Annotated in this window: 51 protein-coding genes (1 of these 51 only partly in view); 41 read left to right on the top strand and 10 right to left on the bottom strand. The window is 35.2% G+C overall.

Annotation, left to right across the window (positions count from 1 at the left end; translation table 11 throughout):
- The first annotated feature begins 252 nt into the window (after window positions 1–252).
- Window positions 253–1,152, top strand: a complete 900-nt coding sequence (gene deoC, locus L3049_RS17955; protein ID WP_275111206.1) for a deoxyribose-phosphate aldolase — start codon at window positions 253–255, stop codon at window positions 1,150–1,152.
- Between the two features lie 101 nt (window positions 1,153–1,253).
- A complete protein-coding gene (locus L3049_RS17950) occupies window positions 1,254–3,161 on the top strand; it encodes a PAS domain-containing protein (protein WP_275111205.1) in 1,908 nt (635 codons plus the stop codon).
- A 5-nt stretch (window positions 3,162–3,166) separates the two neighbouring features.
- On the opposite strand, the gene L3049_RS17945 is transcribed toward L3049_RS17950, so the two are convergent.
- Window positions 3,167–4,153 carry a polyprenyl synthetase family protein gene (locus L3049_RS17945; protein WP_275111204.1) on the bottom strand — a complete coding sequence of 329 codons (987 nt, stop codon included), beginning with the start codon at window positions 4,151–4,153 and terminating at the stop codon, window positions 3,167–3,169.
- 203 nt (window positions 4,154–4,356) lie between these two features.
- On the opposite strand from L3049_RS17945, the gene L3049_RS17940 reads away from it, so the two are divergent.
- The 4 genes from L3049_RS17940 to polA all read left to right on the top strand — a co-directional run bounded on the left by L3049_RS17940 (window position 4,357) and on the right by polA (window position 8,140).
- A complete protein-coding gene (locus L3049_RS17940; protein WP_125028827.1) occupies window positions 4,357–4,656 on the top strand; it encodes an ArsR/SmtB family transcription factor in 300 nt (99 codons plus the stop codon).
- Window positions 4,657–4,701: 45 nt separating this feature from the next.
- The gene (locus tag L3049_RS17935) at window positions 4,702–5,148 is read left to right on the top strand and encodes a 6-pyruvoyl trahydropterin synthase family protein (protein WP_275111203.1); all 447 of its coding nucleotides are present in this window, start codon (window positions 4,702–4,704) and stop codon (window positions 5,146–5,148) included.
- A gap of 218 nt (window positions 5,149–5,366) precedes the next feature.
- Window positions 5,367–6,734 (top strand): 5'-3' exonuclease H3TH domain-containing protein, encoded by a 1,368-nt coding sequence (locus L3049_RS17930; RefSeq protein WP_275111202.1) that lies wholly within the window; start codon window positions 5,367–5,369, stop codon window positions 6,732–6,734.
- A 65-nt stretch (window positions 6,735–6,799) separates the two neighbouring features.
- Entirely contained in the window at window positions 6,800–8,140 is a 1,341-nt protein-coding gene (gene polA, locus L3049_RS17925; RefSeq protein WP_275111201.1) for a DNA polymerase I, read from the top strand.
- A gap of 299 nt (window positions 8,141–8,439) precedes the next feature.
- Here polA and L3049_RS17920 read toward each other — a convergent pair whose 3' ends face one another.
- Window positions 8,440–8,820, bottom strand: coding sequence for a MotA/TolQ/ExbB proton channel family protein (locus L3049_RS17920; protein WP_275111200.1), 381 nt, complete (start codon window positions 8,818–8,820; stop codon window positions 8,440–8,442).
- Between the two features lie 222 nt (window positions 8,821–9,042).
- On the opposite strand from L3049_RS17920, the gene L3049_RS17915 reads away from it, so the two are divergent.
- Together L3049_RS17915 and L3049_RS17910 are read left to right on the top strand one after the other, a co-directional pair.
- Window positions 9,043–9,807, top strand: a complete 765-nt coding sequence (locus tag L3049_RS17915; RefSeq protein WP_275111199.1) for a LytR/AlgR family response regulator transcription factor — start codon at window positions 9,043–9,045, stop codon at window positions 9,805–9,807.
- A gap of 14 nt (window positions 9,808–9,821) precedes the next feature.
- Window positions 9,822–10,262 (top strand): GNAT family N-acetyltransferase, encoded by a 441-nt coding sequence (locus tag L3049_RS17910; protein WP_275111198.1) that lies wholly within the window; start codon window positions 9,822–9,824, stop codon window positions 10,260–10,262.
- Window positions 10,263–10,337: 75 nt separating this feature from the next.
- Here L3049_RS17910 and L3049_RS17905 read toward each other — a convergent pair whose 3' ends face one another.
- The 6 genes from L3049_RS17905 to L3049_RS17880 all read right to left on the bottom strand — a co-directional run bounded on the left by L3049_RS17905 (window position 10,338) and on the right by L3049_RS17880 (window position 15,604).
- Window positions 10,338–12,023 (bottom strand): S41 family peptidase, encoded by a 1,686-nt coding sequence (locus L3049_RS17905; RefSeq protein WP_275111197.1) that lies wholly within the window; start codon window positions 12,021–12,023, stop codon window positions 10,338–10,340.
- A gap of 285 nt (window positions 12,024–12,308) precedes the next feature.
- Window positions 12,309–12,506 carry a membrane protein insertion efficiency factor YidD gene (yidD, locus tag L3049_RS17900; protein ID WP_275111196.1) on the bottom strand — a complete coding sequence of 66 codons (198 nt, stop codon included), beginning with the start codon at window positions 12,504–12,506 and terminating at the stop codon, window positions 12,309–12,311.
- Entirely contained in the window at window positions 12,490–12,936 is a 447-nt protein-coding gene (gene rnpA, locus L3049_RS17895) for a ribonuclease P protein component (protein WP_275111195.1), read from the bottom strand. The genes yidD and rnpA overlap by 17 nt, the downstream gene beginning before the upstream one ends.
- A 71-nt stretch (window positions 12,937–13,007) precedes the next feature.
- Complete coding sequence (locus L3049_RS17890; RefSeq protein ID WP_275111194.1) at window positions 13,008–13,760, bottom strand: uroporphyrinogen-III synthase; 753 nt, start codon at window positions 13,758–13,760, stop codon at window positions 13,008–13,010.
- Between the two features lie 44 nt (window positions 13,761–13,804).
- Window positions 13,805–14,686, bottom strand: a complete 882-nt coding sequence (locus L3049_RS17885) for a DUF4271 domain-containing protein (protein ID WP_275111193.1) — start codon at window positions 14,684–14,686, stop codon at window positions 13,805–13,807.
- Between the two features lie 111 nt (window positions 14,687–14,797).
- Window positions 14,798–15,604 (bottom strand): 5'-nucleotidase, lipoprotein e(P4) family, encoded by an 807-nt coding sequence (locus tag L3049_RS17880; RefSeq protein ID WP_275111192.1) that lies wholly within the window; start codon window positions 15,602–15,604, stop codon window positions 14,798–14,800.
- Window positions 15,605–15,771: 167 nt separating this feature from the next.
- Between L3049_RS17880 and L3049_RS17875 the strand changes: the two genes are divergently transcribed.
- The 6 genes from L3049_RS17875 (at window position 15,772) to L3049_RS17850 (ending at window position 23,047) form a co-directional block, all read left to right on the top strand.
- The gene (locus L3049_RS17875) at window positions 15,772–16,257 is read left to right on the top strand and encodes an RNA polymerase sigma factor (protein WP_275111191.1); all 486 of its coding nucleotides are present in this window, start codon (window positions 15,772–15,774) and stop codon (window positions 16,255–16,257) included.
- 7 nt (window positions 16,258–16,264) lie between these two features.
- A complete protein-coding gene (locus L3049_RS17870; protein WP_275111190.1) occupies window positions 16,265–17,305 on the top strand; it encodes a hypothetical protein in 1,041 nt (346 codons plus the stop codon).
- 60 nt (window positions 17,306–17,365) lie between these two features.
- A complete protein-coding gene (locus L3049_RS17865; RefSeq protein WP_275111189.1) occupies window positions 17,366–18,454 on the top strand; it encodes an outer membrane beta-barrel protein in 1,089 nt (362 codons plus the stop codon).
- 116 nt (window positions 18,455–18,570) lie between these two features.
- A complete protein-coding gene (locus tag L3049_RS17860; protein ID WP_275111188.1) occupies window positions 18,571–20,577 on the top strand; it encodes a tetratricopeptide repeat-containing sensor histidine kinase in 2,007 nt (668 codons plus the stop codon).
- Between the two features lie 45 nt (window positions 20,578–20,622).
- Window positions 20,623–21,333: a dipeptidase PepE gene (gene pepE, locus L3049_RS17855; protein WP_275111187.1), complete on the top strand. Its 711-nt coding sequence runs from the start codon at window positions 20,623–20,625 to the stop codon at window positions 21,331–21,333.
- A 127-nt stretch (window positions 21,334–21,460) separates the two neighbouring features.
- Window positions 21,461–23,047 (top strand): aspartate:alanine exchanger family transporter, encoded by a 1,587-nt coding sequence (locus tag L3049_RS17850; RefSeq protein WP_275111186.1) that lies wholly within the window; start codon window positions 21,461–21,463, stop codon window positions 23,045–23,047.
- A gap of 54 nt (window positions 23,048–23,101) precedes the next feature.
- On the opposite strand, the gene L3049_RS17845 is transcribed toward L3049_RS17850, so the two are convergent.
- On the bottom strand, window positions 23,102–23,869 hold the full coding sequence (locus L3049_RS17845) for an exodeoxyribonuclease III (protein WP_275111185.1): 768 nt from the start codon (window positions 23,867–23,869) through the stop codon (window positions 23,102–23,104).
- Between the two features lie 153 nt (window positions 23,870–24,022).
- On the opposite strand from L3049_RS17845, the gene rsgA reads away from it, so the two are divergent.
- The 24 genes from rsgA (at window position 24,023) to L3049_RS17725 (ending at window position 51,134) form a co-directional block, all read left to right on the top strand.
- Window positions 24,023–24,949 carry a ribosome small subunit-dependent GTPase A gene (gene rsgA / locus L3049_RS17840; protein WP_275111184.1) on the top strand — a complete coding sequence of 309 codons (927 nt, stop codon included), beginning with the start codon at window positions 24,023–24,025 and terminating at the stop codon, window positions 24,947–24,949.
- Window positions 24,950–25,036: 87 nt separating this feature from the next.
- Window positions 25,037–25,804, top strand: coding sequence for a TIGR00266 family protein (locus tag L3049_RS17835; RefSeq protein WP_275111183.1), 768 nt, complete (start codon window positions 25,037–25,039; stop codon window positions 25,802–25,804).
- 66 nt (window positions 25,805–25,870) lie between these two features.
- Window positions 25,871–26,902 (top strand): tRNA 2-selenouridine(34) synthase MnmH, encoded by a 1,032-nt coding sequence (mnmH, locus tag L3049_RS17830; protein ID WP_275111182.1) that lies wholly within the window; start codon window positions 25,871–25,873, stop codon window positions 26,900–26,902.
- A 95-nt stretch (window positions 26,903–26,997) separates the two neighbouring features.
- Window positions 26,998–28,143: a sensor histidine kinase gene (locus L3049_RS17825; RefSeq protein ID WP_275111181.1), complete on the top strand. Its 1,146-nt coding sequence runs from the start codon at window positions 26,998–27,000 to the stop codon at window positions 28,141–28,143.
- Between the two features lie 157 nt (window positions 28,144–28,300).
- Window positions 28,301–28,864: a YceD family protein gene (locus tag L3049_RS17820; RefSeq protein ID WP_275111180.1), complete on the top strand. Its 564-nt coding sequence runs from the start codon at window positions 28,301–28,303 to the stop codon at window positions 28,862–28,864.
- A gap of 16 nt (window positions 28,865–28,880) precedes the next feature.
- Complete coding sequence (gene rpmF, locus L3049_RS17815; protein ID WP_129254103.1) at window positions 28,881–29,066, top strand: 50S ribosomal protein L32; 186 nt, start codon at window positions 28,881–28,883, stop codon at window positions 29,064–29,066.
- A gap of 223 nt (window positions 29,067–29,289) precedes the next feature.
- Window positions 29,290–30,288, top strand: a complete 999-nt coding sequence (locus L3049_RS17810) for a beta-ketoacyl-ACP synthase III (RefSeq protein ID WP_275111179.1) — start codon at window positions 29,290–29,292, stop codon at window positions 30,286–30,288.
- A gap of 356 nt (window positions 30,289–30,644) precedes the next feature.
- Window positions 30,645–31,013: a bactofilin family protein gene (locus tag L3049_RS17805; RefSeq protein ID WP_275111178.1), complete on the top strand. Its 369-nt coding sequence runs from the start codon at window positions 30,645–30,647 to the stop codon at window positions 31,011–31,013.
- On the top strand, window positions 31,000–31,245 hold the full coding sequence (locus L3049_RS17800) for an AtpZ/AtpI family protein (RefSeq protein ID WP_275111177.1): 246 nt from the start codon (window positions 31,000–31,002) through the stop codon (window positions 31,243–31,245). The genes L3049_RS17805 and L3049_RS17800 overlap by 14 nt, the downstream gene beginning before the upstream one ends.
- An 18-nt stretch (window positions 31,246–31,263) precedes the next feature.
- A complete protein-coding gene (locus tag L3049_RS17795) occupies window positions 31,264–31,656 on the top strand; it encodes a hypothetical protein (RefSeq protein WP_275111176.1) in 393 nt (130 codons plus the stop codon).
- A gap of 247 nt (window positions 31,657–31,903) precedes the next feature.
- Window positions 31,904–32,989 (top strand): F0F1 ATP synthase subunit A, encoded by a 1,086-nt coding sequence (gene atpB, locus L3049_RS17790; protein ID WP_275111175.1) that lies wholly within the window; start codon window positions 31,904–31,906, stop codon window positions 32,987–32,989.
- A gap of 61 nt (window positions 32,990–33,050) precedes the next feature.
- Window positions 33,051–33,308 (top strand): ATP synthase F0 subunit C, encoded by a 258-nt coding sequence (gene atpE / locus L3049_RS17785; protein ID WP_275111174.1) that lies wholly within the window; start codon window positions 33,051–33,053, stop codon window positions 33,306–33,308.
- A 97-nt stretch (window positions 33,309–33,405) separates the two neighbouring features.
- Complete coding sequence (atpF, locus tag L3049_RS17780) at window positions 33,406–33,900, top strand: F0F1 ATP synthase subunit B (protein ID WP_275111173.1); 495 nt, start codon at window positions 33,406–33,408, stop codon at window positions 33,898–33,900.
- Window positions 33,901–33,979: 79 nt separating this feature from the next.
- Window positions 33,980–34,528: an ATP synthase F1 subunit delta gene (gene atpH, locus L3049_RS17775; protein WP_275111172.1), complete on the top strand. Its 549-nt coding sequence runs from the start codon at window positions 33,980–33,982 to the stop codon at window positions 34,526–34,528.
- 80 nt (window positions 34,529–34,608) lie between these two features.
- On the top strand, window positions 34,609–36,210 hold the full coding sequence (atpA, locus tag L3049_RS17770) for a F0F1 ATP synthase subunit alpha (RefSeq protein ID WP_275111171.1): 1,602 nt from the start codon (window positions 34,609–34,611) through the stop codon (window positions 36,208–36,210).
- Between the two features lie 89 nt (window positions 36,211–36,299).
- Entirely contained in the window at window positions 36,300–37,172 is an 873-nt protein-coding gene (atpG, locus tag L3049_RS17765) for an ATP synthase F1 subunit gamma (protein WP_275111170.1), read from the top strand.
- Window positions 37,173–37,324: 152 nt separating this feature from the next.
- The gene (locus L3049_RS17760) at window positions 37,325–38,053 is read left to right on the top strand and encodes a GntR family transcriptional regulator (protein WP_275111169.1); all 729 of its coding nucleotides are present in this window, start codon (window positions 37,325–37,327) and stop codon (window positions 38,051–38,053) included.
- Between the two features lie 6 nt (window positions 38,054–38,059).
- On the top strand, window positions 38,060–38,995 hold the full coding sequence (locus L3049_RS17755) for an ROK family protein (protein WP_275111168.1): 936 nt from the start codon (window positions 38,060–38,062) through the stop codon (window positions 38,993–38,995).
- A 77-nt stretch (window positions 38,996–39,072) separates the two neighbouring features.
- A complete protein-coding gene (locus L3049_RS17750) occupies window positions 39,073–41,376 on the top strand; it encodes a GH92 family glycosyl hydrolase (protein WP_275111167.1) in 2,304 nt (767 codons plus the stop codon).
- 22 nt (window positions 41,377–41,398) lie between these two features.
- Entirely contained in the window at window positions 41,399–42,691 is a 1,293-nt protein-coding gene (locus L3049_RS17745) for a glucosidase family protein (RefSeq protein ID WP_275111166.1), read from the top strand.
- 4 nt (window positions 42,692–42,695) lie between these two features.
- Window positions 42,696–44,462, top strand: coding sequence for a class I mannose-6-phosphate isomerase (locus L3049_RS17740; RefSeq protein ID WP_275111165.1), 1,767 nt, complete (start codon window positions 42,696–42,698; stop codon window positions 44,460–44,462).
- Window positions 44,463–44,472: 10 nt separating this feature from the next.
- The gene (locus tag L3049_RS17735) at window positions 44,473–47,601 is read left to right on the top strand and encodes a GH92 family glycosyl hydrolase (RefSeq protein WP_275111164.1); all 3,129 of its coding nucleotides are present in this window, start codon (window positions 44,473–44,475) and stop codon (window positions 47,599–47,601) included.
- Between the two features lie 189 nt (window positions 47,602–47,790).
- Window positions 47,791–50,457 (top strand): glycoside hydrolase family 3 C-terminal domain-containing protein, encoded by a 2,667-nt coding sequence (locus L3049_RS17730; RefSeq protein ID WP_275111163.1) that lies wholly within the window; start codon window positions 47,791–47,793, stop codon window positions 50,455–50,457.
- Window positions 50,458–50,690: 233 nt separating this feature from the next.
- Window positions 50,691–51,134: a C-GCAxxG-C-C family protein gene (locus L3049_RS17725; protein ID WP_275111162.1), complete on the top strand. Its 444-nt coding sequence runs from the start codon at window positions 50,691–50,693 to the stop codon at window positions 51,132–51,134.
- Window positions 51,135–51,224: 90 nt separating this feature from the next.
- Here the strand turns inward: L3049_RS17725 and L3049_RS17720 are convergent, their stop codons facing one another.
- The gene (locus tag L3049_RS17720) at window positions 51,225–52,919 is read right to left on the bottom strand and encodes a Na/Pi cotransporter family protein (protein WP_275111161.1); all 1,695 of its coding nucleotides are present in this window, start codon (window positions 52,917–52,919) and stop codon (window positions 51,225–51,227) included.
- A 487-nt stretch (window positions 52,920–53,406) separates the two neighbouring features.
- Here L3049_RS17720 and L3049_RS17715 point away from each other — a divergent pair, with 487 nt between their 5' ends.
- From L3049_RS17715 to atpD, 3 genes are all read left to right on the top strand, one after another.
- Window positions 53,407–55,827 (top strand): efflux RND transporter permease subunit, encoded by a 2,421-nt coding sequence (locus L3049_RS17715; RefSeq protein ID WP_275111160.1) that lies wholly within the window; start codon window positions 53,407–53,409, stop codon window positions 55,825–55,827.
- Window positions 55,828–55,884: 57 nt separating this feature from the next.
- Window positions 55,885–56,859 carry a polyprenyl synthetase family protein gene (locus tag L3049_RS17710; RefSeq protein WP_275111159.1) on the top strand — a complete coding sequence of 325 codons (975 nt, stop codon included), beginning with the start codon at window positions 55,885–55,887 and terminating at the stop codon, window positions 56,857–56,859.
- 94 nt (window positions 56,860–56,953) lie between these two features.
- A protein-coding gene (gene atpD / locus L3049_RS17705) for a F0F1 ATP synthase subunit beta (RefSeq protein WP_275111158.1) crosses the window boundary here: on the top strand, window positions 56,954–57,671 show its 5' portion. Its footprint extends 794 nt past the window's final position; 718 of the gene's 1,512 nt are visible here — the first part of the coding sequence; the start codon lies at window positions 56,954–56,956; the stop codon falls past the right edge of the window.

Here is a 57,671-nt window from a genome sequence, read left to right as displayed (position 1 = left end):
GCCAGGGTCATCATCACGATGACTTTGGCTTTTTTTAACTTAAGTTCAAATAAATTAATGATATAGAAATAGGGGAAGAGTAAAAAATAAATTAGTTTTGTGCTTTAAGTATTAAGATATACAAGAGAGCAATCTTTTGTACCTATGGAAAAATCAGCGGAAACGTCCGCAACTGGTTTATTATTATTTATTTACACTGTGTAGCGACAAATGTAGGATTTGGCGCTCCATCCTAATTAAAAATTTAGAAGGATGAAGAGAGACATTTTAGAGATCTTAAAATCTTACGATCTTAAGATTAGCGATGCAAAAGTTAAAGAAAATGTCAAATCAATTCTGGATAAAGATTTTAAATCTTTGTACACAGTTGAGAATCTTAAAAAGAATTTTTCTTTCATAGATTTAACGACATTGAACTCTACAGACACACATGCAAAGGCTAAAAGTTTTGCTGACAATGTAAATAACTTCCAGAATGATTTTGACATGCCAAATGTGGCCGCTATTTGTGTATATCCATACCAAGTACCTACATTAAATGAAAACTTAAAAGCTGAGGGCGTTAGAATTGCTTCTGTAGCAGGTGTTTTCCCATCTTCTCAATCATACGTTGAAGTTAAAGCATTGGAATGTAAAATGGCTGTTGAAAAGGGAGCTAACGATATTGACATTGTTATATCAATAGGCGCTTTTCTTGAAGGACATTATCAAACTGTATTTGATGAAATTGCTATTCAGAAAGAAGCTTGTGGTAATGCACATTTAAAAGTAATTCTTGAAACAGGAGAGCTTAAGACAGCGGAGAATATTAGAACAGCATCTATTATTGCTATGGAGGCTGGAGCTGATTTTATCAAGACATCAACAGGAAAAGTTCCTGTAAATGCAACTTTAGAAGCTGCCTATATTATGACTGAGGCAATTACTGAGTATTTCGAGAAGACAGGAAGAATGGTCGGATTTAAACCTGCAGGAGGAATTTCAACAGGAAAGGATGCCATCGAGTTTTTTGCAGTATCGAAAAACAATTTAGGAGAAGAATGGTTGAACAATGAATATTTGCGAATTGGAGCATCTAGTTTAGCCAACAATATTTTGTCTGAAATTCATTTTATTGAGAAAGGTGAAAAGAAAGACATTAAATATTTTTAAAAGAGATTAATAATTAAGCTAAAAGTCGGATATTTTCCGGCTTTTTTTTATTTACTTGCGATAGATTTATTTAACACCGCAATTAAATTGTTAACACTTTCATGAACACCGAATCCCACCATCTGCTAAAAAAGAGAATTCAAGAACTGGAAACCGAAGCAGAAAGATTACGTGGACTGATTCCACAAGAGTTTATTACAGAGGAATTTCTTGATCGAATCTCAATAAATGACGCTAATGATTCAGTGTCAGTAATAGACACGAACTATACTTTGGTGGAAGTAAATGATAAGCGTTTACAAGGAACCAATATGCAAAGGAATGAGCTAATTGGAAAGAAGTGTTATAATGTTTTTTATGATATAAACAAGCCATGTGAAGAATGTACGATTGAGAAGGTGATTGAGAGCAATGCGCCTGATCATTTTTTGAAATCATACATGGAGAATAGTAAAATAAAATTTGAAGAAAAATACATTTCTCCGGTACTAAATAAAAATGGTGCTGTTGAAAGAATTATTGTTCAGAGTAAAGATATTTCTAGTTATTACCATTTGGTTGATCGGGTTGGGCAAAGAGAAGAATTTTATAAAAACACATTTGAATCGGCGGGAGATGCTTTTCTTGTTCATGATGAAAAAGGTCAATTAATTGAATTTAGTTCTCGCTTGTGTAAAATGTTGGGTTATTCGGAAAAGGAATTGGCTCAATTAAATGTTAATGATATAGATGATCCTATTGATTCTGAAGATTTTACTGTGAGAAAGAATGAAATGGATATTAGTGGAACAGCAATTTTCGAAACCAATTTAGTTCGTAAATGTGGTAAGAGAATTCCCGTTGAGGTAAGCGCCAATATTAATCGTTTTGCGAATACAAAAATCTATTTTGTTGCCATAAGAAATATTGAAAAAAGAAAAATTGCAGAGCATAAATTAAGTGAGAGCGAGGAACGTTTTAGAACCTTAGTAGAAAATGCTCCCGATTTAATTATGCGTTTCGATAGAGATCATAAGCATATTTTTGTTAACTCTGCTTCCAATACCGTTCTGAATATAAAACCAGAAGCTTTTATTGGGAAAACACATTTCGACATGGGATTCCCAACAGATATGTGTGAGTTCTGGGAGCAAGAAATGAATTTAGCCTTTGAAAGTAAACAGCAGCATTGTGTTGACTTTACTTTAACTCTTGATGATGAGATTCGCTACTTTGAATGGCAATTAATTCCGGAGTTTAATGCAGAAGGAGAGAGCGAAACATTAATGGCAATTGCAAGAGATATTAGTGTTCGAAAAAGAACTGAAATAGCTTTAAACGATGCGATTAAAACTAAGGATAAGTTTTTCTCAATTATTGCTCATGATTTAAAGAATCCCTTTAATGCCTTGTTGCCAATAGCAAAAAATCTATATCTTCATTGCAATGAGATGTCGAAGGCACAGATTGCCGAGTCATCAGAAATCATTCATTCTTCAGCATCACAAGAATTTAAGCTTTTAAATAATCTTTTGGAATGGGGTAGGTCCCAAATGGGTAAGATTAGTCTTAACCCAAAACAAATCGATTTGCAAAAAATAGTTACTTCGAATATTTTGCTGCACAAAGTAAAAGCTGATAAAAAGAACATAGCGGTAAGTGTTGATATTATCAATGGAAGTATGGCATTTGCCGATGAGTATATGATTGATACAGTAATCCGCAACCTTTACTCTAATGCTTTGAAATTTAGCAGACCTGGTGGTGAAGTGAAAATAAAAATAAGGAACAATCAATCCAAAGCTATCCTTAGTATAGAAGATAATGGTATTGGAATAAGTGCCGAAAATCAGAAGAGACTTTTTAGAATTGACACGAATTATACCAGAATGGGTACTGAGGAAGAATCAGGAACAGGTTTGGGACTAATTCTGTGCAAAGAATTTGTAGATCAGAATAACGGGAAAATTTATGTTGAAAGTACGGTAGAAAAGGGAAGTGTATTTTTTGTAGAGTTACCTTTGCAATAAGCTGTTTACTTGTTTCTTGAAATGGTATAATCAACCAGATTAATTAATGCTTCTCTAGCTTCTGAAGTTGGAAATTCATGTAAGATATTCATTGCTTTTTGTTTGTATTCAATCATTTTCTGACTGGTATAATCAATACCTCCATTATCTTTAACAAAACTTATTAATTCGTTAACTTTTACCTTGTTTTTATTGTGTTTACGGATAATTTTTAAAGCCCAACGACGATCCTTATCGGATATATTTCTTAAAGCATAAATCAAAGGAAGCGTTAACTTCTTTTCTTTGATATCATTACCCGTTGGTTTCCCAATGGTTCCTTGTTTTTCGTAATCAAATAAATCATCCTTCATTTGAAAAGCAATTCCAAGATGTGACCCAAATTGTTTTAGCTTCTGCTGATCTTCTTCACTTGCTCCAGCCGAAATAGCACCCAATTCTGTACATGAGGCAATTAAACTAGCCGTTTTCTTATAAATAATATCAAAATAAACCTCTTCGGTAATGTTTAGCTTTCGTGATTTTTCGAGCTGAAGTAACTCACCTTCACTCATTTCACGAACAGCATCAGAAACGACCTTTAATTGCCCAAATTCATTATTATCCAAAGCAATTAGTAATCCTTTCGATAGAAGAAAATCACCAACCAATACCGCAGCTTTTGTTTTCCATAAGGCATTTACAGAGAAAAAACCTCTTCTTTCGTAGGCTTCATCAACTACATCATCATGAATTAAAGTTGCCGTATGTAGCAGCTGGGTTAGGGCCGCAGCTGTGTAGGTAGAATCGTTAATAGTACCAGCTAACTTAGCGCTTAAGAACACTAAAATAGGTCTTATTTCTTTGCCTTTTCGTTTGATAATGTACCTGTTAATGACGTTTAATAGGCGTACCTTGGTTTTCATTGAATCCTTAAAGTAGGTTTCAAATTGATCCATCTCTTCTTTAACAGGAGCCTTAATGTCACTTATACTGGTTTTCTTCAAATTCATAGCAACCAAAGTTAATAATTTATCGTTCTCATAAAAGGTTGAAGTTTCAAAATTTTCGGATTCAGAACTCTAGTATTTATTAAGACTTTACCTAAATTATATACAAAACGAGAAATTTAACTATTTCAATATGAATATGCTGTTCATTTACGAATATATTTATATATTTGCATAGTTATTAAATACAAGTTTAAGTTTTGTGTATGAAAATTAGCGAATTAGAACCGGAAAAATTAGAGCAGGCAGCCAATATGCTTAAGGCAATTGCTCACCCTATGAGAATTGCTATTCTTGGTTATCTTGATGATGGAAAAAAATTAACGGTTACTGAGATACATGAATTGTTGAATATTGAACAATCAACAACTTCGCACCACTTGGGTATTCTTAAAGATAAGGGTGTTTTGCAATCGAAACGTGAAGGAAAGAACACCTATTACTTCTTAAAACATTGTAGCTTAAGTAATATTGTTGATTGTATCAGCAACTGTACTCATGGATAAAAATTAAAAACCGGCTTAGACTGGTTTTTTTTATATAGAATAAAAATGGCAAAAGTTAGATTAACCAAGGAGTTTCGATTCGAAATGGCGCATGCGCTGTGGAACTATGATGGTCTGTGTAAGAATATTCACGGGCATTCGTATATTCTTTACGTAACAGTAATTGGAGAACCTATTGCGGATGAGAATAATCCCAAACTGGGAATGGTAATGGATTTCGGAGATCTAAAAAAGATCGTAAATGCTGAAATCGTTGATAAACTGGATCATGCTGTTGTTTTAAGCGATAAAACGCCAATGCTTGAACAATTAAATATCCCACAAATGTTTGAGCGATTTTTTGTTTTCGATTATCAGCCAACATGTGAGAACATGATTACTGATTTTGCAGATCGAATCGTTAAGCGTTTGCCTGCTGATGTGAAATTACATTCTTTAAAGCTTCACGAAACAGCAACTTCTTTTGCTGAATGGTTTGCCGAGGATAACTAGATATCAATCAAGATACTATTATTGACCTGGAAGAAATTTCAGGTTTTTTTGTACCCAACAGTTTATATCGTTTTAATTACTATCTCAGATAATAGCGAGGAAAATAACTTAGATGGCAAATACAATTCGGTATTATTCATTAATAATTAATCATTCAGAATTGCTCTTGCGCGATTATCTTGTACTTTTGTTTGAATACAATTAACATTTAGAATCTTATGCACTCATCAAGTTCCAATTCGGGTAAAAAGTTATTTTTATTAGATGCTTTTGCTTTGATCTACCGATCGTATTATGCCTTTATCAAGAACCCAAGATACACATCTACAGGTATCAATTCTTCAGCCATGCTGGGCTTTACCAATACGCTACTGAATGTACTTGAAAAAGAGAAGCCGTCGCATATTGCCGTTGTTTTCGATCCGGCAGGCAAAACTTTTCGTCACGAAATGTTTAAGGAGTATAAGGCACATAGACCACCTATGCCTGATGATTTAAGAAACTCCTTGCCATATATCAAGAGAATAATTAAAGGTTTTAATATTCCCGAAATTGAGGTTGAGGGTTATGAAGCCGACGATGTGATTGGAACTTTGGCTAAGAAAGCAGAAAAACAAGGTTTCACGGTTTACATGATGACACCCGATAAGGATTATGCCCAATTGGTGAGTGAAAATATATTCATGTACAAACCGAAACGATCTGGAAAAGAAGTTGAAATTTGGGGATTACCAGAAGTTCAAGAAAAATTTGGGATAGAAACTGCCGAGCAGATAATTGACTATTTAGGACTAATGGGTGATTCTGCCGATAATATTCCGGGCTGTCCGGGTATTGGTCCCAAAACAGCACAAAAACTTCTTACAGCTTATAAATCGATAAATGGGATTTATGAAAACACTGATAAGTTAAAAGGTAAGCAGAAAGAAAATATTGTGAATTCGAAAGAACAAGTTCGTTTTTCGAGAGTTTTGGCAACAATAGCTTTGGATGCTCCAATAGATTTTGATGAAGAGAATTATAAATTGATAGATTTCGATGAAGTCAAATTAAGAGCCATTTTTAAGGAATTGGAATTTTTCACCTTAGCCGAACGAGTTTTCAAAAATCAAGGCGATCTTTTTCCTTCTGAGAATGAAAAATTTACAGACAAGGATACAGAAGAGAATAAAGAGGTGATTCTAAGGGACTTAAACGACTTAACTTGCAATTTTTTTGTGCTTGATAATGCGGCAGTTAGAGCTGATTTACGAGCCGATTTATGTGTGCAAAAATCTTTTTCATTTAGAACAATATTGAGTGATGTTGATCCCAATCAGTCGCAAATCTTAGGATTAGCCTTTGCTTACAAAAATAACCGCTCATTTTTTGTCCCTTTTCCTCAGGATGCCAAAGAAGCAAAAAAAGTGGCTCAGGAATTTCGATTTATTTTTGAAGATGAAAAAATCGTGAAGATTGCTCATGATATCAAAAGAGATATTTTGGCATTACGTTGGTGTGGGGTGGAATTGAAAGGTGCGATTTTTGATACCATGATTGCACATTATTTAATTCAACCGGAATTGAAGCATGATTTGCTTTTCTAGCACATTCGGTCTTAAATTATCAGGTAATTGAATCGGATGATAAGTCGAAAAAGAAAAAAGAGCAATTGAGTTTACTATTGGAACCAGAACCAGTGAAACATGATTCCTTTTGTGAAGAAACAATTCTTAGTCTTGAGTTGAAGCATGAATTAGAGACTAAAATGAAGGAGAACAACTTAATTGATTTGTTCTACAATATTGAAATGCCATTGCTAAGCATATTGGCAGATATGGAATTTGCAGGTGTAAGTATCGATGTACCAACATTGAAAGAATATGCGATTGTTCTGAACGAAGAAGTAGATGGCATAGAGAAGGAAATTAAAGAAATGGCTGGTGTCGATTTTAACGTAGCTTCTCCAAAACAGTTGGGCGAAGTATTGTTCGATACAATGGAGCTCGATAGTAAAGCTAAAAAAACGAAATCGGGGCAATATTCAACTTCGGAAGCCGTACTTTCCAAATTAAAAGGCAAGCACGAAATTATACAGAAGATTTTGGATTTTAGATCGCTAAAAAAACTGATTTCAACCTATGTGGAAGCGCTTCCAACATACATCAATGAAAAGTCAGGTCGTATTCATACGTCATTTAAACAAGCAGAAGCTGCTACGGGTCGTTTGAGTTCGATCAACCCAAATATTCAGAATATTCCTATTCGTACACCACAAGGACGATATGTGCGTAAAGCCTTTATTCCATCTGATGAGAATCATACATTCCTATCAGCTGACTATTCTCAGGTTGAGTTGCGTTTAATGGCGCACATGAGTGAGGATAAGGCTATGATTGATGCCTTTAATCATGCAGCCGATTTCCATCAGGCAACAGCGGCTAAAATTTACAAATTACCTATTGAAGAGGTAAGTAAAGACATGAGAAGTCGTGCAAAAACGGCAAATTTTGGAATTATTTATGGTATTTCGGCTTGGGGACTTGCAGAACGATTAGGAATTAGTCGTAAAGAGGGAAAAGAGCTGATTACAGGCTATTTTGAATCTTATCCAGGAGTTAAACTGTTCATGGATAAAAGTGTCGAAGTAGCGCGTAAGGATGAGTTTGTTGAGACTGTGATGAATCGACGTCGTTATTTAAAAGATATCAATTCGAGTAATGCCATTGTACGTAGTGTTGCAGAACGAAATGCCATTAATGCGCCTGTACAAGGCTCTGCAGCCGATGTTATTAAGTTGGCAATGATTGGTATATCAAATCGCATGAAAGCAGAAGGTCTGAAGTCTAAAATGCTTATTCAGGTGCATGATGAATTGAACTTCGATTGCTTAAAATCAGAATTGGATCAAATGAAGCTTATTCTTCGTGAGGAAATGGAGAATGCAGTAAAAATAAGCGTTCCACTAACTGTAGATATGGGAGTAGGAGAGAACTGGCTACAGGCGCATTAATTAATCATAAATAGAAAATTAAAAAGCTCACTCTGTTAAAAGAATGAGCTTTTTTTATGAAAATGACGGTACTCTGTACCTGAAATCCCTTTCAATTAAAATTATCTACAAATATTGTGGTGCTCTGCACCTTATAAAAATCAATATTGCTCAGAATTTTCAATTACATAAAGCGGCAGAGCTGCGTAATATTTGTAGATACACAATTTTAGATAAAACAAAGGTGCAGCGCACCGTAATATGATCTGCATTCGTTACTGTGGTGCTTTCTTTATTTAGGAATGATTTTTATATCAATATTATTCCAATTTTTTTTCAATTAAAAAGCTGGCAACAAACCACAATAGGATGGAAATAAGGTAAATGATGATTCCGTAAAATGTGGGGATCATCGATACTTTTATTCCGCCATAAATCAGGTTAGGAGATATACTATCCATTTGTTCTATTACCGAAAAAGCATCGTATAATCCGAGTAACTGACCAAATATACCAAAGACCATGGCAAACAAACCGATAGATTTTCCATAGTTTATTTTCCGAAGTGCGTTTTCCTGCAATGGATTTTCAGAAAAATAGATCCGAATAAAATGGAAAGTAATCCACGATACCATAATTACTAAAAGCAAGGTAAGAATACCCATAAAGAGTGGGCCACCCATAAAAAACATGTCTTTCATTTTTTTCAATTTTAAAGGTTAATACTAATACCTTCAAAGTTAATGCTACCACTGGTTTTTAGGCAAGGTCAAATACAGTTCTAAAGCTGTCGTTTATCGACTTTGTTTAGATATCTTTAATTTCTAAGTTAAATTAGTTGAAAATTTACTGGGTAAGCAAATTTTTCCGCTGCAGAAGGGAAGTAGCAATTAAATCTGCAAATAATAATTAAGTTTTTACAAATGAATAGAAAATCGACAAATCCTTATTTTCATATCTCTTACTGGATTTTTGTTATCCTCATATTAACAGTGGTTTTTGGCGTATCCTGGGGAAGTAATCTTGCAGCCTTCTATTTTATAAGTATGCTATTGCCTATTGTATTGGGTACCTCATATTTTTTCAATTATTACCTTGTTCCACGATATTATATGCAAAAGAAATACTTGCAGTTTGGATTGTATTCTTTATACACGGCAGTTATATCTATGTATCTTGAAATGATCGTATTGATGTTCTCTTTTGTCTATTTAGGTAATTTTAACTTTAAAAATTTAAGTCCCAATGCTTCGAATATAATTCTTCTGGCAGTGATCCTCTATTTGATCGTATTTCTTGGTTCCTTTCTGTTAATGAGTCGACAAATAAGAGAGAAACAGCAAATTATACAAGATTTTATGCTTGAAAAGGAAAAGTTAAAACAAGCTTTTTTAGAGGTAATATCCAATCGGAAAAACATCAAGATTAAGTATACTGATATCATTTACATTGAAAGTTTAGCGGACTATGTAACTATTCATACCAATAAAGAGAAGATAAAAACGAAAGAAAAGATTAGTAATTTGGAAGAAATATTACCTGATCGTTTTTTACGAATTCATCGCTCCTTTATAATTAATAAAGACAAGCTTAAGAGTTTTTCCTTCGATCAGCTTTTAGTTGAAGATATTCCATTAAATATTGGGCGAACTTATCGAAAACAGGTTAAAGAATCTTTGAAAAAATAAATTGTGAAACAAATATGGTTTTTCGAATTGAAAAAGTAGAACAGTCTGAGTATACTGAAATTGTTGATTTATGGGAAGCTTCAGTACGTGGGACACATCATTTCCTAAAGGAAGCAGATATCGCCTATTTTAAACCATTAATTCTGAACGTGTATTTAGATGCGGTGGAATTAAGCTGTGTGAAGAACGAAAATAAAGATATTATTGCCTTTATGGGTGTTGCAGAGCAAAATCTTGAAATGTTATTTATTCATCCTAAAGAGAGGGGACATGGAGTAGGGAAGATGCTATTAGAATACGCCATTGATGAATTAGAAGTGAAGAAAGTTGATGTAAATGAAGAGAATGAACAGGCTGTTGGCTTCTATGAAAAATTCGGTTTTAGGACCTATAATCGATCAGAATTAGATTCCTCAGGTAAATCTTATCCGATATTGCATATGGAATTAAAATAAGAGTAGTTACAAAAGAAAAAGCTCATTCTCCAGTGGAAGAATGAGCTTTTTTATTTCAATTTTTACTTGTATCTCTTATTTGTTGAAGGCGTGTAAACCAATGCTACCATCTAAAATTCCTGTATATTCTGTTTTGTTTTCAAGAATTTCTATAGCCTTTTGTAATGTTTTATCATTTTGTAATTGGTATTCAATACCACCTTTTTGATAATGAAATCTCTTTACAATTTCATGAGCTAGCAATTCACTAATTTCATCTTTAAATCGAACCAAATCACGATCTAAGTTTGGAGCAATTTTAGCTGCAAGAGCATCGAATTCAGCTGTTGAAATATCGTAGTACTTCTCTTCTTTAGCAGCTTTTTTAAGTGCATCAAGAATTTCAGTACTTTCCGATTTGTAATCAAATTTTTTCTCTTTTATGAACTTGGTAAAATCTGAAAATTCCTGATCATTAAGTTTAAAATCTTTTGAATCAGCTATCTTATCATGAGTGTTTGAATACAAAGTAGCATAATCAAATATCATGAAATTTCGGATTAGATTAACAGACAGACTACTATACATTTCGCTTTCCAATTTAATATCAGGGAGAATTCCTCCACCATCGAATACTGTTCTGCCATTTTTTGTATGGTATTCAGTCAATAAAGAATCAGCGATTTTACCAACACTACCATCTTCATTTCTGTTGCTATAATCCAGGGCTTGAATACATCTTCCACTAGGAATATAATACTTTGCCGTTGTCACCTTTAATTTAGCGTTGTAGGTAAGATTACGGGTGGTTTGTACCAATCCCTTACCAAATGTTCTTTGTCCCAATACAACGCCTCTATCAAGGTCTTGAATAGCTCCCGAAACAATCTCCGAAGCAGAAGCAGAACCTCTGTTTACCAATACAACAATAGGAATTTCTGCATCAACAGGAGTTTTTGTGGCTTTGTAGCTTTTGTCCCATTTCGAAACCTTACCTTTTGTATCTACAATATTTTCCCCTTTGTTCACAAAAAGATTTACAATTTCAATTGCTTGATCAAGTAATCCTCCTGGATTGCCTCGTAAGTCTAGTACAATAGATTTCGCATTTTGTTCTTTTAACTCACTTAATGCTACTTTAATTTCTCCTGCAGCTTTATTGGTAAATTGGTTTAAATAAATGTACCCAACCGAATCAGCAATCATTCCAAAATAAGGAACCGATTTTAACTGAATTTTTTCACGAACAAACTTTTTCTCTAATGTTTTATCAACACCAGGTCGTTTAACTTTAATGGTTAGTGGAACATTTGGCTGACCTTTTAGAAGGTTGCTAACATCTTCAGTAGACTTTTTAACAACCGAAGTGCCATTAATTTCAAGCATAATATCTCCAGCCTTTAAACCTGCTTTATGTGCAGGAAAGCCTTCGTAGGGTTCAGCAATTATAACATGATCTCCATGTTTGCTAATCAAAGATCCAATTCCAGCATACTCTCCAGTTGTCATTAACTTAAAGTCCTCAATTTCCGATTCAGAAATATAAGTTGTGTAAGGGTCTAGCGATGTTAACATTGCATCCATACTTTTCTTTACTAGGTCACCCGGATCAATCTCATCTACATAAAATAGATTCAGTTCTCTAAATAAAGTATAATAAATGTTTAAATTTTTGCTGATTTCAAAATTTCTCTCATCCCTGCTAAACCCCCAGAATGCTGCACTACAGAAAAGTAAAACAGCAAGTATCCAGATGGCTCCCGATTTTCTTCGAAGCGTCATATGTTTTTGTTTAAATTTGATTGTAAAATTAACCTTCCCCGCAGTATAGCTTTCGCTATCTCTATCTCACGAATTTACAAATTAGAGTACATAAAATAATACGTAGGCTTAAACAAATATAATTATTCCCTTTTTAAAACAATTCACTTTAACATTTGTTAACCCTATAGCACTAAAATTCAGCAATTAGAGAATGAGAGAAAAGTACTGTTTCTTTTCTACGAGAATCTATTAAGAATTGTTCTAAGTAATTTGCTAAAATATAAAAATAGGATCTATTGTGGGTTAAGGAACCGGGTCATGTCCATGTCCTCCCCAAGGATTACAAGAGAGTATTCGCTTAATAGCAAGATAGGTACCTTTAAAAGGGCCATGTTTTTTTAATGCTTGAATAGCATAGCTAGAGCAAGAAGGAGTATATCTGCATGCAGATGGAGTTAAAGGAGAAATAGCATACTGATAAAACTTAATTGGCAGTATCATGATGAATAGAATCACCTTTATCAGAAGGTTGAGAATGCATTTCATATTCTTTTGGAATTCGCTTTAGTGCTTTTTTGAACTTGGCTTCCATTTCGGAAGTTTTGAGTACTGTTTTTGGTAAATATACTACCATAAATGCAATGTTTGCACCTTTGCGTTCAAGCTCTTCGTAAAATTCTCCTTTGTTAAGACGATAAAGTTCTCGAATTCGTCTCTTTAAAAGATTGCGGGTAACTGCTTTCTTAAAATTTCGTTTTGCAACTGTAATGGCAACTTGAGCTGGATATTCCGAATTCAATTTCGCTTCTTTCCAAACAATTCGAAAAGGGTAACAGATAAATCCTTTTCCTTCAGAAAAAAGTTTTCCAATTAGGATCTTGTGAGTTAATCTTTCCGCTTTTTTAAATGTAAAGCGATTCGTTTCTACCATAATTACAAAAATCGACAAAAAAAGGGGAATAATTTCCCCTTCCTTTGTTTTATTATATCAGTAAAGGATTCTTATTTATTGTCCTTATTGAATTTTTTAATATACTGGTCCAAAGCCATAGTCATAGAAGGTGCCTGTGGCATTGGTGCCTGAATATCAAGACGAAGGTCTGCATCTTTTACAGCCTTTGAAGTTGAAGGACCAAATGCGGCAATTACAGTACCATCCTGAGAAAATTCAGGGAAGTTTTGCATTAAAGATTTGATTCCTGAAGGGCTATAAAAAGCAAGGATATCGTAGTTTACATCAGCTAAGTCAGATAAATCACTGCTTACTGTTTTGTAAAGAATAGCCTTAGTGTACTTGATTTTGCTCTTATTCAACAAAGCAGGAATTGATTGCTTATGAATGTCTGAAAGAGGTAATAAGAATTTCTCTTTTTTATGCTTAACGATAGTATCAATTAGATCTTCGAAAACACGAACTCCAAAGAAAATCTTTCTCTTACGGTATACAATATACTTCTGAAGATAGAAAGCTGTCGATTCTGAAATACAGAAGTATTTCATATCATCCGGAATCGTTACTCGCATTTCTTCTGCAATTCTAAAGAAATGGTCAATAGCCGTTCTACTGGTAAAAATAACAGCAGTATGATCAAGAATATTGATTCTCTCTTGTCTAAATTCTTTAGCACTTATACCTTCAACTTGAATGAAAGGGCGAAAATCAATTTTTAAGTTGTACTTTTCTGCCAGATCGAAATAAGGCGATTTTTCCGTTTGGGGCTTCGGTTGCGAAACTAATATTGTTTTGATTTTCAAGGCGATATTGTTTAATTAAAACATTATTTTCCACTCTATTACTCCTATCCTACTAATAATTTGTAAATCATCAGTAAAGGGAATATTTCCAGAGCGCAAAGATACAAAATCATATAAAATATAGAAACATGTTTGCGGAATAATATTTTAAACCCTCTAAATAACCTAAAAGTATAGAATATTAAGGTGATAAATAAACCGAAATTTAGTAGCATTGGCGTGGCATACGGAGCTATAAATGGAACACTAATTGTTATTGGCAAAAGGAATAGGCCAAGGTTTTTATTATAGATAAAAACGGTATGTAAGTACTCTTTAGCTTCCTTTATTGCACCAAATATGTATCCCATAAGGCGAATAATGATAGCTTTTCCACTATAAACTACGACTAAAAGTAAGAATGAATAAAGAAAGAAGATAAAGTTGTTATTCTCCTGGTTTAAAGAGAGAATGTAAACTGCATATTGAACCAAAAAAAGAGCTAGGTTCACAAAGAATAAGAAGTTTAAAAAGATAGAACCTCTTAAATTTCGCATGTTTTTTTCAGAGAGAAGATTAGAGGCCGTTTGGTAATTGAGAATGGAGTCGAAAACTTTAAAAAGGTATTTGCTAAAAGAAAATCGTACAATAGCCATTAAAACAAGAGCAAAAAGCAAGACTCCAACCATCCAATCACTATTAAAAGAGGTGATAGGAACACCTTTTTCAGCCTGAAAATTTCGCGGTACAGACACAATTGTATCTTGAAGAGATGGATTAGAAATCAGTAAAGAATCTGATTGGGAAGTACTAAAAGTAAGTTTTAAACTCGAATCGATACTTTTATTTAGTGTATCATTTATGGGCGAAATAGTTTCCCTGCTTAGGGAATCATTTAATTCAGAAATCGGTATTACTGTTGAATTTTGTGAATTATTTTGCACCATTTTGTATCAGGAACTTGTCGGATTGATTTTTACAAAGATAATTTTATTTTTTGTGGCGCTTTACTTCTTTAAGAAGAAAGCCCGAATTTTTATTCGGGCTTTGGTATACAACTACAATTCTTCGTAACCGATTAATTGTTTAATCCTTAGATTCTCCTTTTCCGAAGCATTTAATTTTCTCTCACTTTTTAGTACTTCTTTTTCCCACGAGCCATACATTGGATTAGGCAGCACAATAAAACGCTTACCGAATTGTTCTTTCATGTCATCAACTTTTGCAAAGCCAAATGCTGTTGAGCGATCTTCTAAAATTTCATCGAAATCGCCGATATTATCGCCAGCTAAAATTAAGATCTCATGACTTTCACTAACTAGATTTCTTCTTTTGGTTTTTATGCTTGTATCGCTTTTTAAAAGGATATGGTCTTTGTCAGCATAAGGAAATCCAAAAGCCTGAAGATTTTGGATGGTTTTCTCAATATCGTCAACACTTCTGTTTGAAATATAAAAGGTTTCAACACCTTTCGATTCGGCATATTTTAAAAACTCAAGTGAACCTGGCGTTGGTGCAGCTTTTGCCATTATAACCCATTCTTTCCAAGCTGCAGCGGTAAAAGCTTCACCCGTACGAATCGAATTGGTTTCAAAAGGACTATTGTCTAAAACAGTTTCATCTATATCGACAACTACAGCTTTTGGTTTTGAATTAGTGTTAATGGCTAATTGTTTGTCCAATGAAAATTTTGCCAAATTAAAGGCTTGATAATACAATGCTTTGCATTCAGAAGCTCTTTGAAACCATAGCGTTGCCATTACGAGATGATCATTAGCATTCTTTGTCTGAATATTCTTTTCAGTAGGTTTACAAGATGTGATTGCAATGGAAATGAGTGCAAGAATGAAAAATATTTTTCTCATGTCGAGTTGAAATTTTTAAATTTAGAAATTCATCATGAATATGATGTTGGAATAAAACGAAGAAGAATTTATTAATATCAGTAAAATGGTTTCAAAATCGAAGATAATAAAAAATGTCTGTAACTTTTCAAGATAGCTAGTCGTCTTAAATTTGACTGCCACTAAATATGAACCTAAACGAATACAATATAGCCGTAGATCAGCACGCTGATGGAATGTTTCGTTTTATCCTCAAAAACATTAGAGATGAGGATAAAGCTAGGGATATTGTGCAAGATAGTTTCGAAAAATTGTGGCGGAATGTGGATGGAGTTAATTTTTTAAAGGTAAAGTCGTATTTGTACACAACGGCATATCATACAATGATTGATTTAATCAGAAGAGAAAAAAGAAAAGAAGATTTTGAAAATGTTGATGTAGGAAAATATGCTCATTCGGAGCAATATACAGACTTAAGTGAAGTCTTAGATGAGGCATTGAAACGCTTGTCGGATGTGCAACGGTCGGTTATTTTACTGCGAGATTACGAAGGTTATTCTTATGCAGAGATAGCAAAGATTACCAATTTAAGCGAGTCTCAGGTGAAGGTTTACATTTATCGAGCACGGAAGAGTTTGAAGGAATACATTGGTAGCATTGAATCGATAGTTTAAAAAGAAAATGAATAAAATTACCAGACATAACTATGAGGAATTCTTTCTCGATTATTTGGACGGAACCTTAAATCCGGATCAAATGAATGAGTTGGAGGTTTTTCTGATCCAAAATCCAGACCTAAAAGAGGAGTTGGAGGAAATGGAGTGTCCGGAAGTGGCTCAAGAAAGTATGTCAATAGAGCCTAATTCACTTAAAGAGATTCCATTTAGAAATAGTTTCGATGATTTTTGCATTGCTCGTTTGGAGGGAGATTTATCGGTTGATGATGAGATTGCTTTTGATCTGTTTTTAGAAAAAAATGAAACATTTAAAAATGAGAGTAATACTTATCAAAAAACGATTTTAATTCCTGATGATAAAGTCGTATTCGAGAACAAGGAAGGGTTAAAAAAGGACGAAAGAAAGATTGCTTTTTGGTGGTATTTCTCAAGAATTGGAGCAGCCGCTTCGGTTTTATTACTTTTTTCCTTGTGGAGCATCTTTTACCAATACGAAGATGTAAACACGGGTATCAAATCAATTTCTCAAGTTCAGCCTGAGCCTACTAAAGTAGAAAAGCTAGTTGTTGAAAAGGTGACTTCTATTGACCCAGAAAAGGATTCTGGTTTTCAAGCAGAAAAAATAAAAGAAGCAAAGAGTTTAGTTAAGGAATTGCAAGAATTAAGCGGTCCTAAAAAGGTTCCTGCAAAAGACTTTGAAAAAATAGTCGAAAAAGTTGCTTTGCCAGTGCTAAGTTCAAATGTAAAGGTCGCAGCTCTTTCGAACAAGGCTAATTTTGAGCCTAAATTAAAAGTGATAGAGAAAGTTTCTATCGAAACAGTTGATCAAAACAATGGATTGGCTCAATTGGGTATGTCTTGGAAATCGAGTGCTCCTAAAAAGAAAAGTTCAGTTTTGTATGCAATTGCAAAATATGGTGTTGATAAAATAGGAGAGATTGCAGGTAAAAATGTGAAACTAGAAAGGACCTATGATTCTGTAACTGAGAAAACAAGATTGAATTTTAAGAGTGAAGGAATCGGTTTTTCAAAAACAATTAAATAAGCCTGTAACTATTCCTCAAGTACTTCGTCTTACCCTTAGAAATAAGAAAAAAATAATGTTATGAAGAAATTACTATTACTAAGTATAGCTTTTTTATTGGTTTTCGGAATTAATGCTCAAGTAGTTGTTGATACTGTAAAAACGGACAGCATTAAAAAGAAGGTATTAATTGAAGATTCTTGGTCGAGCAAAAAGAAGAAATCTGATACCAAAAATAGAACAGAGACAATTTATAAAGTAACCAAAAGCTACGGGGAGGATACTACCAAAGTTAAATTCATGAAAAAAGATGTCGTGAAGGTAGTTGAAAGTGACAATGGGATTAAGGCTAAAATTGGAAAGATTGGTAAGGTTGGTTTTGAAGAAGACCGTGATACAACTAAAATAAGAATTGGAGGCAAGCAAATTAACATTATCGATGGTTGGCATGGTACTCGAATTCGAATTCAAAAGGTACATCCATGGGATTCTGATCAAGATAAATTCTTTATTGATGAAGAAAAAGGTTTTAGAGGACATTGGGCTGGTTTTGAGATGGGTGTAAATGGTTTTGCTGAAGAAGATTATAGTATGTATCCTGCAGAACAAAATGACTTTATGGATTTGGATATGGCCAAGTCTCTTGCCGTAAACTTGAATTTTTTGCAATATGATATAGGCTTGCAAAAAGAACGAAACACCATTGGTTTGGTTACTGGTTTAGGTTTAGAGTGGAATAATTATCGATTCGATCAGAACATAAGTTTGGAAAAAGGTGGTTCTGATTTAATTCAACCATACGCAATTGACTCAGATTGGTCAGTAAAGAAAAGCAAATTAACAAGCTTATATCTTACGGTGCCTTTGCTTCTTGAATTTCAAATTCCAGTTAAGTATAAAACCAGAAGAGTCCACATGTCGGCAGGAGTAGTGGGAGGTTTACGTTTAGGTTCTCATACCAAAATAAAATACAAGTCGAATGGTAACAAACACAAGGACAAAGATCATGACGATTTTAATTTAAATACACTTCGTTATTCTGCGCAGGTACGTGTCGGTTATCGTTCTCTAAACTTTTTTGCTACTTATGGTTTAAATGGACTATTCGAAAAAAATGATGGCCCTGAATTGGATCCATTTACAGTAGGAATTACCTTGATAACATTCTAATACCAAATAATAAATAATATTATGCCAGATTCTTCTAGGATCTGGCATTTTTATTTATATACAGATCAGTTTTGACGAATGTTGAATTATGTGTCATAAAATAGTATATTAGTGGCATGAAAAAGAAATCCCTACTCTTATTTTGTTTTTTTTCTGCTCTTCTTGTCTTACCTACTTTCGCCGGTTTTCAAACAAGTTTGGATAGTTTGAATAAACGTTATGAAAATGTGTACGGCCAAGAGAAATTGGAGACTTTGCTTGAAATGAGTAAGGTTTATTGGGAAATAGAACCTCGAGAAGGAATCGCTAAAGGATTGCAAGCACTTGCTTTGGCTCAAAGCCTAGAATATGATAACGAAATCATAAAAGCGATGTATTATGTAGGAACTGCCTACTACATCGATAACCAGTACGATAACTCTCTGGATTATTTATTGAAAGCATATCGATTTGCTCAAGATCATAAACTTCTAAAAGACATGGCGGATATTAGCCGTCAATTAGCCACGGTTTATTATCAATCAGGAAAATATAGTAAGACGTATACCTATACGCTTGAAGCAAAAAAGATTTATGAAAATATTGATGATAAAGTAGGGATAGCAAGCTGTTTAAATTTGCTAGGACTCTACTACAAGGCGATTGATAGGCATGATCAAGCTTTGGATTACCTGCAAGAAGCTTTGGCTTTGGGTAAAAAAATGGCTCATAGAGTAATTGTTGGTGACGCTCTGAATGATATTGGAAGTTTGTATACCGAAATGGGAGATACCTTAAAAGCGATTCGAACTTATCGTGAAGCTGTTGATTATTACAAATCGAAAGTTCCAAATAATAAAATCGGCTTGTTCGAGTTGAATATGAGTGAATTGTATTTGGATCATGGCGAATTAGAAAAAGCTAAACATCATCTTGATAAAGGATACTTGATTGCCTCTCATTTAAATTCTAAAAGATTATTTCGAGGTTATTACAAGTATTTATCACTCTACTACACCAAATTGGGGAACTATAAAAAGTCAGTTTTGGCGCATCAAAATCTTCAGGCTTATCAGGATTCGATAGCATCAGAACAGTTATCTAATAAAATTGATGATTTGGATTCCAGACACATTGAAGATGTGAAAAATCAAGAGAATCAATTGTTGAGAGACGAAAATCAAACACAACAGTTAGAGATCAATAGACAATATACAGTTGGTTTGCTAATTTTATTAGTCTTACTTGTTGTTATCTTCTTATTGACTTTTAGATATCGAAACAACCTAAAAGACAATGAATTACTGTATTTGAGAAATCGTTTGGTTAGTCAGCATCAGGAAGAGCTCATAGGAGCAATGAAACGTCTCAAAGACAGTGAAGATAAGTTGAGAACTGCCAATAAAACGAAAGATAAAATGTTCTCATTAATTGCTCACGATTTACGAGGATCCATTGGAAATATTAGCAATGGTTTACGCATGATGCTAACCGATAAAGAATTAAACCTAAGCGAAGAGGATAAAACAGAATTTTTGGTGTCTCTCTTTCATTCGGCAGATAACTCATTTGAGTTGTTAGAGAATTTATTGTTTTGGGCAAAGAATCAAACTTCAACCATATCAGCTAATTTGCAAATGGTTGATGCAAGTTCAATAATTAATTCAAACATCGGTTTATTAGCTGAGTTGGCTAAAATTAAATCGATTAAATTATTTACAAGTTCTAATGCTTCTGTAGAAGTATATGTCGATTGGAACATGATCAATACGGTTCTTAGGAATTTGATTTCCAATGCAATAAAATTCACGCACAAAGAGGGAAGTATCGAAATTAAATCGGAAATAGGCGAGTATTTTGTTAAGATTTCAGTAATTGATAATGGTATTGGAATGATGCCAGAACAGATTGAGAATATCTACGAAGGAAAAACTACAGATGGTACTGCAAATGAGAAAGGTACTGGCTTGGGAATTACCTTATGTCGAGATTTTCTAGTGAAGAACCATGGTCAAATGATGGTCGAAAGTGAAGTGGATAAGGGAAGTACTTTTTCGTTTATAATTCCTCGCAGACCAATGGGCAATGATAAATATCTAGAATTTGTTGAAAAAGAGAGCTTACTTTCCTTAGTAAATAATTAAATTTAAAGCTGAAATACACATCAGCTTAAACTAAATTTTAAAATAATGAGACTATTATTAATTAGTAACTCAACCAATCCTGGTGAAGAATATTTAGATTACCCAAAGAATAATATCAAAGAGTTTTTAGGAGATAAACCAATTAAGGCATTATTCATTCCTTATGCTGGTGTTACCGTATCTTTTGATGATTATGAGGCAAAAGTAAAGCATAGATTCAACGAGGTTGGTCACGATATTGTATCTATACATCGTTTTGAAGATCCTATAAAAGCTGTTGAAGAAGCGGAAGCTATTGTTGTTGGTGGTGGAAGCACATGGAACCTTTTACACATGGTTCATAAATTTAATCTAACTGATGCCATTCGTAACAAAGTAATCAATGGTAAAACACCTTATATTGGCTGGAGTGCTGGTTCAAATTTAACTTGCCCTACAATTAAAACGACTAATGATATGCCAATTATTGATCCTCTTGGTTTTGAGGCTTTAAATCTGATCCCATTCCAAATTAATCCTCACTATTTGGATAAAAACCCGGAAGGACACGGTGGAGAAACTCGCGAAGATAGAATCAATGAGTTCTTAGTATTAAACCCTGATATGTATGTAGCTGGTTTAAGAGAAGCAACCATGTTCTTGGTTGAGGATGGCAAAATCAGTTTAATAGGTGATAGAGAGTGCCGTATATTTAAAAATGGTATTGAGCCATATGAATTAAAAGCTTCTGATGATTTTAATTTCTTGATGAAATAAGAATCAGTAAATAATAATTTAGAGCGGTTGAATTAAATTCAACCGCTTTTTTTCATTTGAATTTTTACCTTTGTGCTCTTGTTGGGAATCGCCTCTTGGTTTTCATATTATTTAAAAGATTTCTTAAATGGATTTATTATCATCAAGTTATTTCGTTCTATTTCTAATAGTTGCAATCGGATTTATAATTGGTAACATTAAAATAAAAGGCATCTCTCTTGATGTTTCTGCTGTTATCTTTGTCGCTCTTGTATTTGGCCACTTTGGTGTAAGTATTCCTATTGACATTCAAAAAATTGGTTTAACTCTATTTATTTTCACCATAGGTATTCAAGCCGGACCAGGATTTTTCGAATCCTTTCAAAAAAATGGTAGAGAGTTAATTTTACTAGCTCTGATCTTGGTAGGAAGTGCATCTTTGGTGACCCTTTTATTAGCTATCGTATTTCAAGTCGATATGAATATTGCTATTGGATTATTAACTGGTTCACTAACCAGTACGCCTGGTTTAGCTGCAGCTATTGAAACTACTCAATCACCAATGGCTTCTATCGGTTACGGTATTGCTTACCCATTTGGTGTAATTGGTGTAATTCTTTTTGTAAGGTTATACCCAAAATTAACTGCTGTTAATATTAAAAAAGAGGCTGATAAATTAGAAGAAGAGATTTTAAAACAGAATCCAGAATTAGTCAATAAGAATTTTGTTGTTGAAAATGAAAAGATAGTTGGTAAGACCATACGTGAACTAAAAGTTCGTGCTATGACACAAGCCAACATTACTCGAATAATGCATGAAGGAAAAACAATTGTGCCTTTGCCTACCACAAGACTTGAAAAAGGGGATATCGTAAAGCTAATTGGAACTGAACAAGCTATTGAGAAAGCCAGACTGCTTATTGGAGAGGAAACTCAGGAAAAGATTCCTTTAAGTGTAGATTATGTGGTTGAAAGTATTTTAGTTACCAATAAAGATGTCGTAAATAAGACAATCGGCCAGCTAAATGTATTATCAAATTACAATGCTCGAATCACACGAATCAGAAGAGCGGGTATTGATATTGCTCCTAGTTCAAAATCAATTATTCGTTTTGGAGATAAGCTTATTGTGGCCTGTGGTACCGGGAATATCAATAACGTTCGTCATCTCTTTGGTAACGATGTTAAAAAATTATCCGACACCGACTTTTTCCCAATTGCAACCGGTATCGTATTAGGTGTTTTAGTTGGTAAGCTGAAGATTTCATTTTCGGATGATTTTACCTTCTCGCTTGGATTAACAGGTGGCGTCTTAATGGTTGCCTTAGTGCTTAGTAGAATCGGAAAAACGGGTCCGGTTTTATGGACCATGTCTGGAACAGCGAATCAATTGCTTCGTCAACTAGGCTTACTAATGTTCCTTTCGGTAGTTGGAACAAGCGCAGGTTCACATTTAGTTGAAACATTCCAAGAATCTGGTTTAGTTTTGTTCGGCGTTGGCATAGGAATCACATTAATCCCAATGATTATCACCACATTAATCGGCCACTATTGGCTTAAAATGAACCTTCTTAACTTATTGGGTGCTCTTACCGGTAGTATGACCAGTACACCAGGTTTAGCTGCCGTTGACGGTATGACTGACTCTAATGCTCAGGCTATTGCTTATGCAACAGTTTATCCTATTGCTATGGTTTTTCTAATTGTATGCGTACAACTTGTCAGTATGATATAAATTAAAAAATCCCGAAAAGGAATTCTCTTCGGGATTGATAATTATTTGACGGATTTAAAAATCAACTTCAACTACAACCGGACAATGATCTGAGTGTACGATATCTGCAAGAATAGAAGCTCCTTTTAGCTTGTCACGCAATGGTTCGCTAACCATATGGTAATCGATACGCCAGCCGAGGTTTTTCCCTCTGGAGCCAGCTCTGTAACTCCACCAACTATATTTATCTGGAGATTGATCAAACTCTCTAAAGCTGTCAATAAAACCATTATCAATAAACTGACTTACCCATTCTCTTTCTTCGGGTAAAAAGCCCGATACGTTTTTCTTTTTTTCTGGCCTACTGATATCTATAGGCTTATGGCATATGTTATAATCGCCACCAATAATCAAATTAGGTCTTTCCTTTTTTAATTCAGTAATGTATTCTTGAAAATAGGCTAGCCATTCCATTTTATAATCTTGACGAGGACCTCCAGTAGTTCCCGAAGGGTGGTAAGTACTAAAAACAGAAACATCTCCAAAATCAGCACGAATAGCTCTTCCTTCTACATCATATTTTGGATTGTCAATACCAATAACAACATGATCAGGCTTTATCTTACTCAAGATACCAACGCCACTATATCCTTTTTTTTCTGCAGAAAACCAGTAGCAATGATAACCTAATTCTTCAAAAAGATGAGTTTCGATCTGTTCAGGTTGTGCTTTAGTTTCCTGTATAAGAAGAATATCTGGGTTTTCCTGCTTTATCCAGCCAATGAAATCTTTACCTAAAGCGGCACGAATTCCATTTACATTGTAACTTATTATTTTTCGCATAGCGTATGTTTTTTATTTGGAGTGAATAAAGATAAAAAAGAAAATACCTGATTGGCCAGAATGTGAAAGGAGATTTGTTAAAAAATCAGAAAATGAAAGGAAATAGTCTAAAATTGCTTGGAATCAACTACTTTTGTAATAAAAATAAGCGCATTGAAAGAAGGATTAGTCATAAAATCAACAGGAAGTTGGTATACCGTTAAAACAAGTGATGGAACAATTCATGACTGTAGAATAAAGGGACGTTTTCGTATGGAAGGGATTCGAACAACTAACCCTATTTCGGTGGGCGATATTGTTGAATTTAACGAAGATAAGGATGCTAATGTTATTGTGAAGATTAAAGATCGCAAAAACTACATCATCCGTAAATCAACTAATCTTTCAAAAAGTAGCCAAATTATTGCAGCTAATATCGATCACGCTTTTCTGATTGTAACAGTTAATTACCCTCTTACAACAACAACATTTATCGATAGATTTCTGGCCGCTGCAGAAGCTTATAATATTCCGGTAAACTTGGTTTTTAATAAAGTTGACCGTTATCGTCCAAACGATATGGAAAGATTGGCTGAGTTAAAAGGAATTTACGAATCGATTGGTTACAAGTGTTACGAAATATCCGCAAAAGAAGGTACACACTTAGAAATTATTAGAGAAGCATTAAAAGGCAAGATAAATTTGCTTTCTGGTCATTCCGGCGTTGGAAAATCAACTCTAATCAACCACATACAGCCAGGTTTGGAACTGAAAACAGGTGAAATTTCAGAATCTCATTCTTCAGGAAAACACACAACTACTTTTTCAGAGATGTTCGAGCTCGATTTTGGAGGCTATATTATAGATACGCCGGGAATTAGAGGGTTTGGAACCTTTAATATGGAAAAAGAGGAAATGTCTCATTTCTTTTTGGAGATTTTCAAAATATCAAACAGCTGTCAATTCAACAATTGTACACATATGCACGAACCTAAATGTGCAGTAAAGGAAGCTGTCGAAATTGGAAAAATTAGCATGACCCGATACGAAAGCTACTTGGGCATGATTATGGAAGATGAGGATAGCAAGTATAGAATTTAGAAAAATTATGATTTCTTACTTAGGAATTGTAATTTTCTTATCTCATTTCCGATGCTTGTCGGAATTATAACTTACAATTCTTATAACATGACTTCACACGAAATAGATTACAAAATATACGGTAACGACATTCAATTAGTCGAAATTGAGTTGGATCCGAACGAAACAGTTATTGCCGAAGCTGGAGCAATGGCTTATATGGAAGAAGGCATTCAATTCGAAGCTAAAATGGGCGATGGTTCTGAACCGGAAGCTGGTTTGTTTAGCAAATTACTTTCAGCCGGTTCTCGTATGATTACAGGAGAATCTCTTTTCCTAACTCACTTTACACACAGAGGCTATGGAAAAGCTAAAGTTGCTTTTTCTGCTCCTTACCCGGGAACAATTATGCCTATTGATCTTAGTCAGTCAAGAGGCTCGCTAATCGTTCAAAAGGATGGTTTTCTTTGTGCCGCTCTTGGAACTAAGGTCAGTATTGCTTTCAATAAAAGATTAGGAGCAACATTCTTTGGTGGCGAAGGTTTTATCTTACAAAAACTGCAAGGTGATGGTAAAGCATTTGTTCATGCAGGAGGTACTGTTATAAAGAAACAATTGAATAACGAAACCCTAAGAGTTGATACAGGTTGTGTCGTAGCTTTTGAAGAAGGTATTGATTTTTCAATAGAAAAAGCCGGCGGTTTAAAGTCCATGGTGTTTGGTGGTGAAGGTATGTTTCTAGCAACCTTAAAGGGAACTGGAAAAGTTTGGTTGCAATCCATGCCAATTAGAAAATTAATAAAAGCGATATCTCCTGCTGGAGAAAATCGATCAAAAGGAGCAAGCTCCATTCTTGGAGAGTTTCTAGAAGATTAACAAAAGAAAATAACAAAAATAAGCACGTAAATTCTACGTGCTATTTTATTGAAATAAAACGAACAAATGGCTACCGTACTTAATCCAAAAGATTTTCTGGAAAAAGGAAAAAACATTCCGATTATCGATGTGAGAACACCTGCTGAATTTGAGCAAGGGCACATTCCCGGTGCCTGCAACATTCCAATTTTCACCAATGAAGAACGTGCACTAGTCGGAACAAAATATAAGCGTTCGAGTAAAGATGCTGCCGTACTTCTGGGCTTAGAATTGGTTGGCCCAAAGCTATCAGTGTTTGTTAGAAGAGCCAAGAAAATTGCAGTTGATGGTGAAATCCTGATACATTGCTGGCGTGGTGGAATGCGAAGCGGCAGCATGGCCTGGCTATTCGAAACAGCTGGATTTACGGTTTACTTGTTAAAAGGTGGCTACAAGGCGTACAGAAGCTATAATCGGGATCAGTTTCAAGAGAAATCAGAATTGGTTGTAATTGGAGGTTACACAGGTAGCGGTAAAACTGAAGTTTTGCACAAGCTAACTGAAATGGGCGAACAAGTTTTAGATCTTGAAGGTATTGCCAACCATAAAGGATCTGCTTTTGGTGCATTAGGGCAAGCTGATCAGCCTACGACAGAACATTTTGAAAACGAACTAGCTAAGATTTGGTCCGGATTTGACGCTAATCGACCAATTTGGATCGAAGATGAAAGCAATTCTGTAGGAACAGTGCGGATTAATGATGTTTTATTTGGAAGAATGAGAAAAGCGGAGGTGATTCGATTAGATGTTCCGAAAGAAGAGCGAATTAAACGCTTGGTAAAGGAATATGCTTGCTTTGATATTGAACTGTTGAAAGGTTTGGTTTTTAAAATTGAAAAAAGGCTAGGTGGTTTAAATGTTAAAAATGCCTTTGAGAGCCTCGATAAAGGAGATTTTCATGCTGTCGCGGATATTACCTTAACTTATTACGATAAGGCCTATAAGCATGGCCAGGAAAAGCGAAAGGGGCAAACAATTCATCCGCTTCAGGTTGAAAGAGATGCTCCAAAAGAAAATGCCGAAGCAGTCTTGAACTTTTACGGAAAACTAAAAAAATAAGCCCAATTTCTTGATATTTGAAACGCTTTCAATAATGAGGATAAGAAATCAGAAGATTTGTCGTTATCTTTAATGAAACCTTAGAACTCGAAACCTTGGAAATCTATCTTAAAAACCGTCATTGGAAAATTTACTTTCTACTGATTGCTCTTGTAATTATTTTGAGCTCAATTTTTTACACCAGTAACCTGGTGGATAAGTTGGCTCACGAAGAAGTCAAAAAGGTAGAGTTATGGGCTGCTGGTTTACGCAGTTTAGATGCAAATCCCAATCAAGATGTAAGTCTTATTAATAGGATTATGGAAGAGAATGAAACCATACCTGTTATTTTGGTAGATGATGATGACAATATTGTTGCACACCGTAATATTGCCTTCTCCGAAAAGCAAGAAGATCGTATTTTAAAGAAGCGATTAAAAGAGATGAGGGAAGAGGACCATTCCATTGAAATTGATCTTGTAAATGGCAAAAACTATATCTATTTCGACGATTCTAACTTACTAAAACGATTGGCATGGTACCCATTCGTTCAATTGGGCGCAATTATTACTTTTATTCTAATTGCCTATTTGGCTTTTTCTTATTCAAAATCGGCAGAACAGAATCAGGTTTGGCTTGGTATGTCGAAAGAAACTGCACATCAATTGGGAACGCCAATAAGCTCTCTTATGGCTTGGATGGAGCTGATTAAAGATGGTAAAATTGATTCAAACCTATCAGAAGAGATGGCAAAGGATGTGAGCCGTTTAGAAGTGATTGCAGAGCGTTTTTCTAAAATAGGATCTAAACCTGTTCTTAAATTTTCCAACATTGTTGATGTTTTGGATAGCAGTATAGAATATTTAAAGAAGCGAACCTCTGATAAAGTTGAATATAGTTTAGAAAAAGAAGATGTAGAAAATGAAATAATTCCGATTAACAAAGAATTGTTTTCATGGGTAATTGAAAATTTATCTAAGAATGCTGTCGATGCAATGGAAGGAAAAGGTCAATTGAAATTTTCACTTTCTAGCAAAGCAAATCAATTAATAATTGACATTAGTGATACAGGAAAAGGAATAGCTAGAAATCAGTTTAAAACGATTTTTAAGCCTGGATTCACTTCTAAAAAGCGTGGATGGGGCTTAGGATTATCACTTTCTAAGCGAATTATAGAAAATTATCACCGAGGAAAAATATTTGTTGTAAGTTCAGAAATGGGTAGTGGTGCGGTCTTCAGGATTATTTTACCTCTAAATTGAAACAATTGGATTTCAAATAGCTTGTTTTTTTTTGAAACCTCCAAAGATCTACCTATTTTTGCACCCCGTTTTTATAGGAATTGAAGCATTGAAACTGGCATTCAGATTAATAATTGATTGGTCATGTCAAAAAAGATGTTGTAATTTGTAAAGACGTATGATTAATTTTTATACTTTTGCAAAGTTTTATTTGAGCATTTTGGATTATTTAGCAAAATACACGATTCCTTACAAAGGATTAAAAGATGGCAGTCATGAATTCGAATTCACTGCTGACGAGAAATTCTTTGAGCATTTTCAAGAGGAAGATGCATACCAAACTGACGTTTCAGTGAAAGTTACACTGGAAAAGAAGACATTGGTTATGACTCTTACCATTGAATTGGATGGGGTATTGAAGATAGCCTGTGATCGTTGTCTTGATCAAATGGATGTGGAAATAAGTGGCGAAAGCTCTGTTTACGTGAAATTTGGAGATGAAAGCGAAGAACTGGCAGAAGATGTAATTGTTATTTCAGAAGCAGTAAACGAACTTGAGACGGCACATTACATTTATGAGTTGTTTTCACTTAGCTTACCTTTAAGCTTTGTCCATCCGGACGACGAAGATGGGTTCAACACTTGCAACGAAGAAATGATTCAAAAACTAAACGAACACTCGGAGAAAGAAGAAATTGATCCGAGATGGAGTGAATTAAAAAAATTGATTGATAATAAATAGTTTAATAGGTTGAAAAATGGCACATCCAAAACACAGAACATCGAAGCAGAGAAGAAATAAGAGAAGAACTCATATTAAAGCGACTCCTGCTACTTTAGCATCTTGCTCAAACTGTGGAGCAACTGCTAAATACCACACTGTTTGCCCTGAGTGCGGATACTATAGAGGTAAATTAGCGATTGAAAAAGAAGTTACAGCATAACCTAATTCTTACGGATAAGGTTTAACGCAATAGTAAATTTGCTCCTTAGAATATTCTTTGGAGCAATTTTGCTTATTATACATTTTCATAAACTTTTCTAAGGGGGACTTAGTGAAAACGATCAGCTTATGCTCGTATTTCTTAATCTGTTCTCTTACGGCAGTATGTGAATTTGTATAGAAGAAAGCTGAATCTATCTGATAAACACTAAGTAAGCATAGTAATGACAAAAATAAACGCAGTAATTACAGGAGTTGGGGCTTATCTTCCTGACTACATTCTTACCAATCAAGAACTGAGCACCATGGTTGATACAACCGATGAGTGGATCATGACCCGAATTGGTATCAAAGAAAGAAGAATTCTAAAAGGCGAAGGACAAGGTTCTTCTGAATTGGGAGCTAAAGCAATTGCACAATTGCTTGAAAAAACCAATACCTCTCCTGAAGAAGTTGATTTGGTGATTTGCGCTACGGTAACACCAGACATGCAATTCCCTGCTACAGCAAACATTATTAGCGATAAATTAGGCATAAACAATGCTTTCAGTTTCGACTTGAATGCTGGTTGTTCAGGTTTTCTTTTTGCTCTGGCAACAGGTTCTAAATACATCCAATCCGGAATGTATAAGAAAGTTATCATTGTTGGATCTGAAAAAATGTCATCAATTGTTGATTATACTGATCGTCAAACTTGTCCTATTTTTGGTGACGGGGCAGCAGCGGTTCTTCTTGAACCAACAACTGAGAACGTAGGTATAATTGATGAGATGTTGCATACTCAAGGTTTTGGTCGCAAGCACTTGCATCAAAAAGCCGGAGGTTCATGCAAACCAGCAAGTCATGAAACAGTTGATGCTCGCGAGCACTTCATCTACCAGGAAGGAAACCACGTATTCAAACACGCGGTATCTAACATGGCTGATGTATCTGTTGAAATGATGGAGAAACACAATATGACTGCAGATGATTTAGCATGGTTAGTTCCTCATCAGGCTAATAACCGTATTATCGAAGCAACTGCAAAACGTATGGGCTTAGCTAAAGAAAAGGTGATGATCAATATTGAAAAATATGGTAACACCACTTCAGCTACAATTCCATTGTGTTTATGGGAATGGGAAAACCAACTGAAAAAAGGCGACAACATTATCCTATCAGGATTTGGTGCCGGTTTTACTTGGGGTTCAATCTTCATTAAATGGGGATACGATCCTAAATAAGACAAAAACAGATTTTAAAATATACTAAGGCCTCCAATTTGGAGGCCTTTTTTTTGTTTGTAATCGTTTGAATTAAATGGTATTTCTCATCCAATTTTTTATATTTGTATGGCTTGCATTAGAGTATTGCAAGATCTTTTCCCGTATGGGGATACTATTTTTAATAATATTGAGTTGATTGAATACTAAGGATGAAAAGAATAGCGATGGAGTAGACGCTTTATCATAGCTACTAATTGCTGATGTTTTTCAATCTTGTTTTGGTTTTTATTTGCCGACTTAGCGATAAATAAGTACTAATAATACTCGAAATTATATTTCAATACGATCATAAAATGTTTAGTAAAAAAAATAAAATGAGCAGAAACAACGAAGTACAGCCAACCGCAGTTAATTTAATCTGTGACGGAACATCTATTAAAGGTGATGTTAAAGCATCTAGAGATATTCGAATTGATGGATATCTAAATGGGAAAATGGACGTGAATGGAAAAGTTGTTGTAGGAAACACTGGAAAAATTGAAGGTGATGTAAAGTGTAAAACAATTGACGTTTCTGGCCGTGTTGAAGGAAATATCATGGCATCGGAAATGGTTAACCTTAAAAATACAGCGGTTATTTTAGGAAATATCGCTACAGATAAAATTTCAGTGGAGCCTGGTGCCAAGTTCACAGGAACATGTAAAATGGGCGAACAAGCTCCTAAAAAGGATGAAAAAAAATAAAAAGGATAGGATAGACACTTTTGGAAAGCGGAAAAAGCAGGTTGGAAGTATTGCAAAATATTCTGGTCTTGCTTTTCAAATGATTATAATTATTCTTTTGGTTTTGTACGGAGGAATGAAGTTGGATGAATTTTTAGAACGAGAATTTCCTCTTTTTACAATAATCGGAGCTTTTTTAGGTGTTGTTTTATCTCTTTATTTTGCTTTAAAAGATTTGCTTAGAAATAAGTAAGCATATTTAAATATCAACATGGAAAAATCAATTAAAAAATACATTCTAAATCTGGGAATCATATCCGGAGTACTATTGGCAATATCAGTTCTGATGTATTTGACGATATTAGAGCCTTGGTTTAATTATATTTTTCCTTTTGTAATTTTGTATTTTTTTCTACTTAGTTCCTTTCAGCATTACAAATTGCTTAATTCTGTTAAGAATAATCCTCGAGTTTTCAATACAAATTACATGGCTTGGTTCGGAATAAAACTATTCGCACATCTTAGCTTTGTAATTGTTTATGTCTTGCTGGATCGTGCGAATGCATTGAGTTTTGTCCTGTATTTTGGATTTTGTTACATCGTATATACAGCTTACGATGTAGTAACTTTATCTAATACTTTAAGGTCTGGAAATGTTAAATGATTATAAAAAGTCACATGCAATAGTTTTTTTATTAAATTTGGGTGACAAAATTGAGAATCACCAATATTTTATTGGATGATTTAAGTAATAAGTGAATGAGTAATCATTCTTGAAAATATTGTTAGTTCAAATAGGGTTTGGATTAACACATTAAGCAGATTAGATCAAATAAATCCAAAAATAGATAGCTTGGGTTTAATATCAAACCAAATTGTTTGGCAGTTATTAAAAGTAAGTCTTTTTACGTATGAAACATATTTACCGTTTACTGTTGATTATTTTCCTTGTGAGTACTGTTGTACCTACTTTTGCTTCTGAAGAGAAGCATGAAGAACATACTTCTCATGAAACACATGAAAAGAAAAAGTTCGAGCCGGGAAGTTTTATAATGGATCATATTGCCGATGCTTACGATTGGCATGTATTCTCATATGGTGATTTTCATTTTAAGGCTCATTTACCTGTTATTGTTTATTCTCAGCATTCAGGCTTTCATATCTTCATGTCGAGTAAGTTTCATCACGGTCATTCATCTTATAATGGTTTTGAATTAGCTAAAGAAGGTGAATACAGAGGTAAAGTAGTCGAAATGGTAAATGGACAGCAAGTGCGTCCTTTTGATATTTCTATGACTAAGAATGTGGTTGCCATGCTCATTAGTATGTTCATTCTAGTATGGGTATTTGTATCAGTAGCGAAAGCCTACACCAAAAGAAAAGGACAAGCACCTAAAGGGATGCAATCCATGCTTGAACCGATCATTGTTTTTGTAGTTGACGAAATTGCAAAACCCGCAATTGGAGAAAAAAAATATAAAAAATTCGTTCCATTCCTGTTGACCATTTTTTTCTTTATCTGGTTAAATAATCTTATGGGACTTATGCCATTTATTCCTGGAGGAGCTAATGTAACCGGTAATATTACTATTACAATGGTACTTGCTCTGTTCACGTTCATTATTACCTTAGTGAATGGGAATAAGAATTACTGGAAACATATTTTTAACACTCCTGGGGTACCTTGGTGGTTGAAGTATCCTGTGCCTTTGATGCCATTGGTTGAACTAATGGGTATGATGACAAAACCATTTGTATTGATGGTTCGACTTTTTGCAAATATCACTGCGGGGCACATTATTGTATTGTCATTCATTTCTTTAATTTTCATTTTTGGAGAAATGAGCTCTACACTTGGACTGGGATCATCTGTTATTTCTGTAGGCTTCGTTATTTTTATGAATGTGCTTGAACTTCTAGTTGCCTTAATTCAAGCTTATGTATTTACGTTCTTATCTGCTCTTTATTTTGGAATGGCAGTAGAAGAAGATCATTAAGAATTTATTTACTCCTTAATTGGAGCTTTTAATAGTTTTTAATCAATTAACTAAGAACGCTATGATTACATTATCAATTATTCTTCAGGCCGTTGCAACTGCAGGTCTTGCAAAGTTTGGTGCTGCTATTGGCGCTGGTATTGCTGCTATTGCCGCTGCTTTTGGTATTGGTAAGATTGGTGCATCTGCTCTTGAGAGTATCGCCCGTCAACCCGAAGCTGCTGGAGATATTCGTTCTAACATGATTGTTGCTGCTGCCCTTATTGAAGGGGTTGCTTTATTTGCAATTATCATTTGTTTGTTAGCTATCGTATTGTAATAGCATAATCCACAATTTGCCATAAGAGATTGTCTGCGGCAAATTGTGGTAATTATTTGAAGTTAACATCACTTTAAGTGAATTAATATAGAATACTATGGGCTTAGTAACTCCCGAATTGGGAACTTTCATATGGATGTTTATTGCTTTTGCAAGTGTGTTTTTTCTTTTGAAGAAATTTGCATGGCCTTCGATTGTTGATGCAATTGAAGAGCGTAATGATTCTATTAAGGAGGCGCTTCTTTCTGCAGAAAGTGCAAAAGAAGAGATGGCTAAACTACAAGCCAACAACGAAAGAATTCTTCAGGAGGCTAGAAAAGAGCGTGAGGGAATGCTAAAAGAAGCAAAAGAGCTGGGTGCTACTTTGGTTAGTGAAGCTAAGCAAAAAGCAACGCTTGAGGCGGATAAAGTAATTGAATCAGCTCGTATCAATATTGAAAGTGAAAAATCAGCTGCTCTGGGTGAAATTAAAGCACAGGTTGCCTTGCTTTCAGTAGAGATTGCAGAGAAAATTCTTCGTCAGCAATTTGCTGATGACCAGCAACAGAAGGATTATTTCAAAAAGTTGATGGACGAAGTAAAGTTGAATTAGTAAAAGAGTGAGTGGGAGTTGTTAAAGCAGATCTCATATCTTATCCTGAAATTTTTTTGGGACTAATATCTAAGAAGATATGAACGAAAGTAAAATCTCGGTTCGATATGCAAAAGCTCTTTTTCAGTTAGGAAAAGAAAAGAACGTATTAGACACAATTGTGACTGATATGAAGCTTGTTGATGAGCTTTGCAATACAGTGAAGGATTTCTGGCTGATGGTGGAAAGTCCGGTCATTAAAACATCTCAAAAACGCGCTTCGATGAAGCAAATATTTGGAGATAGAATAAATGCGATTACCCTAAATTTTTTAGATTTAGTTGTTAAAAATCGAAGGGAAATTTATTTGAAGGACATATCTCGAAATTTTTTAGCCTTGTGTCGTAAAGATCAAGGAATTTTATCGGCGACTCTTACTTCCGCAACAACTATTGAAGAGGGTAGTAAGGAAAATTTGAGTACTCTTTTGTCGAAAGCTTTCGATTCAAAAATAGAGCTAGAAGAAGTTCTGGATAAGGATATCATTGGTGGTTTTGTACTTCGTGTTGATGATCAACAATTGGATGCAAGTGTAAGCACTCAGTTGAATAAAATTAAAAGAGAATTACTTTCAAATCACAATAAATAAGGTGTTTATTGGAATTTTCCTTTAAACACAGTAAGATTGATATTACTTAAGGCACTATAAATTGTTTAAATAGTATAAATATGGCTAGTATTAAACCTGCTGAAGTTTCGGAAATTCTAAAACAACAATTAGAAGGTCTTAAAACCGAAGCACAACTTGAAGAAGTTGGAACCGTACTACAAGTGGGTGATGGAATTGCCCGTATTTACGGTTTGTCACACGTTGGATCAAACGAGCTTATCGAATTTCAGAACGGAGTTCTAGGTATCGTTCTCAACCTTGAAGAGGATAATGTTGGAGCTGTATTGCTTGGCGAATCTCAGGGTATTAAAGAAGGAGATACAGTAAAACGAACAAAACGTATTGCTTCCATTAATGTGGGAGAAGGTATGTTAGGGCGTGTGATCAATACCATTGGTGAACCAGTTGATGGTAAGGGTGAGATACAAGGTAAAACTTATGAGATGCCTTTGGAACGTAAAGCACCTGGTGTTTTGTATCGTCAGCCAGTTACTGAGCCTCTTCAAACAGGTTTAAAATCGGTTGATGCCATGATTCCTATTGGCCGTGGACAGCGTGAGTTGATTATTGGTGACCGTCAGACAGGTAAAACTGCCATTGCGATTGATACCATTATCAACCAGAAGGAATTTTACGACAAAGGAGAGCCGGTTTATTGTATCTATGTTGCAATTGGGCAGAAAGGTTCTACGGTAGCAAATATTGCTAAAACATTAGAAGATCATGGCGCAATGGCTTACACAACTATTGTGATGGCAACTGCATCTGATCCTGCTGCACTCCAATTTTATGCACCATTTGCAGGGGCTTCTATTGGTGAATTTTTCCGTGATACAGGTCGTCCTGCTTTGATTATTTATGATGATTTATCGAAACAAGCGGTTTCGTATCGTGAGGTTTCTCTACTACTTCGTCGTCCACCAGGGCGTGAGGCATATCCAGGTGATGTATTTTACCTTCACTCAAGATTATTAGAGCGTGCGGCAAAAATTATCGATTCTGACGATATTGCTCGTCAGATGAATGATTTACCAAAAAGTTTAGTTGAGGCTAAGGATGAGAATGGAGAATCAATTATTAAAGGTGGCGGTTCTTTAACTGCACTTCCAATTATTGAAACTCAGGCAGGTGATGTATCCGCTTATATACCAACCAATGTAATTTCGATTACAGATGGACAGATTTTCCTTGAGTCAGATTTATTTAATGCAGGTATTCGTCCGGCTATTAACGTAGGTATTTCGGTATCGCGTGTGGGGGGTAATGCTCAGATTAAATCGATGAAGAAGGTGGCAGGTACTTTGAAACTTGATCAGGCACAATATCGTGAACTTGAGGCTTTTGCCAAGTTCGGCTCTGATATGGATGCGGCAACATTATCTGTACTAAACAAAGGTGCTAAAAATGTTGAGATTCTTAAGCAAGGTCAATATTCTCCAGTAACTGTTGATAAGCAAGTAGCTATTCTTTACTGTGGTTCCCAAGGACTTTTAAGAGATGTTCCTGTAGAAAAAGTAAAAGAATTTGAAGTTGATTTTATTGATTTGATGGACTTGAAGCACAAAGATGTTTTAAGCGAGTTGGGAGCAGGAAAATATACTCAAGAAGCACAGGATGTTATGAAATCTGTTGCTGCTGAAATTTCTGCAAAATATAAATAAAGTATAAAAGCTTAAAGTTGATTGTTCTTGGTTTTTAGTTTAATAGCTAAAAACCAAAGGCTTTCTACCAAGAGCCCAAAATATTGTAAATGGCCAATTTAAAGGAAATACGTACCCGAATATCATCTGTAGAGAAAACCAAACAGGTTACTGCTGCAATGAAAATGGTATCGGCTGCCAAACTGAAGAAAGCTCAGGATGCAATTGTTCAAATTCGTCCCTATGCTGATAAATTGCAAGAAATTCTTGGAAGTTTATCAGGTAGTTTAAGCGATTCTGAAGAAAATATTTATGGCGGAGAGCGTAAGACTGATAAAGTTTTATTAGTTGCTATAACATCGAATAAAGGTTTGTGTGGTGCTTTTAATTCTAATGTATTTAAGCGCGTTAACGAACTTGCGAGAGGTGTCTACAAGGAGCAGAATGAGAAAGGTTCTCTGCATGTTTTAGCCATTGGAAAACAAGGATATGAAATTCTTCGCAAGAGCTTAAATGTGATTGGTGAGCATAATGAAGTTTACAATGAGTTGAATTTTAAAAATGTTTCTGCGATAGCATCTTCTGTAATGCAAGATTTTGTAGCTGGAACATATGATAAAGTTGAACTGGTTTATAACCGATTTAAAAATGCTGGTGTTCAGATCTTAACCAATGAGCAATTTTTACCAGTTGTTCAGTCAGCTGAAGATAATGACACACAAAGTGAATATATTTTTGAACCAAATCAGGAAGAGATTTTGGAAAATTTAATTCCTAAATCTCTGAAAACACAATTCTTTGGAGCTATATTGGACTCTATAGCATCAGAACACGGCGCTCGAATGACATCGATGCATAAAGCGACCGATAATGCTAGTGACTTGATTCAAGACCTTAAATTGCATTATAATCAAGCTCGTCAGGCTGCTATTACAAATGAAATACTTGAGATTGTGTCCGGAGCAAATGCACTAGCGAACTAAGCTAGTTTAAAAGACCATATTAAAACAATTTATAATTGCTGCAAAGCTCACCTTCGGGTGAGCTTTTTTTGTGTCGTAAATTCTGGGAAAAGAATAATATTGGAAATTAAATTTTATTGTATAAATTTGACATGTTCAAACATATGTACAAAATGGAATTAAAGATAGATCATAACAGTCCGCTTCCTTTGCATGCTCAGGTAGAGAGCTTGCTAAGAGAAATGATGGAACTCCCTGAATATAAAAATGGTGGATTTTTGCCAAAGGAAGTTGATTTGGCGAAACGTTTGGGGATTTCTAGAAATACTTTACGCCAAGCAACTAATAAGTTGGAATACGAAGGATTATTGATCCGCAAGAAAGGAATTGGAACGAAGGTTGCAGAGAAGGGAATTACTACAAATTTAGATAGTTGGGGAAGTTTTACGCAAGAAATGTCTGATCAAGGAGTTGATTTTGTGAATTTTTTGATTGAAGCTAAATGGGTAAAAGTATCAGCTAAAATTGCTAGCTTTTTTAATATTCCGGAAGGTGAGAAAATTCTTTGTTTGTCTCGACTAAGAGGCTTTAAAGATGGACCTTTTGTATTCTTCGAAAGCTATTTTCATCCAAGAATTGGAATGACAGGGAATGAAGATTTTACCAAACCGCTTTACAGCATTTTGGAGAATCAATACAATGTGGTTCCATCTATTTCAAAAGAAGAAATTAAGGCAAAATTAGCATCTAAAATTACAGCAGATCGTCTACAAATTAAAAAAGGAGATCCAATTTTGGTTCGTGAGCGTTATGTTTCCGATCCAGGCAACAGACCGTTGGAATACAATATTGGTTTTTACATCGCTGAAAAATTTACCTATTCAATAACCATTACAAGATAGTTTAGCATGAATAATAAGATTTCGATTGGAGTAGATGTTGGAGGAAGTCACATTAGTTGTGCAGCCTATGATCTGAATAGCAGAAAATTACTTGAAGAAAGCTTTTCTCACTCTGCTTTAAATAACCAAGCTAGCAAGGAGGAAATTGTTTCTGCTTTTGCCCGCCTTTTACAAACGTGTATTGGTAAGCTTGACGGAGAACAGATAGAGGGAATTGGTATTGCGATGCCTGGACCTTTCGATTACGTGAATGGTATTGGTTTATTCTCTGGATTAAATGGGAAGTTTCAGAACTTGAATAATGTGAATGTAGAGTCAGAATTGCAGCAATTGTTGAAACTGGATGAAGTACCAATTCGTTTTATAAATGATGCTACAGCTTTTGCCATAGGAGAATATTTCTCTGGTAAACTAAGTGGCACTAAAAAAAATTTGGCAATCACCTTAGGAACCGGTTTAGGCTCTGCTTTCTTGTCGGATGGAATTCCGGTCATAGTTGAGGATACAGTACCTGAAAATGGATGTATTTGGCATCTACCTTTCGAAAAAGGCATCGCTGATGATTATTTCTCTACAAGAGGACTTCTAAATCGATATTTTGAGCGTACGGGAACAAAATTGACAGGTGTAAAGGAAATTGCGGATTTGGCAATAGAAGATTTACAAGCAAAGGAATTGTTTGTAGATTTTGGTGAGAAGTTAGCACTACTTCTTTCTCCATGGATAAAGAAATTTAAGGTTGAAACAGTGGTTTTTGGAGGTAATATTTCGAAAGCATCCAATTTGTTCGATGGAGCCATGAATGAACAGTTTAAGAAGGAAGGCTTAGACGTAAGAGTTGAATATTCAGATTTGCAAGAATCTGCTGCTTTTGTTGGAGGAGCACAACTGTTAGGTGAGGAATTTTGGCAATCTGTTAAAACTCAATTACAACACATGTAATCGATAACGATATGATAATGAATACTGTAATAGGTTTTGTAAAAGTGTGTTTTTCTATATGTTCAAACATTAGAACAATGAATTGTTTTGTTGGTTTAATGTTGTTATTAGTAGTTAGTTCATGTTCTACCAAAGAGGATTTGGTAAAATATGTTGATCCTAACATTGGAACAGCACATAGCCGGTGGTTTTTTTACACACCAGCTGCTCTTCCATTCGGAATGGCAAAGCCAGCACCAACAACCAATGGTCATTATGGAAACAATTGGGGTTGGGAAGCAGTTGGTTACGATGATCGACATGAATCTATTGAAGGATTTGCAAATGTTCATGAATTTCAATTGGGTGGTATTGTGCTAATGCCTACAAATGGGAAATTGATTACGACTCCCGGAAAATTAGAGAATCCTGATTTGGGCTACCGATCAAGATTCAAGAAAGAATCGGAAATTGCACAGCCGGGTTATTATAAAGTCGATTTAGCCGATTACGATATAACTGCAGAATTAACAGCTACCAAACGAGTAGCAATTCACCAGTACACATATCCAGCCAATAAAAAAGCACATTTGTTGTTTGATATTGGAAATCAGCAAGGTGAAAGTGGTAAAGTTGTTGATGCAGAAGTAAAACGAATTGATGAGTATACTGTGGAAGGATGGGTAGAAACAGCACCAGAATATGTAAAAAAGTATCAGAAGGGCTCAACTGTAAACATGTATTTTGTTGCCAAATTGAACAAAGAAATGACTGAATTTGGCGTGTTTCGAGGTGATTCAATTATTGCGAATCAATCTGAAATATCTGGAAAAGGAGCAGGTTTCTATTTTTCATTTACAACACAGGAAGCGGAAACAATCGAAGTTCAATTGGCTCTATCTTACACATCCGTTGAGAATGCCCGTGAAAACTTAATGGCTGAAGGGAAAGCTTTTGCAGAAGCTAAAGAAGATGCAAATCATATCTGGAATACCGAATTAAACAAGATTCTTATTAAAGGAGAATCTGAAACTGATAAAGTTAAGTTCTACACAGGTTTGTATCATGCATTATTAGGAAGAGGATTGGCTAATGATGTAAACGGAACTTACCCAAAAAATGACGGCACCATTGGGCAACTTCCGTTAAACGAAGATGGAACGCCACAATTTAATTTCTACAATACCGATGCGGTTTGGGGAGCTTTTTGGAATCTAACACAACTTTGGACCTTGGCTTGGCCTGAATATTACAATGACTTTGTGCAGACACATTTGCAAGTGTACAAAGATACAGGTTGGTTTAGCGATGGCTTAGCAAATAGCCGATATGTTTCTGGTGTTGGAACCAATTATGTCGGACTCATAATCGCCTCTGCATACAATTGTGGTATCAGAAATTACGATACCGATTTAGCATTTAAAGCAGCATTAGCGAATGAATTAGGCTGGGAAAACCGACCGCTTGGCGCCGGGAAAATGGATGTGAAAAGCTTTTTGGAGAACGGATTTATTCCACATCAGGAAGAGTGGGGAGAGATTCCGGAGGCGAGTGCATTTTCTGCGTCTCATGTGCTGGAATATTCCTTTTCGGCACATGCTGTTGCCCAATTTGCAAAGCAAATGAATAAGACAAAGGAGTACAATCAGTTGATGAAACTCTCTGGAAATTGGGAAAATATATTTGATTCTTCTATCGGTTTTATTCGTCCGAAAGATGAAAATGGAATGTTTATTTCTGACTTCGATCCCTTAGAGCCATGGAGAGGTTTTCAGGAAGGAAATTCATGGCAATACACTTTTTATGTGCCTCATGAACCCCAAAAATTAGTAGAAAAGATTGGTAATGAACGATTCAATGAACGATTGGATTCGATATTTATAGCGTCTCGAAAGAATGGTTTTGGTGGAGGTAAAGAAATTAATGCTTTTGCAGGTGTTAAAACCATTTACAATCATGGAAATCAACCTAGTTTGCATATTCCTTGGCTGTATAATTTCTCTGGAGAGCCAGAAAAAACACAATTCTGGACAAGAACAATCTGCAACGAATTTTATGGTTCCGATCCAATTCACGGATATGGTTACGGACAAGATGAGGATCAGGGGCAATTGGGGGCTTGGTATGTAATGGCTTCTATTGGTTTGTTTGATGTGGCTGGCTTATCTGGCGAAAATCCAAGCATGCAAATTGGCAGTCCGGCTTTTGATGAAATAACGATTCAGCTAAACCCTGATTATTACTCTGGAAAAAGCATTCATATAAAAGTGGAAAACAATTCGCCAGAAAGGTTCTTGGTTGAATCAGTAAAATTGAATGGAAAAGTACTGGAGAATAATTCTGTTTCATTCAAAGATTTAATCAAAGGAGCAAGACTGGAATTCAAAAAGAAAAATGATTAGAAAATATACTAAATCACTGAATATGAAAAAGATTTGTGGCTTGCTTTTGAGCTTGCTTGTTTTGGTAAGTTGTGGGAACAATTCAAAAATAAGCGAAGAATTGAAGAAGTCGATATTGGAGAATGAAGACTTCGCTTTCGTGAAAAAGAAAGCATTGGAAGTGGTAAAAACCGGTTTTAATGCAGGTGATGGATATGGCGAAGTATGGATTCGCGATTACAATACTTTTATCGAACTATCAGCAGAAGTATATCCCAAAGAAGAACTCAAGGAAAACCTGCGGGTATTTTTTAGGTTGCAAGGGGATGATGGAAACATTATTGATGGATTTATTCCGAAAGAAAAGGCCGTAGATGTTGAAGGTGGATACACATACATCTACAATGATTTGGAACCAACTTATTGCGGTCATAAAAACACGGTTGAGACAGATCACGAAGCATCTTTGGTTCAGGCAGTTTACAAGTACGTTCAAAAAACTGGAGATAAGAATTTCTTGAAAGAGAAAATAGGCGATAAAACCGTTGCCGATCGCATGGAATGGGCTATGGAATTTCTATTGAATCACCGATGGAGTAAAGAACATGGAATGATTTGGGGAGCAACGACTTCCGATTGGGGCGACGTTCAACATTGCCACCCTTGGGGAGTTTACATTACTGAGGATACCAAGTATTGTGTTGACATTTACGACAATGCAATGTTTTTAATTGCTATAGACAACTTATTGGAATTGGATCCTTCGAAAGAAGGAAAATGGAGATTGGTTAGAAATGATCTTGCAAAAAATACCATGAAATATCTTTGGGATAATGAAAATAAAAAGTTTATTCCTCATGTTTATTTGGATGGTTCTCCTTTTCCTGAAAGTTTTAATGAAAATGAGATTTTCTATCATGGTGGAACAGCCGTAGCGATAGAAGCAGGTTTATTAAATAAAGATCAGATTAAAGTTTCCTTGAACAAAATGATTGCCAATGTAAAAGCTTCTGGAGCTGGTTCTATTGGCTTAACCATGTATCCTCCTTATCCAGAAGGATCTTTTGAGAACAAAGGAATGTATCCTTACGGTTATCAGAATGGAGGCGACTGGACTTGGTTTGGAGCAAGAATGATTCAGCAATTGGTAAAATATGGATTTGTAAAAGAAGCGTTTGAGCAATTACAGCCAATGACAAACAGAGTAGTTGTGAACGATGGTTTTTACGAGTGGTATACACAGAAAAATGAGCCAACAGGATCGGGAACGTTCCGTGGTTCGGCAGGCGTATTGTACAAGGCGATTGAGATGTTAGAAGAAGAAGTTGAAAAATAATAGGATGATAGAAAATAAGAGAAAATCAGATCAATACTTACTTCCGCTTCAGAGAAGTGAGACAGAAAAAGGAAAATACGATTTGTATCCGTCTCTGCAGATGGAAAATGGAAAGATTGAAGTTGGTTTTGAGCACTTGGCTCAAGAATTGCAAAATGAGAAAAATATAATCATTGATGGATATGTAGGTGTTTTCTACGATCAGATGAAGGAAGATCTAAATGCTCAATTCAAGTCTTTAGGTAAAAAGGTGAATTGGGCAAATGTTGAATCAGCAATGAAAGCAGAAGCTGAAATTGATCAACTAATTGAGCCATTTTTAGGTGGTGACAATCCAATTTTTGGAACTAAAGCTAGCATTTCCTTATCGGATTTCTTTAATCAGCAAAAGTTAGAAAGTTTAGATCAAAATGCTGAAGCAGATATCAATATTATTTATGGTCCGGGAGCTTCCTTGGCCAATTGGGAAGGCAAGTTAATTTACATTGATTTGCCAAAGAATGAACTGCAATTTAGAGCTCGTGCGCAAAGCATTACCAATTTAGGAGCTAGTACGCCATTCGAGAACAAACCGATGTACAAACGCTTTTATTTTGTCGATTGGATCGTTTTGAATGAACACAAACAGGCACTTCTTCCTAAAATTGATTTTGTTGTAGATGAACAGCGCTTGGATGTAATTACCTGGATGAAGGGAGATTCCTTGCGTGAAGGCCTGCGAAAAATGGCAAACAATATTTTCCGCGTTCGTCCTTGGTTCGAGCCAGGAGCATGGGGAGGCCAATGGGTAATGGATAAAATTGATGGACTAAATAAAGAAGTTGTCAATTATGCTTGGTCTTTTGAGTTGATAGTGCCAGAAAACGGATTGTTGTTTGAGAGTAGCGGAAATTTATTGGAAGTCTCTTTCGATTGCATCATGTTTCAAGAAACAGAAGCGGTAATGGGTAAGCATTCGGAGCAATACGGATACGAATTTCCGATCCGATTTGACTTTCTAGATACTTTTGATGGAGGAAACCTCTCCATTCAATGTCATCCACAGCCAGAATACATCAAAGAACATTTTGGGGAGAGTTTTACTCAGGAAGAAACCTATTATATTCTAGATTCTGGTAAAGATGCCAAGTGTTATTTGGGATTTCAGGAGGATATCGATCCGAAAAAATTTGAAGCCGATTTACAATTCAGTTATCAGAATAAAAAAGAGATTGATATTACCAAGCATGTACAAATTCATGATTCGAATAAGCACGATCTGTTCTTGATTCCTCCGGGAACCATTCATGGATCGGGAACCGATAATTTGGTACTTGAAATTAGCACAACACCTTATATTTTCACCTTTAAAATGTACGATTGGTTACGTGTCGATTTCGATGGAAAACCTCGTCCAATTAATGTTGAAAGAGGAATGGAGAATTTGAATTTCGATCGCAAAGGTCAATATGTGAAAAACAAATTAATATCTCATCCTTATTTGTTGGAGGAAGGTAAAGATTGGAAACAATATCATTTGCTAACTCACGATAAACACACTTACGATGTGCATCGATATCACTTTAATACAGAAGTCGCTATCAACACAGAAAATAGATGCAATGTACTTTCACTGGTTGAGGGGAAAAGTATAATTGTAGAAACGGAAAATGGGATGAGACAGCAATTTAATTATGCAGAAACATTCGTAATTCCTGCTGCAGCCGGATCTTATAAAATCATCAATGAATCCGAAGAAGAAATAATGGTCGTTAAAGCATTCATGAAATAATCCATATAAAATGAAAAACTTATCTTTTTTAATACTGATAGTAAGCATGCTATTTTCTGCATGTACACCAAAAAATAAGACAATTTGGCAAATAGGTGAGAACAATAATTCTGCATCAGAATTTGCTTTGTCTAACAATGAATACAAAGATTACATCGCTCATGATTTTGGCTGGGAAGACAAGTATTTCCTAGTTGGAACATCAAATGAAAATACCGATTGGCCATACATTATTCCAGGTATTAGTGATACTTGGGGTGGAACATGGGGAACTTCAGGTTGGAGATCAAGTACTTTAAATATTTTGTTTGGAGTTGAAAAACTTTCAAAATCGGGAGAATGGAAATTGACAGTTGATGTTTTGGATTGCAATTCAAAAGATTTACCGCTTTTTAAGGTTTCAGTAAATGGAAAATCATGGAAATATAGACTTCCTGTGATTAATGAAGATTCAAAAATTGATGTTTCTCCTAAAGATTCATCGGAGTATCTGATTGAAATACCAATTCCTAAGCAACTAATTAAAAAAGGAGGAAATGAGATTTCTTTAAGCACAATTGAAGGATCATGGTTGAAATTCGATCAAATTAAACTAGAAGGTCCTGGGAACGTTAAGCTTGTTGAAGATAAGTTAATTCACTTGCGTGGTGTTTCGCCTGCTGATTACGAGATAGATGTAGATGGAAGTTCTTATCAAGCTATGTTGGTTGATGTTGAGCATTTATCGGGTAAGCCAGAGATAAAGGTTTTACTAGATGGTGATGAGATATTTAGCGAAACTGTTGAGAAAGGACGATATCAATTTGAAGCGCCTATGCCAGCTGTGGAATCTGAGGTAAATAGTAAGTATAAAATTTTAGTTGATGATGTTGAAGTAGAGTCTGGCAAGGTTCATAGAATGGCTTGCGATTCGATTACTTCGGCTGAATATGTAGATACGAAGATGGGAACTGGTCATTCACGTTGGATGATTGCTCCAGGGCCATGGATGCCATTTAGCATGGTAAAGTTGAGTCCGGATAACCAGAACGCGGCTTGGCAAGGAGGATACGAGCCAAATTTCGAATCAATTGGATGTTTTAGTCATATTCACGAATGGACGGTTGCAGGATTGGGAATTATGCCAACAAATGGTCCTTTGAAAATAAAGGTGGGTGATGAGAAAGAGCCTGATAGTGGTTATCGTTCACGAATTGATAAGGCGAGTGAAAAAGCACCATTGGGATATTACACCGTTGAATTAACCGACTACAACATCAAGGCTGAGTTGACTTCGACAACACGATGTGGATTTCAGCGATATACTTTCCCAGATTCTTTGGAGAACAGAATTTTGATTGATTTGCAAATTCCTTGCGAATACACCTATCAAAACAAAGAGGTGGAAATCACTCAGGTAAGTGATACACGAATTGAAGGATTTTCTCATCAGTTAACTGAAAATACCTGGGCTGGAGGAATCGATCAGGAATATAAAATTTTCTTTGTAATTGAGTTTGATCAGCCAATTGCAAAAGCCGGTGCTTGGATAGATGATGCTTTAATTGAATCAACAAAAATCTCACGTAAAAATCCTAAGGATGCTGGATTTTATGTTGAGTTCAATAAACACGAAGGAAATCAGGTTCAGGTTCGAACAGGTATTTCTTACGTAAGTATTGCCAATGCTGCTGAGAATTTGCAAAAAGAAATTTCTGATCCTTTCAAGTGGAGTTTTGATGCAGTAAGAGCTTATCATGTTTCAGAGTGGAATAAATTAATGGGTCGAGTGAAGATTTCGACCAATGATAGAGGCGAAAAAAAGCGTTTTTACAATGCAATGTATCGTTCTATTTGTAGTCGAAATATTTTCTCTGATGTAAATGGTGAATGGAGAGATGCAGATGAAAAGGTTAGACAGTTGGAAGATCCTTCTTCACCGGCTTTAGGTTGTGATGCTTTTTGGAATACATTCTGGAACCTAAATCAATTTTGGAATTTAGTAACACCAGAATGGAGTAATCGTTGGGTGAAATCGCAACTGGCCATGTATGACGCCAATGGTTGGTTGGCTAAAGGTCCTGCAGGAATGGAATACGTTCCTGTGATGGTAGCAGAACATGAAATTCCATTAATTGTAGGTGCTTACCAAATGGGAATTAGAGATTACGATGTAAATAAAGCTTACGAAGCGGTTAAAAAAATGCAAACAACACCAGCGAGAAAAGTTGGAGGTGGATTTGCAGGTAACCGCGATTTAGTTACTTACCTGAAACATGGTTATGTACCTTACGATGAGGGACGTTTTTCAAATTCTTTGGAATATTCATATGATGATTGGACGGTTTCGCAGTTTGCAAAAGCATTGGGCAAAAAAGCCGATTATAAAACATTCTTAAAACGAGGATATTATTGGAAAAATATCATCGATAAGGAGATGGGATTTGCTCGTATGAAGGATGCAAAAGGAAACTGGAAAGCAGATTTTGATCCGTACAAATCGGGAGCTAATCATCATTATGTGGAAGGAAATGCTTGGCAATTGACCTATTTTGTTCCACAAGATGTTCCTGCTTTAGCCGAAGCAATTGGTAAAGATCGATTTATTGAGCGTTTGGATTGGGGATTCACAGAAAGCGATAAAACACGTTACAACGGGCTGAATGATCAGTATTGGAACTATCCGGTAATGCAAGGAAATCAACAATCGATGCATTTTGCATTTTTGTTTAACTGGGTTGGAAAACCTTGGTTAACACAAAAATGGAGCAGAGCCATTATGGATCGATACTACGGCATAGGCGTTTCGAATGCTTATTTAGGCGATGAGGATCAAGGACAAATGAGTGGCTGGTTGGTGATGGCATCTTTAGGTTTATTCCAAACAGATGGTGGGTGTAGCACAGAACCAGTGTATGAAATTGCCAGTCCATTATTTGAGAAGGTTGAAATCGACTTAGGAAACAGATATGGAAGAGGAGAGAAGTTTGTAATTGAAGCAAAAAATGCATCTCGTTTGAACAAATACGTTCAATCAGCCAAGTTAAATGGAAAGTCTTTACAGGACTTTAAATTTCCTGCAAGCGAATTGCTAAAAGGCGGTAAGTTAGAGCTGGAAATGGGAGCTGAGCCTAATAAGGATTGGGGAATCGTTAAATAAAAGTATTCAATAAATTAATAGATAAGAAAGCTCACCTTCGGGTGGGCTATTTCCATTTCAGAATGCAAGAATTAATTAAAAAAATAACGGGTTAATCGGATTTTAATCCAAAACTAAGCATGATTAATTAATATTGCAGAACAGACAAGAACAGACTGACATTAAAAGTTCAAATTTTAATAAAATACCATGAAAAAAATTTACCTGTTGCTGTTAGCAACTCTAGTATTTTTTGGATGTACGAAGAAAGATAATCTACCAGGATATAAAAATTCAAGCCTAAAAATTGAAAAGCGGGTTGATGATTTATTGTCAAGAATGACAGTTGAAGAAAAATTTTGGCAGTTGTTTATGCTTGCTGGAGATTTGAGTGAAGGAAAAGAAAAATACAAGAATGGTATTTTTGGATTTCAAGTTCATACAAAAACTTCTTCGGGAACTGGAAGAACCCAGATCTTAGATTATTCTGGTGGCGGAACTGTAATAGAAACGGCAAAACGTGCGAATGATATTCAGAAATATTTCATGGAAGAAACTCGCTTGGGAATTCCGATTATTCTTTTTGATGAGGCACTTCATGGATTGGTACGAAAAGATGCAACCGCATTTCCACAAGCTATTGGATTAGCTGCTACATGGAATACTAATTTAATGGATAGTATTTCTTTAGCTATTGCCAAAGAAGTTAAGGCAAGAGGTATTCGTCAAATTCTTTCACCAGTTATTAATATTTCTAGAGATGCAAGATGGGGACGTGTGGAAGAGACTTACGGAGAAGACCCTTTTTTAACAACCAAGATGGCTGTTTCTTACATTTCTACTTTCGAAGAAATGGGCATTATTACTACCCCAAAACACTTTGTAGCGAATGTTGGAGATGGAGGAAGAGATTCTTATCCAATTCATTTTAACGAACGTTTATTAGAGGAAATTTATTTCCCCGCCTTCAAAGCAAGTTTTCAGGAAGCTAATGCATGGTCGGTTATGACAGCTTACAATTCTATTGACGGCGAACCGGCAGCTGCCAACAATTGGTTATTGAATAAAAAGCTAAAGCAAGACTGGGGTTTTGATGGTTTTGTTATTTCCGATGCGTGCTCATTACCTCTTTTTAATCCACTTCATGCAACAGCTAAAGATAATGCTGAAGCCGGAGCACAATCGATAGAAAATGGATTGGATGTTATTTTTGAAGTAGCATACGAAGCTTATCCTTCCTTTTATGAAGCTTTCGAAAAAGGGATGGTTGATGAAAAAGCTGTAGATGAGGCTGTAAGACGTGTGTTACATGCAAAATTTAAATTAGGTTTGTTTGAAAACCCTTATGTAGAAATACCAAATCAGAAAGATCGATTTAAAAAGCACAGAAACCTAGCTAAAGAAGCGGCTTTAGAATCTATTGTTTTACTAAAAAATAATGAGCAAACACTTCCTTTAAATAAAAATATAAAATCGATAGCTGTTATTGGTCCGGATGCTAACGAGGCTAGACTTGGTGGTTATTCAGGTCCAGGAAATAATCCTGTAAGTGTTTTACAAGGAATTAAAAACAAACTAGGGGAAAATGTTAAAGTATCTTATGCCAAAGGATCAGAACGTACTACTCAGGAATTTTTAACAATACCTGCTGAACAGTTTTTTCATATTAATAATGGTAAAAAAGAAGCTGGTTTAAAAGCCGAATATTTCAATAATATTAGCTTGGAGGGTACACCAGAATTATCAAGAGTAGATAAAAATATACACTTTGGTTGGACATTATATTCGCCAGATAAAAATATAATTAATTACGACTACTATTCGGCTCGATGGACTGGAAAGTTACAAGCACCTCAAACTGGAAAGTTTGATATTGGAATTGATGGTGATGATGGCTACCGAGTATATATTAACAACGAATTGGTAATTGACAATTGGAGAAAACAAACAGTACAGCAAATAACTACACCTTATTACTTCGAGAAAGACAAAACTTATGATCTTAAAGTTGAGTTTTTTGAGACTACTGGAAATGTAGTGTTTAAAATGGTGTGGAATGCAGGAGTCGAAAATAACTGGCAGAATAAAATTGCAAAGGCTGCTTCTATGGCAAAATCATCAGATGTAGCTGTTGTATGTGTTGGAATTGAAGAAGGTGAATTTAGAGACAGAGCATATCTTTCTTTACTAGGTCATCAGGAAGAATTAATAAAAGCTGTGGCAAAAACAGGAACACCGGTTGTTGTTGTTCTAACAGGTGGTAGCGCAATTACCATGCAAAATTGGATTAACGATGTACCAGCTATTGTAGATATGTGGTACGGAGGTGATGAAGGTGGTAATGCTGTTGCAGACATTCTATTTGGCGATTACAATCCAGCAGGAAGATTGCCTATAACCTTTCCAGTTCATGAATCACAGTTGCCTTTATATTACAATCACAAACCGACTGGTAGAGGTGACAATTATGTAAACTTAACAGGAAAACCATTGTTCCCATTTGGTTATGGATTGAGTTATACAAATTTTAAATACAGTGATATAAAGATTGATAAAAACACAATCAATAATACTGAGAGCACAACATTACGTTTAACTGTTATGAATACAGGAAAATACGATGGAGATGAGGTAGTACAATTTTACATTAAAGATGTTATGTCATCAGTTTCACAACCAGTACTAGCGCTAAAAGGCTTTCAAAGACTTCACCTTAAAAAGGGAGAAAGCAAAGAGGTATCATTTGAAGTTACTCCTAAACTTTTGCAATTGCTTAATAAAGAAATGAAATGGGTGGTAGAGCCTGGAGATTTCAGATTAATGGTAGGTGCTTCGTCAAATGATATTAGGTTGAAAACGATTTTAACTGTTGAATAAATACGTTCAGTCAGCTAAATGGAAAGACTTTACAGGACTTTAAATTTCCAGCTAGCGAATTACTAAAAGGTGGGAAGTTAGAGTTGGAAATGGGAACTGAGCCGAATGAGGAGTGGGGAATAGTTCAAAAGTAATTGATAAGATTAGTAATGATTAAAGCTCACTTCGGGTGGGCTTTTATCGTTTAGTAATATGCTTATCTTTATACCCAATTAAAGATATAAATTATTCTGATGGAAGAAATTAAAGAAAAAGCCATCCATTCGTTTTACAATGGGATGAATTGTGCCCAGTCTTTACTGACTGCTTATTCTGATTATTTGGAATTTGATCCAAAAATGGCATTATCCGTATCTGCGGGTTTTGGTGGAGGAATGGGAAAAATGCAAGAGACGTGTGGCGCAGTTACAGGATCTTTTATGGTATTGGGTATTTACAATTCTAAGAAATATGCGGATAATGTTGATGCTAGAAATGCCACGAATGAAATGATTGAAAGGTTTAGCCTTTACTTCAAATCTTTGCATGGTTCACTCGACTGCAAGACAATTTTGAATTGTGATTTTAAAACACGAGAAGGAGAGAGGGAATTTCAGGATAAGGATATGAAAAAGAACATCTGTTCCAAGTGTATTTCCGATTCGGTTAAATTAATTGAATTGATAACAAAAGAGTAATACAAATTGTCAGATATAAAAAAAATCCCCGCCATGTGGCGAGGATTTTTTTATATCTAAAAGCTAACAACTAATAGCCAAAAGCTTAATTTATTCCTTAATCTCGTTGATTGCTTCACTTACATTGATACAGTAATCACCGATTTTTTCACACTCAGAGAACATATCGTTGTAAATAATACCAGCTTGATACTTGTATTTGTTTTCCTCAACATTTGCTAAATGCTCCGTTTTAAGAGCCGTTCTGTAATCGTTGATTTCACGCTCAATTTCCCAAGCTTTCTTAATGCGAACTTCCGAAAATTCCATTTTAGTATTCTCGTGCATCATGTCAAGAGCTTCATCTACATGCTCAAACATCTTGTTGATATTGTCTCTTAATTCTTGAGGGAACCAAGCTTTTTGCTCACGCTTTCTCTTCATTGCTTTCGCAAGATTTAAGGTCGAATCACCAACACTTTCAATGTCACTTACCATTTTAAAATAAGCACGCACACGTTCCGAGTTTTCAGTACTCAAACGAGTTTCAGAAACAGAGGTAAGGAAATTAGCAATTTCCACTTCCATATCATCACTTTCATCTTCTCGTGTTGAAATTTTATCGAATAACTTATTAAAAGTTTTATCGTTGGTTTCGTTAAATGCTTGCTTGGTATAGCTAAACATTTTTTTCGTACTCTTTACATAGGTGCTAATTTCTTGTTTTGCCAAGAATAAAGAAGCCTCAGGAGTAGAAAGTGTACCCGTTTTAATGTGCTGAAGTTTAAATTCTTCTTCCGCATCTTCTTTTACTGGAACTAATTTGGTTACTACTTTCACAATAAGATTAGCAAACCAAATCATAATCACAACATTAAGAATGTTGAATCCTGTATGGAATAAGGATAAAGTTACGGGTACAGCTGCAGCATCGGTAAATGCATTGCCTTGTCCAAAGAAATTTTGACTAACCCAAGCTACACTTTCAAGGAAATAAGGTAGAACCATCAACATCCAAAGAACACCTACGGTATTAAATATCAAGTGAGCACGAGCAGCTCTTTTGGCAGATGTATTAGCTACCATTGCAGCAAGGTTAGCTGTAATTGTTGTACCAATATTTTCACCAAGTACCATGGCTGCTGCCATCTCAAAACTGATCCATCCACTGTTACACATAACCAAAGTAAGTGCCATTGTAGCCGATGAGGATTGAATTAAAACGGTAAGCACGGTACCAATACCTGCAAATAATAAGTACGACCCAAAACCTAAATCAGTATAAGCAGTCAGAAAATTTAATATTGCCGGGTTATTTTTGATGTCCGGCATCGATTCCTTCAGAAACTGAAGACCTATGAATAATAAGGCAAAACCGATTACCAACTCTCCCCAGTTCTTTCTCGAACGATTTCCAGAGAATAATAAAGGTAAACTCAAACCTATTAATGGTAAAGAGATGGCGCTCATACTAACTTTAAATCCTAATAAGGAAATTAGCCAAGCTGTAATAGTGGTACCAATATTCGCACCCATAATTACACCAACCGACTCTACTAAGGATAGTAAGCCTGCATTTACAAAACTAACTACCATTACTGTAGTTGCCGATGATGACTGAATTAATGCTGTAATTAACACACCAGTCATAACACCCTTCACACGATTTGATGTCATTGCCGACAGAATCGATCTCATTTTCTCTCCGGCTACCTTTTGTAAAGCCTCACTCATTAATTTCATCCCATAAAGAAATAACCCTAAGGATCCGATGAGTGTCAGGAAATCACCTAAACCGTAATTCATAATTAGTCTAAATTTATTTGTTTTTCAATTGATTAGTTTCAATAAGGTCGCAAAAATAGAAGATATTTATAGAATCTCTAATTTTTGGCAATGTTAATTCAGTATTAAGACAAGGTAAAAATAAGCTTAAAAAATTATTACAAACAGATTACAAAGGTAATTGTGTAAGTTTTTATTATTCTGTGAGATAGCTTTGAAATAGAAAGATTGTCATCAGCTTAAAATACTTTTTGCAAGCCAATATTTGATTAAAAATCGTGTGGGCGAACGTAAACCATTATGACCAAATGGCTAATTCATTTGATGAAGCAAATTAATTTCTTAAATATCAGATGATTTCATGGAAATTACGTAATTTTAGTTCATTAGGCCTTCAATTATAGGCTTTGAGGATTCTGTAAACAGGTACTTCTTTTGAAAAAATGATTTTAAGTCGTATTTTCGCCAGAATCTTAAAATAGATCGAGATTTTTTAGCAGGGAATAGTATGTGGAATAGAATTGCGGGAGTTATTCTCAGGAATAGAATATTATTATTAGTACTAGTTGGATTGATGACCATTTTTATGGGCTATAAGGCTCAGTTTGTAGAAATGTCATACCATAATGCCGCTTTACTTCCATCTGACGACATTGCATCTATTGATTATGAAGAATTCCATAACACTTTCGGGCAGGAAGGTAATGTTATGTTCTTTGGTGTACAGGACAGTAATTTTTATGAGCTTGATAAATTTAACGATTGGATTGCACTAGGGAATGATCTAAAAAAACTAGATGGTATTGATGCTGTAGTTTCTATTGCACACACATACAATATCACCAAAAATAAGGCTGATAAAAAGTTCGAATTTGAAACTATTTTTCCGAAGAAATTAAAGTCACAACAAGAGCTAGATAGTTTAGCTAAAGTTGCTGAATCCTTACCATTTTATCACGGAAGTTTAATTAATCAAGACAGTCATACCTTTTTAATGGGGGTAACTGTTAACGCCAGAATTATTAATTCGAAGGCGCGTGAACCAATGGTTGCTAAAGTTCGAGAAATTACCGACCATTTTACTGCAAAGCATAAACTTAAAATGCACTATTCTGGCTTGCCTTACATTCGGGTTGTAGTTGCACAAATGATTAAGAAAGAGATGAATATGTTTATTCTTTTATCTCTTTTAGTTACAGCCATCATTCTTTTCATGTTCTTCCGCTCGTTTAAAGTGGTATTCTTCTGCATGTTGGTTGTTGGTTTAAGTGTTATATGGGCAGTAGGTTCCATGGTTCTTTTTGAATACAAAATTACTTTGTTGACGGCAATGCTTCCACCTCTTTTGGTCGTGATTGGTATTCCCAACTCGGTATTTCTTATCAACAAATACCATGGCGAGTACATTCTTCATCGGAATAAGATTAAAGCTCTACAGCGTGTCGTTTCAAAAATTGGGAATGCAACATTTCTAACAAACTTAACTACAGCCTCAGGTTTTGCAACCTTTATTATCACATCAAGTCAAATTCTAAAAGAATTTGGAGTTGTTGCAGCTTTAAATATTATGGTGGTTTTCTTTTTATCTCTGATATTGATTCCTATCATTTTCAGTTTTATTAATCCTCCTGACAATAAAGCAACTCAGCATCTCGAAAATAAGCTTACGGTTTGGTTTGTAGGACGATTAGAAAAAATTGTTCTGAATCACAGAGCTATTGTATATGCAGTTGCCATTACCTTATTGGTTTTAGGTGGATTTGGAATCAGTAAAATAAAGAGTACCGGATATATGGTTGACGACTTACCACACCATAATGTCATCTATCAAGATTTAAAATTCTTTGAGAGAAATCTGGATGGAATTATGCCTCTTGAGGTTGTCGTTGAAACCAAGAAAAAAGGAGGAGCTCTTAAATTATCTACTTTAAGACGTATTGAGAAGCTAAACGATTCTCTAATGCAATACCCAGATATTTCAGCTTCTTTATCATTGGTTGAGGGTGCAAAGTTTGCTCATCAGGCCTATTATAATGGAAAAGAGAAGTATTATAAAATGCCTAGTAGCAATACACGCAATGTAATTTTATCTTATTTAGCTAAAGCTGATACAGGAGAAGATTCTAAAGTGTTCGAGACTTTTGTTGATTCTACACAGTCCATTACTCGAATGAGTTTCCGAATGAAAGATATTGGAACGACCCGAATGGAAGAAATGGAAAAGAAAATCCTTGCTCACGTAGATCATATTTTTCCAAAAGATAAGTATACGGTTCATGTAACAGGTTCTAGTATCATCTTTTTTAAAGGAAATAAGTATCTGATAAAGAATTTATTTTTGAGTCTTGCTTTGGCAATTTTCTTAATTGCTTCCTTCATGGCTTGGATGTTCTCATCAAAAAGAATGGTTGTTGTAGCTCTTATACCCAACTTAGTACCTTTGATAATAACTGCTGCTTTAATGGGTTACTTCGGTATTCCTATAAAAGCATCAACCATATTGGTTTTTAGTATTGCCTTTGGTATTTCAGTAGATGATACAATTCATTATCTAGCCAAATACCGTCAGGAATTAAAACTGACGAACTGGAGTATTCGCTCTTCTGTTATTTTAGCTCTTCGCGAAACCGGGCAAAGCATGATGTATACATCTATCATTCTATTCTTCGGGTTTGGAATATTTGCTTTATCTGATTTTGGTGGTACTGTATCCTTAGGTGTTTTGGTTTCAGTCACACTTTTATCTGCAATGTTATCGAACTTGGTTTTACTACCATCCTTGCTATTAACTTTAGAAAAGTTGATTACGAATCGTTCATTCAAGGAACCATTGCTGCAAATCTTCGATGAGGAAGAAGATATTGAGTTGGATGATCTTAGAATTGCTCCGATAACAAACAAAGAAGAAAAAGAAAGCTTAATGAATTGATTTTTTTATAATTTAGTGAGCTGTTTTTAACACGCACTAAATTATAGATTATCGATCATGCATAGTTTTACCGAACTTCAGGAAATCATAGAGAAAGAGATAGGTGGATTGGAGTTTTCTTCTCCGCCAGAAGGGCTTTTTGAACCAATGAGATACATATTAGGAATTGGAGGGAAGCGACTTCGCCCAATTTTAGTATTACTTGGTGCAAATCTTTACAAAGATGATCTTTCAAAAGTTTGTCTGCCAGCCATTGGAATAGAAGTATTTCACAACTTCACACTTTTACACGATGATGTAATGGACCATGCGCCAATGCGTCGAAGTAAACCTACGGTACACGAAAAGTGGAATAGTAATGTTGCTATTCTATCAGGTGATGCCATGTCTATCAAGGCATATCAATACATCGGATCTTGCGAAGACAAATACTTACGGGATGTATTAACGGTTTTTAATCAAACTGCTTTAGAGGTTTGTGAAGGCCAGCAATTCGATATGGAATTTGAAGACCGAAACAATGTTGAGGTTGACGAATACTTAAACATGATTCGTCTGAAAACAGCAGTTCTTTTAGGTGGAAGTCTTAAAATGGGTGCAATTATGGGTGATGCAAGTTCGAAAGATAGCGATCTGTTGTATCATTTTGGTGTCAATTTAGGAATGGCTTTTCAACTTCAAGATGATTTATTGGATGTTTTTGGAGATGAGGCTGTATTTGGGAAAAAAATTGGAGGAGATATCTTATCCAATAAAAAAACTTACTTGCTAATAAAAGCTTTAGAATTGGCTTCTGGTGATCTGGAAAAAGAGTTAAAATCATGGATTACAACAAAAGAATTCGATCCAGAAGAGAAAATTAAGGCCGTTAGAGACATTTATGAAAAACTAAATGTACAAGAGCTATCTCAAAATAGGATAGACGAATATTTTTCTATGTGTCTGGAATACTTAGATAAAGTAGATGTTTTGGCTGAAAATAAAAAAGAACTTTATACCTTAGTAAAGCGCTTAATAAATCGTGCCGTTTAAGTTGATTAAAAATATAAGATAAATTCATCCTTTTTAAGGATAAATGCTAAATTTGTCATCACACGATAATGAATGTTCCAATAAAACAAACGCAATGTCACAAAATATTGGCAAAATAGTTCAGGTAATCGGTCCTGTAATCGATGTTAGTTTCGAAAAGGAGGGCACTGAGCTTCCTGATATTTACGACTCATTAGAAGTCGTAATTGAAAATGGTAAAAATTTAATTGTTGAGTGTCAACAGCACATTGGTGAAAACACAATTCGTGCTATTGCAATGGACTCTACCGATGGCTTGAGAAGAGGAATGGATGTTATAGCAACAGGTTCTCCTATTGTTATGCCAGCTGGTGATAAGATAAAAGGGCGTCTTTTGAATGTGGTGGGTGAAACCATTGATGGTATTGGACAAGTAGATAAAGAAGGCGGCTATACAATTCACAGAACACCACCAAAATTCGATGAGTTGAAGACTGAATCAGAGGTTTTCTTTACAGGAATTAAAGTGATTGACCTTATTGAACCTTATGCAAAAGGTGGTAAGATTGGTTTGTTCGGTGGTGCTGGTGTTGGAAAAACAGTTTTGATTCAAGAGCTTATTAATAACATTGCAATTGGACAAGATGGTTTATCTGTATTTGCCGGTGTAGGTGAGCGTACACGTGAGGGTAACGACTTACTTCGTGAGATGATCGAATCAAAGGTTATTCGCTATGGCGATGAGTTTGAGAAAGACATGGAAAAAGGTGGATGGGACTTATCCAAAGTAGATAAAAAAGCTTTAGATAATTCACAGGTATCACTTGTTTTCG

The organism is Labilibaculum sp. DW002 (genome assembly GCF_029029525.1).
Classification (GTDB): Bacteria; Bacteroidota; Bacteroidia; order Bacteroidales; family Marinifilaceae; genus Paralabilibaculum; species Paralabilibaculum antarcticum.
The sequence above is the reverse complement of the archived record's forward strand: the minus strand, read 5'-3'. Positions and strand labels throughout refer to the sequence as shown.

Coding starts and splice junctions, on each gene's coding strand:
- L3049_RS17950 (WP_275111205.1), top strand. CDS start 1,254: ATGAACACCGAATCCCACCATCTGCTAAAAAAGAGAATTCAAGAACTG.
- L3049_RS17930 (WP_275111202.1), top strand. CDS start 5,367: ATGCACTCATCAAGTTCCAATTCGGGTAAAAAGTTATTTTTATTAGAT.
- L3049_RS17940 (WP_125028827.1), top strand. CDS start 4,357: ATGAAAATTAGCGAATTAGAACCGGAAAAATTAGAGCAGGCAGCCAAT.
- L3049_RS17835 (WP_275111183.1), top strand. CDS start 25,037: ATGACTTCACACGAAATAGATTACAAAATATACGGTAACGACATTCAA.
- L3049_RS17875 (WP_275111191.1), top strand. CDS start 15,772: ATGAACCTAAACGAATACAATATAGCCGTAGATCAGCACGCTGATGGA.
- L3049_RS17850 (WP_275111186.1), top strand. CDS start 21,461: ATGGATTTATTATCATCAAGTTATTTCGTTCTATTTCTAATAGTTGCA.
- L3049_RS17935 (WP_275111203.1), top strand. CDS start 4,702: ATGGCAAAAGTTAGATTAACCAAGGAGTTTCGATTCGAAATGGCGCAT.
- L3049_RS17750 (WP_275111167.1), top strand. CDS start 39,073: ATGAATTGTTTTGTTGGTTTAATGTTGTTATTAGTAGTTAGTTCATGT.
- L3049_RS17745 (WP_275111166.1), top strand. CDS start 41,399: ATGAAAAAGATTTGTGGCTTGCTTTTGAGCTTGCTTGTTTTGGTAAGT.
- rpmF (WP_129254103.1), top strand. CDS start 28,881: ATGGCACATCCAAAACACAGAACATCGAAGCAGAGAAGAAATAAGAGA.
- L3049_RS17880 (WP_275111192.1), bottom strand. CDS start 15,604: ATGAGAAAAATATTTTTCATTCTTGCACTCATTTCCATTGCAATCACA.
- L3049_RS17800 (WP_275111177.1), top strand. CDS start 31,000: ATGAAAAAAAATAAAAAGGATAGGATAGACACTTTTGGAAAGCGGAAA.
- L3049_RS17860 (WP_275111188.1), top strand. CDS start 18,571: ATGAAAAAGAAATCCCTACTCTTATTTTGTTTTTTTTCTGCTCTTCTT.
- L3049_RS17870 (WP_275111190.1), top strand. CDS start 16,265: ATGAATAAAATTACCAGACATAACTATGAGGAATTCTTTCTCGATTAT.
- L3049_RS17795 (WP_275111176.1), top strand. CDS start 31,264: ATGGAAAAATCAATTAAAAAATACATTCTAAATCTGGGAATCATATCC.
- L3049_RS17710 (WP_275111159.1), top strand. CDS start 55,885: ATGCATAGTTTTACCGAACTTCAGGAAATCATAGAGAAAGAGATAGGT.
- L3049_RS17865 (WP_275111189.1), top strand. CDS start 17,366: ATGAAGAAATTACTATTACTAAGTATAGCTTTTTTATTGGTTTTCGGA.
- L3049_RS17810 (WP_275111179.1), top strand. CDS start 29,290: ATGACAAAAATAAACGCAGTAATTACAGGAGTTGGGGCTTATCTTCCT.
- L3049_RS17740 (WP_275111165.1), top strand. CDS start 42,696: ATGATAGAAAATAAGAGAAAATCAGATCAATACTTACTTCCGCTTCAG.
- L3049_RS17715 (WP_275111160.1), top strand. CDS start 53,407: ATGTGGAATAGAATTGCGGGAGTTATTCTCAGGAATAGAATATTATTA.
- mnmH (WP_275111182.1), top strand. CDS start 25,871: ATGGCTACCGTACTTAATCCAAAAGATTTTCTGGAAAAAGGAAAAAAC.
- L3049_RS17725 (WP_275111162.1), top strand. CDS start 50,691: ATGGAAGAAATTAAAGAAAAAGCCATCCATTCGTTTTACAATGGGATG.
- L3049_RS17845 (WP_275111185.1), bottom strand. CDS start 23,869: ATGCGAAAAATAATAAGTTACAATGTAAATGGAATTCGTGCCGCTTTA.
- L3049_RS17885 (WP_275111193.1), bottom strand. CDS start 14,686: ATGGTGCAAAATAATTCACAAAATTCAACAGTAATACCGATTTCTGAA.
- atpG (WP_275111170.1), top strand. CDS start 36,300: ATGGCCAATTTAAAGGAAATACGTACCCGAATATCATCTGTAGAGAAA.
- L3049_RS17820 (WP_275111180.1), top strand. CDS start 28,301: ATGATTAATTTTTATACTTTTGCAAAGTTTTATTTGAGCATTTTGGAT.
- rnpA (WP_275111195.1), bottom strand. CDS start 12,936: ATGGTAGAAACGAATCGCTTTACATTTAAAAAAGCGGAAAGATTAACT.
- atpA (WP_275111171.1), top strand. CDS start 34,609: ATGGCTAGTATTAAACCTGCTGAAGTTTCGGAAATTCTAAAACAACAA.
- atpB (WP_275111175.1), top strand. CDS start 31,904: ATGAAACATATTTACCGTTTACTGTTGATTATTTTCCTTGTGAGTACT.
- L3049_RS17730 (WP_275111163.1), top strand. CDS start 47,791: ATGAAAAAAATTTACCTGTTGCTGTTAGCAACTCTAGTATTTTTTGGA.
- L3049_RS17755 (WP_275111168.1), top strand. CDS start 38,060: ATGAATAATAAGATTTCGATTGGAGTAGATGTTGGAGGAAGTCACATT.
- pepE (WP_275111187.1), top strand. CDS start 20,623: ATGAGACTATTATTAATTAGTAACTCAACCAATCCTGGTGAAGAATAT.
- L3049_RS17910 (WP_275111198.1), top strand. CDS start 9,822: ATGGTTTTTCGAATTGAAAAAGTAGAACAGTCTGAGTATACTGAAATT.
- L3049_RS17760 (WP_275111169.1), top strand. CDS start 37,325: ATGGAATTAAAGATAGATCATAACAGTCCGCTTCCTTTGCATGCTCAG.
- atpF (WP_275111173.1), top strand. CDS start 33,406: ATGGGCTTAGTAACTCCCGAATTGGGAACTTTCATATGGATGTTTATT.
- yidD (WP_275111196.1), bottom strand. CDS start 12,506: ATGATACTGCCAATTAAGTTTTATCAGTATGCTATTTCTCCTTTAACT.
- deoC (WP_275111206.1), top strand. CDS start 253: ATGAAGAGAGACATTTTAGAGATCTTAAAATCTTACGATCTTAAGATT.
- atpE (WP_275111174.1), top strand. CDS start 33,051: ATGATTACATTATCAATTATTCTTCAGGCCGTTGCAACTGCAGGTCTT.
- atpH (WP_275111172.1), top strand. CDS start 33,980: ATGAACGAAAGTAAAATCTCGGTTCGATATGCAAAAGCTCTTTTTCAG.
- L3049_RS17805 (WP_275111178.1), top strand. CDS start 30,645: ATGAGCAGAAACAACGAAGTACAGCCAACCGCAGTTAATTTAATCTGT.
- L3049_RS17915 (WP_275111199.1), top strand. CDS start 9,043: ATGAATAGAAAATCGACAAATCCTTATTTTCATATCTCTTACTGGATT.
- L3049_RS17945 (WP_275111204.1), bottom strand. CDS start 4,153: ATGAATTTGAAGAAAACCAGTATAAGTGACATTAAGGCTCCTGTTAAA.
- L3049_RS17920 (WP_275111200.1), bottom strand. CDS start 8,820: ATGAAAGACATGTTTTTTATGGGTGGCCCACTCTTTATGGGTATTCTT.
- L3049_RS17735 (WP_275111164.1), top strand. CDS start 44,473: ATGAAAAACTTATCTTTTTTAATACTGATAGTAAGCATGCTATTTTCT.
- L3049_RS17720 (WP_275111161.1), bottom strand. CDS start 52,919: ATGAATTACGGTTTAGGTGATTTCCTGACACTCATCGGATCCTTAGGG.
- L3049_RS17905 (WP_275111197.1), bottom strand. CDS start 12,023: ATGACGCTTCGAAGAAAATCGGGAGCCATCTGGATACTTGCTGTTTTA.